This is a genomic window from Psychroserpens mesophilus, assembly GCF_000826645.1.
Classification (GTDB): domain Bacteria; phylum Bacteroidota; class Bacteroidia; order Flavobacteriales; family Flavobacteriaceae; genus Psychroserpens; species Psychroserpens mesophilus.
The window spans coordinates 57,672-115,342 of sequence record NZ_JXJP01000001.1; the positions used below are offsets into that span (position 1 = coordinate 57,672).

Genomic DNA, 57,671 nt, shown 5'->3' on the forward strand with positions numbered 1-57,671 from the left:
ATTGATTTAAAAGTTAAACTATTGGTGTTGATATCAACACCTTTGAGGTTTTCCAGACCATCATAAAAATCTGCTGATGCTGTATTTTTAATTTCTTTAAGTCCGAAACGCTCAATAGTAACTGGAGATTCGAATACTCGCTCTGGAGTTCTTGAAGCAGAAATAACGACCTCATCTAAAGAGGTTCCTTCTACTAAGGTGATATCAATTGTTTGAGGGTTTGTTGTTACTTCCTGATTAACAGTTTCAAAACCTACACTGCTTATTTGTATTGTAAATGGAGGGTCTTGGTTAACGGTTAAGGTATAATTACCGTCATAATCTGAAATAGTTCCTGTAGTTGTACCAGTTACAATAATATTGGCACCAGGTAAGGGCTGACCATTATTATCAATGACTTTACCTTTTACTGTAGTTTGTGAAAAAGATAACGCACAACAAAACAGCATAATAGTTTTAAAAAGTGTCTTCATTTTAGGGAATTAGTTAAATTTAGTATAGCAATATAAATAAATATATGCTAATGCAATGAAAATTTCTTAAAAAAGTATGCGTGCATAATAGTTTTTAACAAAAAGAGTATATCCTTTTTATTAAATTCGGAATATCGAGCGTTATTATCTCTTAGTAAAAAAGTTTTATTCTACAGTTACTGCTTTAGCAAGATTTCTTGGTTGATCCACATTTTTTCCTAACATTAAGGCAATGTGGTATGAAAGCAGTTGTAATGGAATCGTCGTTAATAATGGAGTTAACGATTCAATAGTCTCAGGAACTTCAATAACGTGATCTGCTAATGCTCTTACTTGCTCATCACCTTCGGTAACGATACCAATGATTTTGCCTTTACGGGATTTGATTTCTTGAATATTACTAACTACTTTTTCGTAATGTCCTTTTTTTGTAGCAATAACGACAATTGGCATATTCTCATCAATTAAAGCGATAGGACCATGTTTCATTTCTGCAGCAGGATAACCTTCAGCGTGGATATATGAAATTTCTTTAAGCTTTAAAGCGCCTTCTAATGCCACTGGAAAATTGTAACCTCTTCCTAAGTATAAAAAGTTGCTCGCATTCTTATAAATATCTGCAATTGTTTTTACGTAAGCATCAGATTCAAGAGCACGTTTTACCTTTTCAGGAATTAGCTCTAATTCAATCATGTGATGTCTAAACTCTGAACTTGAAATGGTTCCTTTCGCTCTAGCCAAACGAAGTGCGATTAAGGTTAAAACCGTAATTTGAGTTGTAAATGCCTTTGTAGAAGCTACTCCAATCTCTGGTCCAGCGTGAGTATAAGCACCTGCATCTGTTTCTCTTGCAATAGAAGATCCAACAACGTTACAAACTCCAAAAACAAAAGCGCCTCTAGATTTTGCTAATTTAATTGCAGCAAGTGTGTCGGCAGTTTCACCAGATTGTGAAATAGCAATTACCACATCTTTATCTGTTATAACTGGATTTCTATATCGGAATTCTGAAGCATATTCAACTTCAACTGGTATTCTGGCCAAATCTTCAAAAATGTATTCAGAAACTAAACCAGCATGCCATGATGTTCCGCAGGCAACAACAATGATTCTATTCGCATTTAAGAAGGTTTTCATGTTATCTTCTATGCCAGCCATTTTTATAATCCCTTCATTAGGACGCATACGACCTCTGAATGTGTCCAGAATTGCACTTGGTTGCTCATAAATTTCTTTGAGCATAAAGTGTTCATAGCCCCCTTTTTCAATTTGTTCTAAATTAAGCTGAAGCTCTTGTACATATGGATCTACTAAAGAATCATCTTTAATCTTTCTAACTTTAACACCCTTATTTCTTCTTACGACAGCCATTTCCTCATCTTCAAGATAAATAGCATTTTTGGTGTATTCAATAAATGGTGATGCATCACTGGCAATAAAAAATTCATCCTCTCCAATACCAATTGCTAAAGGACTTCCAAGTCTTGCAACAACAATTTCATTAGGCTTATGTTTATCAAAAACGGCAATGGCATAAGCTCCGACTACTTGATTAAGAGCAATCTGAACAGCTTTTCCTAATTTCGTGTTTTCATTTTTCTTGACGTCTTCAATGAGATTCACTAGGACTTCAGTATCAGTATCTGATTTGAAGGTGTATCCTCTTTTTATTAGTTCCTTTTTGAGTGATTCATAATTTTCGATAATCCCATTATGAATAATAACAAGATCGCCAGAATTTGAATAATGTGGATGTGAATTAACATCGTTAGGTACACCATGAGTTGCCCATCGCGTGTGACCAATACCTAAATTACCATTAGTAGGCATTTCTCTTTCAATTTTGTCTTGAAGATCATCAACCTTACCTTTGGTTTTTGATAACTTTATATCAGTACCATCAAATAGGGCAATTCCTGCACTATCATAACCTCTATATTCCAGTCGTTTGAGACCTTTAAGTATTATAGGGTAAGCTTCACGATGACCAATGTATCCAACAATTCCACACATAGTTATTTCTAGTTATTTGGTTCAGTATAAAAGATTTCCAAATATAATTTTTTTTCTTCTTCTAAAGTGTTATTTCCATAAAGAACTGTCCCTCTTGGAGTAATAATTGAACTCACAGGGATTTTTTCATTAGAGTCATCTGGGTTGAACACATCAAAATCTTGAGAATTGCTTTCTAAGTTGATATTTCCTGAAACCACTAAGCCAAGCTCAACATTTGTTGAATCTCTGATTAACATATTATTGATGTGTTCTGTGATTCTAATCTTGTATCTAATACCTTTACCATCATCTTCACGTTGTAGTCTGCCTAAGTGACCAGTTCTTGAATTTATAGGTAACGTGGTGTTAGCTGTATCAAAAAAGTAATCAATTAAAGGAGCATTATTTTTCATATCGTATAAATAGATGCGATCAGGTTCTTCAAGTCCAACAACGCTAGCTTGATCTACATAAAATACGAGATTAGCTTCGTTTATTAATTTTTTACTCTTAATAAATTTTCCATCTTCATCTATTTCAACAAATTCATTTTTAAAATATTCAAAGCTGTTAAACAGAATGTTTTCATCTGTGTTTTCACCATCAAATAATTTTATAACTGCCATAGAGCCTTCACCACCTTTGAGATATAATTTATCATCACCATCATTTTCATTACCGTCAGATAACATAAAGTCGTTTGATAAAAAGTTTACTCGATTTCCAGTAAAATTTAATACATAAGTGGATTGTACAGGATCTCCAGTAGTTAAAGTGTTATCCCTAGTGTAATGTAGGGTAATGTTAGCATTAGTACTAGCGAAATTTAACAAGGACAATGTTCCTGTGCCGTCATCAGCCTGGGCTTTAAAATAGATTCCTCTAAAGTAATCATTAAAATTATTGATGTTACTTAACTCAGGTGAGCCTGATTTTTCAATGATTTTTTGTTCCCAATATTCAATTTCGTCTTGATCTGCAGCCACATTAGCTTTAAATGATATACGCAAAGCAGGAACAGAACGACCTGTAACTTCTCCGTCTTCATTTTTTAATACAATCTGTCTTTCATCAGGCAAAAAGTTATCTTTTTCATAGAGTAATGTACCTTCTAGTAAAGCATCACTTATTGGTGAATTGCCTGTAGTTTGATTGGAATAATAAATCTGAGAATCATTGATACTCGACGTTGGGTCAAAATCTCTTAAAAAATAATTACTCTCGTAAATTGAAAGTTTCATCGGAGAGTCTCCAAAAACAGAATCTAATTCATAAATGGTTTCGCCTTCTTCAGTATTTTCTATAGCAGTACTGAAGTAAGGAATGCTTATAACTACAGAATCTAGTACAACATTGTTGCCAAAGTCAGGATCAATTAAATTAGATCTTAATTGTGAGACCACACTAGCCGTTGTAATTCCGTAAAGCGGATCATTGTACACGCCTAATAAATTAATTGGCAGTGCATTAGTTTGAACAGGATCCAATGCCTTGGAATAAGAAATGACTTCAAATTTTCTCGATAAGCCATTAAAATTTGTAGCATTGTCATTAGTTACAATGTCAGATTCTAATGTAGCAAAGTCTTTATCACAAGCAATAAAAAAACTTGTTAGTAGTGAGAGAATCACTACATTTCTTAGGGCAATTTTTTTTCTTTTCATGTATGCTTTTAACTAATTTAGTACTTTGGTGTTGTAGAATTCGGTGTAAGGCTCTGCAAATTCTTCTATTGGGAAATAGTCCAGAACAGGTTTTTCACAAGCGTCTAAATGGTCTTCAAGATCTTTTGGTAAATCAACTGAGCCTTTTATAAGTGCATCTGAATGATCTATAGCAATTTTCATTAGATTACTATAATTAGGCGTTTCCAGTAATTTAATACTAGCTTCATCAATATTGTCAAATTTAACTTTATTAACCATGTTTTTATCTAACGTTCCTTCAAAGCTTTGATTGTATATGGACGTCACAATTTTACTTTCTGTAAATAAAGGTTCATCTTTATAGAACTCTTTAAGGTATAGAGGTAATAAAGCTGCTAACCATCCATTAACGTGAATGATATCGGGTGACCAATTTAATTTCTTTACAGTTTCAATAACACCTTTCGCGAAAAATATAGCGCGTTCGTCGTTATCTGAAAATAATTTTCCTTCTTCATCTGAAAGAGTCGCCTTTCGTTTAAAGTATTCTTCATTATCAATAAAGTACACCTGAATTCTTTCTTTAGGAATAGAAGCTACCTTGATAATTAATGGCATGTCTAAGTCGTTAATCACAAGATTGATACCTGATAGACGTATCACTTCGTGTAGTTGATGTCTTCGTTCATTTATATTTCCATAGCGAGGCATAAATATTCGTATTTGTCCTCCTTGTTTGTTTACCATTTTTGGAGCTTCAAATGACATTGAAGAAATTTCTGTTTCTGGTAAATATGGTACAACCTCAGATGACACATACAATATTCTCTTATCTTTCATAAATCTGTCGTTTTTGGAATTAAAAATAAAAAACATGCAAAATTACAAAAATTTATGCAGATTGCTAGTAAAATATTAAGTTTGCACGCTGTTAAACTTTTGTTATGGTATGAGGATTTTTAAAAACAAAACAGACTTAATCGCATATGTTGATGCATTAAAGTCTGATAATAAAACACTCGGTTTTGTGCCTACTATGGGAGCATTGCATCAAGGACATGCCTCATTAATTCGAAAAGGCTTACAGCAAAATGATGTTGTAGTTGTAAGTATTTTTGTCAATCCGACTCAATTTGACAACAAAGATGATCTTATAAAATATCCTAGAACTTTAGATAGTGATGTCGAGTTGCTAAAGGAAATTTCTGAAGATAACATTATTGTTTATGCACCAACTGTATATGATATTTATGGTAATGATGTGAAGTCTACGCCCTTTGTCTATGATGGTTTGGAGCATGAAATGGAAGGGAAATTCAGAACGGGTCATTTTGATGGCGTAGGAACTATTGTTAAGCGTTTGTTTGAAATTGTTAGACCTGATAAGGCTTATTTTGGCGAAAAGGATTTTCAGCAATTAATGATTATAAAAAAATTAGTAGAAAAACATCGCATTCCAGTCGAAGTTATTGGCTGTGAAATCTATAGAGCTAAAGATGGTTTAGCCATGAGCTCTCGCAATACAAGATTACAACCAGATTACCGAAAAGCAGCACCTTTTATATATAAAACATTAAAAACTGCCAAATTAAAGTTTGGCACAAAAAGTGCTACTAGTGTTTCAGAATGGGTTGAAAACCAGTTTGCTGAACATGATTTATTAGATTTAGAATATTTCATAATTGCAGATGTTGATACTCTAAAAACTGTAAAACGAAAATCTAACAAAAAGACATTCAGAGCTTTTATTGCTGTATATGCAGATGATATTAGACTCATAGATAATATCGCACTAAATTAATTATCTTTGCCGCATGCAAATTCAAGTCGTAAAATCTAAAATTCACAGAGTAAAAGTTACAGGAGCTGACCTTAACTACATTGGTAGTATCACTATTGATGAAGATTTAATGGAGGCTGCTAATATTATTCAAGGTGAAAAAGTTCAAATCGTAAATAACGATAATGGTGAGCGTTTAGAAACTTATTGTATTCCTGGACCACGTCATAGTGGTGAAATTACCCTTAATGGAGCAGCAGCCAGAAAGGTTGCCGTTGGAGATACTCTTATTTTAATAACATATGCGTTCATGGATATAGAAGACGCTAAAGTATTTAAACCATCATTGGTATTTCCAGACGAAGCGACGAATCTTTTAAAATAAACTTTTGAATATAAAGACAGCAAGATTCCTAAAAATAGTTCTCCCTTTATTATTAGGAGTGCTACTCGTATGGTATTCTTTGTCAAAAATTTCTGTTGAAGAGTTAATCACTTATTTTAAAAATGCCGACTATTTTTACATTGGTTTAGGCTTATTCTTTGGCTTGCTAAGCCATCTTTCAAGAGCTTATCGCTGGAAATTTATGATAGAACCTTTGGGCTATACCTTAAGATTACCTAACAGTGTCATGGCGGTGTTTGCGACCTATCTGGTTAATTATACAATTCCAAGAGCTGGAGAAATTACAAGAGCAACTATATTAGCCAATTATGAAGGTGTGCCTTTTGAAAAAGGATTCGGAACCATTGTCGCTGAGCGTATAGCTGATATGTTGGTGATGCTTGGAATCATCTCAATTACATTATTTCTAGAATTCGATTTTATTTATCAGTTTTTTTCTGAACGATTTGAACCTCAGAAACTCATATTTGGTGCAATTTTCATTGTAGTCCTTATAGCTTTGCTTCTCATTTTTATAAGAAAAAGCCAATCTAAACTTGCAGTTAAGGCTAGAGCATTTGTAAGCGGATTGATAGAAGGAATTTTGTCCATTTTTAAAATGAAACATAAATGGGCATTTATTTTCCATACCTTATTTATTTGGGCCATGTATGTGCTAATGTTTTATGTGACGTCACTTTCACTTGAAGAAACATCAAATCTGCCTTTTGCCGCCATTTTGATTGGATTTATTTCAGCTAGTTTTAGTATTGCTGCAACAAACGGTGGAATTGGATCTTATCCAGTTGCTGTATATGCTGCATTTTCAATATTTGCTATAGCAAAAGAACCCAGTATCGCATTTGGCTGGATCATGTGGTCATCACAAACATTTATGATTATTGTGCTTGGTGGTTTATCTCTAATTTACTTACCTATATATAATAGAACCGAATAATTTTTTACCTTGCATTGTATAATCCAACAACTATGATGAAGCATTTTACTTTAGCCGCATTTGTTTTTCTGAGTACACTTACTCTTACAGCTCAAGTTATTTATGAGCCTTTCGAGTCTTCTAGACTTGGAGAATCAAGAGATATAAAGATACAGTTGCCAAGAAACTATAATCCTGAAGAGAAAACGTTATATCCATTAGTTGTTGTTTTAGACGGAGATTATCTTTTTGAACCCGTTGTCGGTAATACCGATTACCAATCCTATTGGGAAGATATTCCTAATTGTATTGTTGTTGGTGTTAATCAAAGCGCAACAAGAAGTGAAGATTTCTTTTATGCAGAAGAAACGAATTTTCCTATTGCTGATGGTGCTAATTTTTTTGAGTTTTTAGGCATGGAGCTTATTCCATATATAGAAGATACGTATATGGTTTCTGATTTTCGAATTGCTATAGGTCATGATTTGAGTGCTAACTTTATCAATTATTACATTTTTAAAGAGAAACCTATGTTTAGAGCATTTGTCTTATTAAGTCCTGAGCTTGCTCCAGAAATCCCTAAGTTAATGGCTCAAAGAGCACCTTTAATAGAAACGAACACCTTTTATTACCTGGCAACAGCTGATGATGATGTGAAGTCTCTAAAAACCGATATTATGGCGTTAGATACAGCCTTAAAAGGCATTGAAAACGATTTTTTCCATTACCGTTTCGACGATTTTGAAGACGCGAATCATTACTCTTTAGTCGGACTAGGTATTCCGAAGGCATTAAACCAAATATTTTCATTTTATAAACCTATTACAAAAAAGGAATACACCGAAAAAGTATTAGAATACCAAGGAAGCCCTTTTGATTATTTAATGAGAAAATATGAAGATATTGAATTGTTTTATGGATTTGAAAAGAAAGTGGTTGAAAATGATTTAAGAGCAATTGCAGCAGCTTCAAAGAAAAAAAATGATATAGAATCGTTGAAAGCACTTTCTAAATTAGCAAGGCAAGAATATCCAGACTCTATGATAAGTGCTTATTACCAAGGCATGTATTATGAAGAAGATGGAAATTTGAAAAAAGCGCTAAATAGTTATCAATCAGGCCTCTTGCTTGAAGAATCAGATTATATTACTAAAGACATGTTATTGGATAAAATTTATGAGCTTCAAGACTAATTCTTAAAAGTTTATGCATTTCGTCGAATAAATGCGTGTTTTATCGTTGGGATTATTATATTTATACCTCCAAATCCCTACTAAACGATGAAAAAATACCTACTTATTTCATGTGTCGTTCTATTTAGTGCGTCACTTTTTTCGCAAACCATTAATAAAGAGTTACCATCCAGATATCTGAATACAACCAGAGATATCAAAATTAAATTACCCGATAATTATAATCCGGAATCTTCTGTAAAGCATCCTGTCATTATCGTATTTGATGGTGATTATTTATTTGAACCTGTACTCGGACAAGTTCACTTTCAAACTTATTTTAAAGAAATGCCAGAATCTATAGTGGTTGGTATTGTTCAGGGTGAAGAACGATTTTATGATGGTTATTTTGATGAACTAACAGGAATGCCTTTTGAATCTGGAAAGCGATTTTATGACTTTGTTCAGAATGAGCTGTTACCTCATATAGATAACAATTACAATACAAGTTCGTTTAGAGTGGCAATTGGACATAATATGATGGCTAATTTTATTAACTCATATTTGTTTACTGATGAACCTATTTTTCAGGCGTATATCAATATTAGTCCTGATTATAAAGGAACCATGTCAAATAACTTGGCGACACGTTTAGGCCATTTAAAAAATGATGTGTTTTATTATGTGGCTACAAGTGATAAAGATGTTCCTAGCTTAAAATCTAAAATTCAAGAAACAAGTACTATACTTAAAACATTAGATACTCAAAAACTTACGTTCTATTACGATGAATTAAAAGGAGATACTCATTACACATTGGTTACAGGAGCATTATCAAAAGCTCTGGATAAGATTTTTGAAATTTTCAAACCTTTAGATGAAAAAGAAATCAACGAAAAAGTATTGACCTACGAGGGGACGCTTGACGAATATATTGTAAATAGATATGAACGTATTGAAAAGTACTTTGGAATAAGCAAACCAATAACTGAGGAAGAGTTTGCTAAAATTGTTGCTATTGCCGAGGAACGAGACGATTTAGAATCGCTTCAAAATATTGGAAAGTTAGCCAATAAACAAGATCCTCAATCTTCTTTAGGAACGTATTACTTAGCGCTTCATGCTGAGAAAATTGGGAAAAATAAAAAGGCAACTAAATATTACGAATCTGCTTTAACCCTTGGTGAAACTACAATTATTGACAAAGAGTACATCAAGTCAAAACTGAAAAACTTACAAGATTTGGCTACTGATGATAACGAAAGAGAAAATGAAGATGAAGAAAACTAAATTCAATATATACTCAACAGATTATGCTTTTGAGTGGTTGTTTCTCAAAGTTAAGGCTTTCCTTTTTGCAAATATGCCTTCAAAATTAGCAACTGTAAAAATCTTATCAATCATTGCTTGGTTTAAAGATATCAACTAAAAAAATCTTAATTTAGCTGAAGTTTTAACTTTAAAGTTTCCCGTTCTTCACGGAACAGATCTATGGCTAAATTAAAAACAACTTTTTTCTGTCAAAATTGTGGTTCACAATATTCCAAATGGCAAGGACAATGTACGGCATGCAAAGAATGGAATACCATTACAGAAGAAGTCATTCAAAAGCCTGAAAAAAGCGATTGGAAAACACCAGCTTCAATATCAAAACGCGTTTCGAAACCATTAAGAATTAATGAAATTGATGCGTCTCAAGAGGCAAGATTAGATACTTCAGACCAGGAGTTTAATCGTGTGCTTGGTGGCGGATTAGTGCCTGGATCGCTTACCTTGTTAGGAGGAGAACCTGGCATTGGAAAAAGCACATTGCTACTTCAGATATCTCTAAAACTACCTTATAAAACCTTATATGTTTCAGGTGAAGAAAGTCAGCAACAAATTAAAATGCGTGCTGAACGTATTAATCCGAATACAAACAATTGTTACATACTAACAGAAACCAAAACGCAGCTGATATTCAAACAAATTGAAGCACTTGAGCCTGATGTTGTCATAATAGATTCTATCCAAACCTTGCATAGTGATTATATCGAATCTTCTAGTGGAAGTATTTCTCAAATTAAGGAATGTACAACAGAACTCATAAAATTTGCCAAAGAAACAGCTACTCCAGTAATTCTAATTGGACATATCACTAAAGATGGCCATATTGCTGGTCCGAAAATCTTGGAGCACATGGTGGATACCGTTTTGCAATTTGAAGGCGATCGCAATCATGTCTTTCGAATTCTTCGTGCCAATAAAAACAGATTTGGCTCAACTCACGAATTGGGAATTTATGAAATGCAAGGTTCTGGCTTGAGAGAAGTGACTAATCCATCCGAAATTCTAATCTCTCAAAAAGATGAAGAATTATCTGGTAATGCCGTTGCTGCAACCCTCGAAGGAATGCGTCCTTTAATGATTGAAGTGCAAGCTTTAGTAAGTACTGCTGTCTATGGCACACCTCAGAGAAGTGCCACAGGTTTTAATGCAAAACGACTAAACATGTTACTGGCTGTTTTAGAAAAACGTGCAGGATTTAGACTCGGTGCTAAAGATGTGTTTTTAAATATTACTGGTGGTATAACAGTTGATGATCCGGCTATTGATTTGGCTGTAGTTGCTGCCATATTATCGTCTAATGAAGATGTCTTTTTACCTAGCAATTTTTGTTTTGCCGCTGAAGTAGGTTTGTCTGGTGAAATTCGTCCGGTTCAGCGTGTTGAACAACGCATTTTAGAAGCTGAAAAACTAGGCTTTTCAACTATTTTTGTGTCCAAGTACAATAAGATTGCATTGAAAAAAACAAGCATAAAAATTCAGCTCATTTCTAAAATTGAGGATCTGGTGGGATACGTAGTTTAAATAACTTTTCGTATTCAATTATCGATGTTTTCGGTGTTTTGTATTCAGTAAATTGAACTTCATCTGATTTCTATAACACTTCAACTAATATCCACTATTCACATGAGTAGCAATCACTTCTAATTGCTTAATTTTGTGTGGAATATGAGAGCTAAAACGTAGGTTTTTCATATATGAATTTAATGTCCCTTTAAAAAATCTATCGGACGAATTGTCTGAATTATTGACCACTATGCTATGAAGCTAAGACGACTTTATACACTTTTCTTTCTGATACTTTTATCTGGATCTCAATTGGCTATAGCTCAAGATGCAGATAATGATGGAATTCCAGATCATCTCGATTTAGATGATGATAACGACGGCATACCAGATGTTGTGGAGCGACAAGGTGTTGCTGTTTCAGGTGGATCAGAATGTGGTGGAGAAGTCGATTTTAATTTTAATGCCTTTCCAACAGAGGTTTCCGGAGATGGGAATGACGCTACGATTCTTTTAGGAGAAGTATTTAGATTTGCTAATATTGGTACAGGTGTTGACGCCTTAATTACAATTGTTGACGTTATAGGTGCAACAGTTACCGATTTAGATGATAACGGATCAAATCCAACCTATTTTAAACCAAATTTAGAATTTAATAACATGCTTCCAGAGCAGGAAGCATATGTCGAATTTAATATTCAGCTTGTGCAATCAGGAACAGCTATTCCTATTGTTGTTCCCGAAATATTTATTAATATAAATGATATTGATGGAAATTCAACATTGTTTGAAATTGACCAGATTCAAATTCCGTTTAGTTACGTCATTGATAGCCCAACGAATGTTACCGTTACCGAAGAACCAAATTTTTTAGTGGCTATCTCGGGAGATACAAACTACACAGGAACCTCTAATATTTTTCCTAACAATAATATTGCAGCGCGATATTTTGACTTTTCTAGCTATACAGTTCGTCTGGGCATACGCGCAAGAACTCATATTAATTATGTAGTAAGACGCTATAGTCTAGAGTTTTCTTGTGTGACGAATTTTGTCAACCCACAAACTGTTTCTACAGATACTGATGATGATGGTATTCCTAATTATTTAGACATTGATAGTGACAATGACGGTATTCCAGATAATGTTGAAGCGCAATCTACTATTGGTTATCTTCAGCCTTCAACAAGTGTAAATGCTTCCGGAATTCCTGATAACTACGGAACTGGTTTGATGCCTCAAGATACAGATGCCGACGGTATTCCAGATTATTTGGATACCGACGCTGATAACGACGGAACTTTAGATATTTTTGAAAGTGGATTAGCAACGACACTATCAGGAATAGATACAGATAATGATGGTTTGGACGATAATTTCGAAACTAATGGTGTAAACGATGCCGTACAAGATGTGAATGAAGATATCGATAACCCTTCTGCATTACCAGATGCAGATGGAGATTTATTAACTGGTGGAGAGGTGGATTATCGTGATTTATTTGATACAAATCCGCCAACTGTTGCAGCATTAGATTTTGATGGTGTGAATGATCACCTATCGTGTAACGGTTTTGTAGATGAATTAGACCAGGTAACAATCATGGCTTGGGTGAAAATTGATAACTCAGCGTCAGGAACTATGACCATTGCTGGAGAAGATATAAGTTGCAGATTATTTGTAGAGAATGGAAATACACTTGGATTTTCAACAAAAACGAATGGTAATACTGAAAATTCAGTTTTAGGTTCAAGTATCAATTATAATGAATGGCATCATGTTACCGGAACATTTTCAGCCGCTAATGGTCGCAATGAATTATTTATTGATGGTGAACTTGTTGCATTTCATAATGGTGCTACTGGAGCGACAATTGATGTGACTACAAATAGTAATGGTAGGTTTGAAGTCGGAAGACGTTCAAGTCGAATTAGTGATAAAGAATACTTTAAAGGCGAAATTGATGAGCTGAGAGTTTTTGATGCTGCATTAACAGCTGAACAAATACAGCAAATAGTGTATCAGGAAATTACTAATAACTCAGGAAAAGTAAGAGGTGCATTAATTGATAAAGACATCATTAATCATTCAACTTCAGCTACGATAGCATGGACCAACCTTTTGGCATATTATCCAATGTCTGATGTTAGAGGAAATACCTTAAATGACTTTTCACAATATTCGAGATCTTTAACCATAACTGGGATTACTGCAATGCAGCCTCAAACAGCACCAATGCCTTTTCAAACAAATAGTTCAGGTGATTGGAGTGATGAATCTATTTGGTTACATGGTGATGTTTGGGATATTGAAAATGTTGCTACTAATAAAGACTGGAGTATTATTAATATTAAAAACGATATCATTACTTCAAGTTCTCACACTAATCTAGGGCTTTTTATTGATGCTAATAAAAAGCTAACTATAATTGGAGATCACAAAGTTGAAAACACCTGGTATTTTGAACTTAATGGGACTTTAGATCTGAGTGATGATTCGCAACTTATTCAAAATTCTTACAGTGATTTAGTGACATCTTCCCAAGGAAAAATCTTGAGACGTCAAGAAGGACATGCTAGTGTATATTGGTATAACTATTGGGCGTCTCCTGTAGGTGTAACTGGAGCAACAGCGTTGACAAATAACAATACTAATACAAACAATACTAATAACTCCGATTTTAGATTGAATTTGCTCAAGAAAGGAGATGGTAGTAACATGACATTTACTAATGCTTATCATCAAATTGGTAGTTTGAGCACACGCTGGTTGTACACTTATAAAAACGGAGTAACGTATTTAGATTATACTGCTATAAACCAAAGTACAGATCTGGAGGCTGGTATTGGATATACCCAAAAGGGAACTGGAACTTCTGATCCTGAACAACAATATTTGTTTGAAGGGAAGCCTAATAACGGAACCGTTGCTATTAATGTAACCGATACTGGAGGGAATGGTTCTGTGCCTACAGTTTCTAGAACAACTTATTTACTAGGAAATCCTTATCCGTCTGCTATAGATGTTCATGAATTTATTGATGATAACGTAGGTGTTATTGGTGGTTCAATCCAATTGTGGCAACAATGGAGTGGAAATTCTCACTATTTGAATGCATATAATGGTGGTTACGCAGTAGTAACGAAATTAGGATCTGTTAGAGCGTCTCAATTTATTGGAATTAACGGAGGAAGTACTGGAGGAGAAGAAGGAACAAGGTTACCATCGCGATATCTTCCTGTCGGTCAAGGGTTTTTTACTGAAATTGTAGCTAATGGAACCGTTGTGTTTAAAAATAGTCAGCGAATTTTTATTAAAGAAAGCGATGCTAATGGCACCTATGATACAGGTTCGGTATTTTTAAGAACAGGCAATAGTTCTGCTAATGAAACGACTTCAGATTCAGAAAATATCATTCAAAAAATTAGAATTGAATTTGCATCAGTTGACGGTCCAGATGCACGTCGGGAATTATTATTAGGTTTCAGTTCGTTGACGTCTGATGCTTTTGATTATGGATACGAAGCAAAAAATGCATCTGAAAACGAGAATGATTTAAATCTCATATTAGATGATGAATTAATGCTTATGCAATCATATGGCCCAATTTCAGATGAAAAAGTGGTTCCGCTGGTTTTAAATACTTCAGGGAATTATAGTTTTACCATAAAAGCGACACAATTAGAATATATTGACGAAGACCAAGAAGTCTATCTCAAAGATAATCTAACTGGAGCTTATTTCAATCTGAAAAGTGAACAGGCTTACGAGTTTACTTCAGAATCAGGAGTATTTCAAACAAGATTTGAAATTGTATTTAAAGAACAGGAAGACACACTTTCAACTCCTGAAAATGGTTATCAATACAATCTAATTTATTTTAATAACGATACAAATAGGTTAATTGTAAAAGGACTTCAAACTGATGTTGATCAAATCATGTTGTTAAACGTCTTAGGGCAATCTATACTAGAATTTACAAATGTTAATGCACAAGACTTACAAAACGGATTAGAAATTTCAAATGTCAATAGTGGTACATATGTTGTGTATATCAAAACGAAACGAATGACTAAGACTAAGAAAATAATTATTAATTAGCATTTGAAAATAAAATTAGCAGCTATTTTATCATTCAGTCAGTAGTTTTTTAGCACATTATCTTTTTTATAAGCATCTTCATAGGTAATATTTGCTTACCATATTTAAAATTTCAAACTTTAGTACTACCAACCCCTTTTAACTAACTAAACATGGAAAATCCAGGCTTTGATTTTCTTAAGTCAAATTTTAATGTTTCCAAAGAAACGTTTGTAATTCTTAAAAACCTATCTACTAAAAAAACACTAACCTCTGGAGACAAAACAATCGCACAAGGAGGCATGAGTAATAATCTTTACTTTTTAACTTCGGGATTAATGAGGTCTGTCCGTATTTCAGAAAGAGGTAAAGAATACACAAAAAATTTGTATTCACCCATTAGTTTTGTTGGTCCGTTTAGTTCGATTTTAACTAAAAAACCTTCACTTTTAACCTATGAAGCATTAACAGATTGTATTGTTTACGAAGTTGATTATGAGGATTTTTTTAAGTTGACACAAACTGTTATTGAAATTAGTAATTTATACAACAGAGTTTTAGAATATCTGTTTTTAATTTATGAGCAAAAGCAATTTGAGTCTATTTCTCTAAATGCTACAGAGCGCTATCAATTATTGAAAAGTCGAATTCCTGATATAGATAAGCAAATTGCACAACATCAAATCGCTTCTTATCTCAATATTACGCCAGTTCAGTTAAGTAGAATTAGGAAAGAATTAAAACAGAATTAACATATGTTATTTGGTTTTGCACAAGAAGTACTTACGTTTGTAATCTAACTAGCTAACCTTTAATCCCAAATATCTAATAGCAGATTTTAAAAAGCAAACATTCAAATGTTTGCTTTTTTTATTAGTCAAATCTCAGAAAAACCTATCTAATTGCAGGTCATGTGACTTCGTTCTCATTTTTGTGTCTAAACTGTGAGATTCACTAGTATTCTTCTCATGGACAAAGCTAAAATGGTCATTTCAATACTAGCATTATTATGTATAATTATAATGGTGTTTGTAAGCGTCTATACTATTATTATTGAATTATTTTCAGCCTCATGAAAAACTTAAAAAGAATCATTTCCTTAGTGGCTTTATTAATCATATTTGTGATTGTGATTTTTAAGATCTGATTTATTGTCAAAATAGATGATATAAATCACATAGCTCTATTACCAGTAATGCTTTCTCATTTTTAATAGAATACACCTATAATTTTCCTAAAATTCATTAATTTCGCGACTCGATTAGAACAATGATATTATGAGCGTTAAAACTTTGGTTTAACGATACTTGCATTTCGCATTTTATTTACGATTAAAGTTGACATCTGTCTATAATAACAAACTAAAAACTATCCGATGAAATTTCCTGAATATAAAGGACTTGACTTGCCAAAAGTAGCAGAAGACATTCTAAACTATTGGGAAGCGAATAACATCTTTGAAAAAAGTATTTCTACCAGAGAAGGTAATAAGCCATTTGTGTTTTTTGAAGGACCACCTTCAGCAAATGGATTACCAGGAGTGCATCATGTTTTAGCACGTGCTATAAAAGATATTTTTCCTCGCTATAAAACCATGAAAGGGTTTCAGGTAAAGAGAAAAGCCGGTTGGGATACACATGGTTTGCCTATTGAATTAGGCGTAGAAAAAGAATTAGGAATCACTAAAGAAGATATCGGAAAAACAATCTCTGTTGAAGATTACAATGCTGCATGTCGGAAAGCAGTGATGCGTTATACTGATGTCTGGAACGACCTCACTCAAAAGATGGGTTATTGGGTAAATATGGAGGATCCATACATTACTTACGATCCTAAATACATGGAGAGCGTTTGGTGGTTGCTTAAACAAATTTATGACAAGAGTTTACTGTATAAAGGGTATACCATTCAGCCATATTCACCAAAGGCAGGAACTGGTTTAAGTTCTCATGAGTTGAATCAACCTGGAACTTATCAAGATGTGACTGATACAACGGTTGTAGCTCAGTTTAAGGCAAATGAAAATTCATTACCTGATTTTTTACAAAATGAAGGCGATATTTACTTTTTAGCTTGGACGACGACTCCTTGGACTTTACCAAGTAATACTGCCTTAACGGTTGGACCTAAGATTGATTATGTCTTGGTCGAAACTTATAATCAGTACACATTCAAACCCATGAATGTGATATTAGCTAAGAAATTAGTGAATTATCAATTTGATGGTAAATTCAAATTTGTGGAAGAAAAGTCAGACTTGTTAGCTTACAATTCTGGTGATAAAAAGATTCCTTACTTCGTTGTTAAAGAGTTTAAAGGCGCAGATTTAGTCGGAATTACCTACGAGCAATTATTACCTTATGCACTTCCAAACGACAATCCTGAACATGCGTTTAGAGTGATTTCAGGAGATTTCGTTACGACTGAAGATGGTACAGGAATTGTTCATACAGCACCAACGTTTGGAGCAGATGATGCTTTGGTTGCAAAACAGGCAACACCAGAAGTTCCGCCTTTACTTGTTAAAGATGTCAATGGAAATTTAGTGCCTTTAGTTGATTTACAAGGTCGCTTTAGACCAGAATTAGGTGAGTTTGCTGGCAAATATGTTAAAAACGAATATTACAATGATGGCGAAGCTCCAGAGCGTTCTGTTGATGTTGAATTGGCTATCAAATTAAAAGAAGAAAATAAAGCCTTTAAGGTTGAAAAATATAAACACAGTTACCCAAATTGCTGGAGAACGGATAAGCCAATTTTATACTATCCGTTAGATTCCTGGTTTATTAAAGTGACTGATGTTAAAGATCGCATGCATGAGCTTAATAAAACCATAAACTGGAAACCAGAATCTACAGGTACTGGTCGATTCGGAAACTGGTTAGCAAATGCAAATGACTGGAATTTATCGCGTTCAAGATATTGGGGAATTCCATTACCAATCTGGAGAACTGAAGATGGTAAAGAGGAAATCTGTATTGGTTCTGTTGAAGAACTGAAAAATGAAATGCAACGTGCCGTTGAGGCAGGCATAATGAAAGCTGATATTTTCCAAAGTTTTGAAATCGGAAACAATTCCGAAGAAAACTATGCTAAAATAGATTTGCATAAAAATATCGTTGATGAGATTGTTTTGGTGTCACCAAACGGTCAGCCAATGAAGCGTGAAAGCGATTTAATTGATGTGTGGTTCGATTCTGGTTCGATGCCTTATGCACAATGGCATTATCCTTTTGAAAACAAGGAACTTATTGATGAAGGAAAATCGTTTCCTGCCGACTTTATAGCTGAAGGTGTTGATCAAACACGTGGATGGTTTTATACTTTACATGCCATTGCAACGATGGTTTTCGATTCTGTAGCCTATAAAAATGTCGTGTCTAACGGTTTGGTATTAGATAAAAACGGACAAAAAATGTCGAAGCGTTTAGGCAATGCAACCGATCCTTTCGAAACTTTAGGCACTTATGGTGCAGATGCGACGCGATGGTACATGATTATGAATGCCAATCCTTGGGATAATTTAAAATTTGATTTGGATGGTATCGAAGAGGTTAAACGTAAGTTCTTCGGAACACTATACAACACCTATTCGTTCTTTACTTTATATACCAATTTAGATAAATTCAACTATTCTGAAGCTGATATTCCTTTGAAGGATAGACCTGAAATTGACCGTTGGATTTTATCAGAATTACATACTTTAATTCAGAAGGTAGATGCGTATTATGCGGAATACGAACCAACAAAAGCCGCTAGAGCGATTTCAGATTTTACTCAGGATTATTTGAGTAACTGGTATGTGCGTTTAAGCAGAAGACGTTTCTGGAAAGGCGATTATCAGTCTGATAAAATTTCAGCATATCAAACTTTATATACTTGTATGGAAACCATTGCCAAGTTAGGAGCTCCAATTGCACCATTCTTTATGGATCGTTTGTATATGGATTTAAATTCAGTGACCAAAAAAGAAGCTTTTGAGAGTATTCACCTTTCTGAATTTCCAAAGTTTGATGCGTCTTATGTTGATAAGTCTTTAGAGCGTAAGATGGAAAGTGCGCAAACAATTTCTTCACTGGTTTTATCGTTAAGAGCTAAAGAGAAAATTAAGGTACGTCAGCCACTACAAAAAATCATGATTCCTATTGATTCTAAAGAGCAAAAGGCAGAGATTTTAGCTGTTGCAGACCTTATAAAGTCTGAAGTGAATGTAAAACAAGTTGAGGTTTTAGAAGATGCTTCCGATATATTGGTGAAACAAATTAAACCAAATTTCAAAGTTCTAGGTCCTCGTTTTGGAGCCGATATGAAAGCTGTAGCTCAGGCTGTTAATAATTTTTCAGCTGAAGACATCAAAAATATCGAGCAAAATGGTAGTTTAGACGTTGAAATTAATGGAAAAAACATTACTTTAGAACAATCAGATGTTGAGATTACATCAAAAGATATTGAAGGATGGCTTGTAGCAAGTTCGGGCCCATTAACAGTAGCTTTAGATGTTACCATAACTGAAGAGTTGCAAAAAGAAGGTATTGCTAGAGAATTAGTAAACAGAATTCAAAATTTACGTAAGGATTCTGGTTTTGAACTCACTGATAGAATAGCCGTACAGTTTCAAAAAGATGAACAAATTATTAATGCCATAAACAAGAATTTAGAATACATAAAAACGGAAACACTTACCGACGAATTAGAAATTTTAGAACAGCTAAAAGATGGTATAGAAATTGCCTTTGATGATGTAAATACCAAATTGTTTATACAAAAAATTTAAAACCATGTCAACAGAGAACACAGTAAGATATTCAGACAAAGATTTAGCAGAATTTAAAGCCTTGCTATTAGATAAGATTGAAAAAGCTGAACATGATTTAGAACTTATCAAAAGTGCTTATATGAACGACCATAACAATGGAACAGATGATACGTCACCTACGTTCAAAGCTTTTGAAGAAGGTAGTGAAACCATGAGCAAAGAAGCAAACTCTCAATTAGCAATTCGTCAGGAAAAATTCATCAGAGATTTAAAAAATGCCATTATCAGAATTGAGAACAAAACCTATGGTGTTTGTCGTGTTACCGGAAAACTCATTAATAAAGAGCGTTTAAAACTCGTTCCTCATGCCACATTGAGTATTGAAGCAAAAAACATGCAATAACTTCGTATTAGTTGTATATAAAAAACGTCTTATCTCATAAGACGTTTTTCTTTTTCCTAAAATTGTAAACTCAATAAAAGGTTTATTTTTACACCTGTAATAACTCAACATGTCATTAAAAAAAGCGACGCTTCTCATTTTAATTATTTTAATAGTAGATCAAGTTTCTAAACTCTACATTAAAACGCATTTTGCGCTCAACGAAAGTGTAGAGGTGTTTTCATGGTTTCAAATTCTATTTGTAGAAAATGAAGGGATGGCTTGGGGAACTAAAATAAGTGATATTGTGTCCTTTATTTCCGATAGAACTGCTAAAGTTTGTTTGACAATTTTTAGAATATTAGCCGTTATTGGAATTGGTTACTGGCTAAATAAATCTATTAAAGAGAAACAGTCTAAAACACTAATTTTTGCCGTGTCGCTTATTTTAGCTGGCGCACTTGGCAATATCATCGATTCGGTGTTTTATGGTGTCTTATTTGATTCTAGTGCTGGGCAAGTTGCATCGTTTTTGCCTGTTGAAGGTGGATATGATGCTGTATTTCACGGAAAGGTCGTAGATATGTTGCATTTTCCGTTATGGAGTGGTGTTCTACCAGATTGGATTCCGTTTTTTGGCGGACAATATTTCACATTTTTTGAACCTGTTTTTAATATTGCAGATATGGCAATTAGCACAGGAATTGGGATTTTAATTTTCTTCAACAGAAGAGCATTTAATAATGAAGAAAAAGTAAAAGAAACAGAAACTTCTTTAGATTAAAAGCTATATATCTCTTCAGGTGTAACACAATAATCTAATTGTATATCACCTTCAAAAACATCAGTAATTTCTTCTTCAGCTTCAAAAAAGGATAAGCCAATTTTTAAGGTTTCCGGATTACAATCCTTTAAAAAATTATCGTAAAATCCTTTTCCGTAACCCACGCGATGTCCTGATTTGTCAAAAGCTAATAAAGGAATAAAAACAACTTCAATTTGATTTGAACCAATAGAAATACCATCAATAGGTTCAGGAATATGTAACGCGTTTTTTTTGATTACTGTATTGTCAGCCAACAAAAAATGAGACATTTCTAAAGTTGAAAAGTTGCTTTTTGAAATCACAATGTGCTTGTCTTTCCCAGAGAGAATATTTAGGATGTAATCAGTATTCACTTCCTTTTGTTCTGTGATTGATAAAAAAATATGGTAAAAATTGAAATTCCAGATTGGCAAAGTAAGTAGTTGATTTGCAATGCTTAAACTTAAATCTTCAACCTGATTTTCGGAAAGTTGCTGGCGTAATACTTTATATGTCCTTCGTAATTCAGCTTTAGTCATTTTTTAAAACTGTTGAAATATGAAAAATAGCATCACCTTGATAAATGATTGGAGATTCGTTAATATTAAAGATGTAACCACCGTTTGGTGCTTTTACAAAATGATTAAAACTTCCATAAGGATCAGTAATGTTTCCAATAACATCGCCTTTAGTGACATATGAATTAATACGTACTGTAGATTTAAACATTCCAGAATAACTGGCACGAATCCATTTACTTTCAGAAATAAAAACACAGGGTTTTTTGGGTTGCGACACTTTAAATTTACTATTAAGCATTCCTAAGTGATGTAATATTCGTTTTGCGCCATTGACTCCTGTATTGGTGATATTAGTATCAATATTAAACGATTTTCCTCCTTCAAAAAGTAATATGGGAATGCCAAGTCTATAACAAGTTTTTCTGAATGATTTATTGAGGTTTTTAGAGTACAATACAAAGGGAGCACCAAAAATTTTAGCGAGTTCTTTTAGGTTTTTCTCGCCTTTTATAATGCGTACTTGTGCTGCATTAAAACGATCTGCTCCTCCAGTATGAAAATCCATAACCAAATCGGCATGAGGTAAAACTTCTGTCACCAATTTAAAGGCCACTCGACTCGCTAAAGATCCACCTTTTATGCCAGGAAACACGCGATTCAAATCACGACCATCAGGAAATTCGCGATCTAAATGAATAAATCCGAATACATTTATAACTGGCACACAAATAATAGTGCCTTTTTTAGGTTTGTTAATACCTTTAGCAATAAGTTGTCTTACGATTTCTACACCATTAACTTCGTCGCCATGAATACCAGCTGTAATTAAAACTGTTGGACCAGGTTTTTTTGAGCGTTCTATAATAATGGGAACATCAATTGTATTTTGCGTATGAAGCTTAGCAACATTAAAACTTACAGTTGCACTTTTTCCCAGAGCAACTTTTTCACCTAAAATTTCTAAGACATCTTTAGCACTCATCTATGTGCGGTTTCGTTCAATAAATGTGATAATTGCTCTTGCTATATTTTTCCCTGTTGCACCTTCAATGCCTTCTAGACCTGGAGTTGAATTGACTTCTAAAAGTAAAGGTCCACGTGCAGATTGTAACATGTCAACACCACAAACAGGAAGTTTTAATGCTTTAGAAGCGTTCATTGCCAGTTTTAATTCGTCACTATCCAGTTTTATAATATTAGCACTTCCTCCTCGATGTAAGTTAGATCGAAACTCGCCTTCTTTTCCTTGTCGCTTCATGGCACCAACCACTTGTCCGTCAACTATTAAAGCTCGAATATCTGCACCTTTAGCTTCTTTAATAAATTCCTGTACAATGACACGCGCTTGAAGTCCGTTGAAGGCTTCAAGTACAGATTCTGCAGCATTTTTAGTTTCGGCTAAAACAACACCTAAACCTTGTGTGCCTTCTAGAAGTTTAATAATTACAGGCGTTCCTCCAACATGCTCAATCACTTCTTCAACATCACGAGAGTAATTGGTAAACACTGTTTTTGGCATACCAATTCCTGCTTTACTCAGGCGTTGTAAACTCCTTAATTTATCTCTTGAACGTTGAATGGCATCTGAAGTTACTATTGTAAAAACACCCATCATTTCAAATTGTCTAACGACTGCGCAACCATAAAAGGTTACTGAGGATCCAATACGAGGAATGATGGCATCGACATAATCTAAATAGCGATCTTTATAGTAGATGGTTGGTTTTTCTTTCTCAATAATAATATCACACTTAAGAGGGTCGATAACTTCTACTTCATGACCTCTTGATTTGCCTTCTTCAACCAAACGCTGAGTTGAATATAAATGGGGATTCCTTGATAAAATGACTATGTTCATTCGTGTGTGCTGTTAAAAGAAACGTTTTCCATATTAACGTCTACTAAAAATTTATTACTTAAAAACTGACGTCCGATTAATACGGGAAATTTCATATCGTCTCTAGTGCTTAAAGTTAAGTTAATCTTATAAGTTTTACCAAAGAATATGACTTCAGTTTTAATTTTATAGCGATTTTCCTTATACCCATTGCTGCTTTTTACATCTGTAAATGTGTAATTTTCAAAAATAACATCTTCGCTTTTAAAGTTTGGATGGCCTTTGCTTTCAAAAGTACAAATCAGTTTATTGTCTTTTTCTGTGATATTAGAACAGTGAATTGCTGAGGTATATGCACCTGTATCAATTTTTACTGCAACCTGTTTTAAGTTCAATTTAGGAAAGTCAACAATATCAACTCGTCCAATGATTTTTTTTGTCATTTATGTTTTTAAAAAAGAGGCGCAATGTAAACAATTGAGAATTAGAAAAAAGAAATTTTATGACAATTTTTTTAATCAAATAAAGAAGCTATTAAATACTAAATGCTAACTTTGAAATAATGGAAATTCCCACATTAGAATTACAAATAAAAACCTTGCCACAACAGCCTGGAGTTTACCAGTATTATGATGCTGATGATAAATTAATTTATGTTGGTAAAGCTAAAAACATCAAGAAAAGAGTCAGTTCCTATTTTACAAAAACACACGAGAATGGTAAAACCAGAGTACTTGTAAAAAAAATTGCGACTATTAAACACATTGTTGTAGAGACAGAAAAAGACGCACTATTACTTGAGAATAATCTGATAAAAAAATACCAACCTCGATACAATGTCATGTTAAAAGACGACAAATCGTATCCTTGGATTTGTATTAAGAAAGAACGCTTCCCAAGAGTGTTTCCTACCAGACGTGTGTTTAAGGATGGTTCAGAATATTTCGGGCCCTATACAAGCATGAAAACAGTTCATACTTTACTGGATTTAATTAAAGGACTTTACCCTCTCAGAACTTGTAATTTTAATCTTTCCGAAGAAAAAATACAATCTGGGAAATACAGAGTGTGCCTTGAATATCATTTAGGGAATTGCAAAGGACCATGCGAAGACTTGCAAAGCGAAGATGAATACAATCGCCAAATTACAGCTATAAGAGAAATTATTAAAGGGAATTTTAAAGATTCGTTGTCACAATTTAAAACCCAGATGAAGCAATTAGCTCAGGACATGCATTTTGAAGACGCTCAACGTATTAAAGATAAGATTGAAATTCTTGAAAATTATCAGGCTAAATCTACTATTGTAAACCCTAAGATTAGTAATGTTGACGTGTTTTCAATTACAAGTGACGAAGGTTTTGGTTATGTGAACTTTTTACAATTGTCCTACGGAAGCATTATCAGGTCGCATACCCTTGAAATAAAAAAGAAACTTGACGAAACTGATAAGCAATTGCTGGAATTAGCGATTACTGAAATCAGACAACGTTTCACGTCAAATTCTAAAGAAATTTATGTGCCTTTTAAGGTAGATTTAGGAGAAGACCTCAAAGTAACAATTCCGAAGTTAGGCGATAAAAAAAGAATTTTAGACTTATCACTTCGAAACGCCAAATATTATAGATTAGAACGCTTTAAACAAGTGAAAATTGTAGATCCAGATCGTCATGCCAATCGAATTATGGCTCAAATGAAACAAGATTTACGACTTTCTGAAGAACCTCGACATATAGAATGTTTCGATAATTCAAACATTCAGGGTACACATCCTGTCGCAGCTTGTGTAGTTTTTAAAGATGGAAAACCAAGCAAAAAGGACTATCGTCATTTCAATATTAAAACCGTTGAAGGTCCAGATGATTTCGCATCTATGGAAGAAGTGGTTTACAGAAGATATAAACGCTTACTGGATGAAGAACAACCATTACCGCAGTTAATTATTATTGATGGAGGTAAAGGACAGCTGTCTTCGGCTTTAAAAAGCTTGGATGCTTTAAATCTTCGGAATAAAATTGCAATCATCGGAATTGCGAAGCGTTTGGAAGAGTTATTTTATCCAGATGATCCAATTCCTTTATATTTAGACAAGAAAAGTGAAACGCTTAAGATAATTCAACAGCTAAGAAATGAAGCACATCGCTTCGGAATTGAGCATCATAGAAACAGGCGAAGTAAAAACGCTTTAACTACTGAACTGGAAACCATTCCAGGAATTGGAGAACAAACTGTAGTGGCTTTAATGAAAGTATTCAAATCTGTTAAGCGAATTGCCGAAGCTAATGAAAAAGACTTAGAGCGTGTCGTTGGAGGTTCTAAAGCAAAAAAAATAAAAGCCCATTATCAATCAAAATGAAGCAACTTCTTATCATTATATTAGTTATAGGATTATCTTTTTCATCACTTGCGCAAGACAACGGTGACACCAAAACTCCTAAAGTAGGCTTGGTGTTGAGTGGAGGAGGAGCTAAAGGATTTGCGCATATTGGTGTATTAAAAGTAATAGATAGTCTTGGGGTTAAAATCGATTACATTGCAGGTACAAGTATGGGAGCAATTATTGGCTCATTATACGCGTCTGGATATTCAGGAAAACAACTGGATTCTATTTTTAAAGGTTTAGATTTTGATAAAGTTATTAGTGATGAATTACCAAGATCTGCAAAAACCTTTTATGAACGCGATAACGACGAAAAATATGCTGTAAACCTTCCTTTTGATAAATTTAAAGTTAAGCTACCTTCAGCGCTTTCTAGAGGTCAAAATGTGTTTAACTTATTATCTAAACTCACTTTGCATGTTAGTGATATAGAACAGTTTGATCAATTGCCAATTCCGTTTTTTTGCATTGCAACAAACATCGAAAATGGCGAAGCTGTGGTCTTAGATTCTGGGAATTTGCCGCAAGCAGTAACAGCTAGTGGAGCATTTCCGTCATTATTTCAACCTGTTTTGATTGATAATCAGTTGTTAGTTGATGGAGGCGTGATTAATAACTACCCAATACATGAAATCAAGGCTAAAGGAATGGATGTTATTATTGGTGTTGACGTACAAGATGACCTGAGAGATAGAGGTGAGTTAACATCTGCTCCAGATGTGTTGCTTCAAATAAATAATTTTAGAACAATTAATGATATGAAGTTGAAATCTAAAATGACAGATATATACATTCATCCTGACATTAAAGATTTTACAGTTGTGTCATTTAGTGAGGGTAAAAAGATTATTGAAAACGGAAAGCAAGCAGCATTAAAAAACATTGAAAACTTAAATAAGTTACCTAAACGAGAAACAAGGTATCCAACGCGTTCTCTTAGTAATGAAACGCCTACAGATAGTATTAAAATAAATTTAATTACAATTAAAGGCAATAAAAGATACACAAGATCTTACGTTATAGGTAAGTTGAAATTTAAAGATGATACCAAAGTAAGCTATGAGGATTTTAATAGAGGCGTCAATAACCTTATCGCAACTAATAATTTTGATGCATTTACATATCAATTTAAAAAGTCAGAAAACAAAGAAGGATATGACTTTTATGCCACATTAACAGAAAACGAAATTACCACATTTTTAAAATTAGGATTGCATTATGATGATCTGTACAAAAGTGCTGCGTTAGTTAATCTGACTAAAAAAAGACTACTATTTGATAATGATGTAGCGTCCTTAGATATTATTTTAGGAGATAATGTGCGCTATAATTTTGAATATTTTATCGACAAAGGATTTTATTGGAGTATCGGACTTACATCAAGATACAATCAATTTCGCAAAAATGTAAATGCTGAATTATTAAATGTAGATTTCAATACTTTTGGCTCTGAACTGAACAAAATTGATATTGAACTGCAAGATCAAACCAATCAATTATATATACAAACCTTATTTCGAAAAGACTTTTCATTGAGCATTGGCGCAGAGCATAAACGACTTAAAATAAAGTCTGAAACCATTACTGTGAACAATCAAAATGATGAGTTCTTATTTGAAAGTACTGATTATGGAAGTGTTTTTGGAACCTTAAAGTTAGATATGTACGACAATAAATATTTTCCAAAAAAAGGGGTGTATTTTAATGGTGATATGCACTGGTATTTGTTATCATCTCGATTTAATACCGAATTTAATCCTTTTTCAATTGTAAAGGCCGATATGGGTTATGCCTTTAGTGTTTCAGATAAATTGGCATTTAACTTAAAAACAGAAGGTGGTTTTAAATTAGGAGAGAATTCTACGAATACACTTGATTTTGCTTTAGGAGGTTACGGAAATAATTTTATTAATAATTTCATTCCTTTTTATGGTTACGATTTTATTTCTTTAACTGGAAATAGTTACGTCAAAGCATCTGCATCAGCCGATTACGAAATTTTTAAAAAGCATCATGTAACCTTAGAAGGTAATTGGGCTAATGTAGATAATGATATTTTTGATAGTGGTGAGTGGTTCACACTCCCAGACTACAGAGGTTACGCTATCGGTTATGGCATAGATACCTTTCTAGGACCAGTTGAAGCCAAGTACTCCTATTCACCAGAACGCAGTAAAGGTATCTGGTACTTTAATATCGGATTTTGGTTTTAAAATATCCAGAATTTCACGATATTTGAACTATGCTAAATCTCATATTCAACGATTTATTATCTCATCTTCAATTTCTTATTAAAAGAAATCCTGAATAAAGCAGCATTTTTGTATCTTTAAAACACTTTAGCTTATACATTTCAATGTATAAAAACATCAACTTTTAAATTAAAACAAAATGCCTTTTTATCATAAGCTTGGAAAAATTCCACATAAGCGACATATACAATTTAGAAAAGAAGATGGGAGCTTGTATTATGAGCAACTTTTCGGAACCATTGGGTTTGATGGAATGTCAACAAACTCCTATCACGAACAACGACCAACTCAAGTAAAAGAGATCATAAAACAATACAGCGTTGCACCTAAAATTGCTAAAAAAAACAGCATTCAATCTTACCGATTGAGAGGATTTCAAGTACAACCAGAAAACGATTATCTCGACAGTAGAAAAGCGGTACTTACGAATAGTGATTGCACGATTATTTTATCGGCACCAAAACAATCTACAAAAGAGTATTTCTATAAAAACTCTGATGCTGATGAGGTCATTTTTGTTCACAAAGGAACAGGGAAATTAAGAACACATTTGGGTAATCTCGATTTTAAATATGGAGATTATTTGGTAATTCCCAGAGGAATTATCTACAAAATAGACTTTGATACTGAAGATAATAGGTTATTTATTGTAGAATCAAGACGTCCAGTGTATACACCAAAAAGATATAGAAATTGGTTTGGTCAATTATTAGAACATTCCCCATTTTGTGAACGTGATTTTCGTCAGCCACAAGAATTAGAAACCAACAATGAGTCAGGTGACTTTTTAATGAAAGTAAAAAAACAAGACGAAATTTTTGAAATGGTTTATGCGTCGCATCCTTTTGATGTTGTAGGTTATGATGGCTATAATTACCCTTATGCGTTTTCTATTCATGACTTCGAACCCATAACAGGACGAATCCATTTACCACCACCTATACACCAAACTTTCGAAACGGATGCGTTTGTAATCTGTAGTTTTGTACCACGTTTGTATGACTATCATCCGGAAAGTATTCCAGCACCTTACAACCATAGTAATATCGATAGTGATGAGGTGTTGTATTATGTAGATGGCGATTTTATGAGTCGTAACGATATCGAAGCAGGACATATTTCACTGCATCCAGCTGGCATTCCTCATGGTCCGCATCCTGGAGCTACAGAGCGCAGTATTGGTAAGGTCAAAACCGAAGAGTTAGCCGTTATGGTCGATACATTTAAACCGTTAATGGTCACTGAAGAAGCAATGAAGATAGCAGACGAGACGTATTATAAATCTTGGTTAGAGTAGATTTTCAATAATAATCAGGAGCTATTTCCTGCTTTCCACTATATCTTTTTTGAGAAAAACAAAAAAGGATGTCGTTGCAATCAGGGCTAAAACTTCATAACAAATAAACGAATAAACAAATCAACAATATTATTATGGCAAAAGAAGTAAAAAGCGTCAATTACGGATTGGAAAAAATCTTTGAAGGCGCTCAAGATTTTTTACCACTCCTAGGAACAGACTACGTAGAGTTCTATGTAGGAAACGCAAAACAATCGGCACATTTTTATAAAACAGCATTTGGGTTTCAATCCTATGCGTATAAAGGGTTAGAAACAGGTTCTAAAGATTCTGTGAGTTATGTGTTGAAACAAGATAAAATCCGATTGGTTTTAACAACACCTCTCAATAGTAAATCTCCTATTAATGATCACATTGTAAAACATGGCGATGGAGTGAAAGTCGTTGCGCTTTGGGTAGATGATGCTAGAAAATCATATGAAGAAACAACAAAAAGAGGTGCAAAATCATATATGGAGCCAACCGTTGAAAAAGACGAATTCGGCGAAGTCGTAAGAGCCGGAATTTATACCTATGGCGAAACAGTTCACATGTTTGTAGAACGTAAAAATTATACAGGAACATTCATGCCTGGATTTACGAAATGGGAGTCAGATTATAATCCAGAACCAGTTGGTTTAAAGTACATTGACCATATGGTTGGTAATGTTGGTTGGGGACAAATGAATACTTGGGTAAAATGGTATGAAGATGTGATGGGATTTGTGAATTTCTTATCCTTCGATGATAAACAAATCCATACCGAATATTCTGCGCTTATGAGTAAAGTGATGAGTAATGGTAATGGCCGAATTAAATTTCCTATCAATGAACCAGCAAAAGCTGCTAAAAAATCTCAAATTGAAGAGTACTTAGATTTTTATGAAGATTCAGGAGTGCAACATATCGCAGTTGCTACAGATGATATCATTACAACTGTAGCTCAGTTAAGAGCTCGTGGTGTTGAATTTTTGCCTCCTCCTCCGCAAGCGTATTATGATGATATTCCAAGACGTTTAGGAGTTCATATGGACATGATGAAAGAAGATATCAAAGAACTTCAAAAGTTATCAATTCTCGTTGATGCCGATGAAGAAGGGTATTTATTACAAATTTTTACGAAACCAGTTGAAGACAGACCAACATTATTTTTCGAAATTATTCAACGAATGGGAGCTCAAGGGTTTGGTGCAGGGAACTTTAAAGCGTTATTTGAATCTATAGAACGTGAACAGGCTAAACGCGGAACCTTGTAAACTTTATTGATGATGTCATGTGTCATTTCGAGCAAAACCGATAAATTTTCTGTAGCAACAATACAAAAGATTCCTCGGTTTTGCTCGAAATAAAATTTTAGTCAAATTCTAACACAAGTATAACAGGTATATTTACTAAGGTCTCAAGTTTTTTTTTATTTTTGGAACAGTAATTGTAATTCTCCCTAGTAAAGAATAATATGTGACTCTAGAAGTTACTTTACAATTATGCATCATATGAAAAATATACTATTTATAATAAGTCTTGTGTTTGGAATGCAAATAGCTTTTGCACAAGAAAAATCTGCGTTTCAAGGAGGAGAATGGTTCAAGTTCGAAATGAGTTATAGTAATTTTCTGAAAGCAGGAAATGCAACACTCGAAGTTAAAGAATCTAATTTAAATGGAAGGCCTGTTTATCACGTGGTTGGCAAAGGTTGGACCACTGGAGCCATTAAGTGGTTCTTTAAAGTAAAAGACAGATACGAAAGCTATATTGACAAAGAGACTGGAATGCCTTATAAGTTTATTAGAAAAATTGATGAAGGAGGTCACACTAAAGATATTGAAATTGCTTTTGATCATGAAAAGCAACAAGCATTAGTAGAAAATAAAAAACACAAAACACAAAAGACAGTAGCGACTGAAAAGGATGTCCAAGATATGGTCTCAGCCTTTTATTACCTGCGTAATAATTATGATACAGAAAGTATTAGAGAGGGAGATATCGTAACGCTCAATATGTTTTTTGATGAAGAAAACTATAACTTTAAACTAAAATTTTTAGGAAGAGAAACCATTCAAACCGAATTTGGTAAAGTAAAAACATTAAAATTTAGACCCTATGTAATGGCCGGTCGTGTTTTTAAAGAACAAGAGAGTTTGACCTTGTGGGTAAGTGCAGACGACAATAAAATTCCTTTAAAAATTAAAGCAGATTTAGCTGTGGGATCTTTGCAAGCTAACTTAGAAGCTTTTAAAGGTTTAAAACACTCTTTCCAGATTCAATTTGACTAACTTCTATGGATGATTTACACAAATTTGACGACATCGTTAAACAGATACAAGAGAAATACACAAAAATAGATCAAGATACAGATGATCACTTATATGGCTTGCTTTACAGTAAGCCTATTACGTATTGGGATTATATTCAAACCGATGCGTTACTAAACCTTCAAATACAACGAACAACACTACCAGATGAGATGGTTTTTATTGCTTACCATCAAATAAATGAACTTCTGTTTAAGATGATTCTCTGGGAAATTCAACAGGTCGCAGAAAAGACTGATTTAGAGGTCGTATTTTTTGAAAAAAAACTCATGCGTATCAGTCGTTATTTCGATATGTTAACCACGTCATTTACCATTATGCAACATGGAATGGACGTTGAACAATACATGAAATTTAGATATACCTTAACACCAGCCAGTGGATTTCAAAGTGCGCAATACCGAATGATTGAGTTTGCTTCAACAGAGTTGATTAATCTTATAGATTTCAGATTTAGAAAAACCATAGATAGAAATACACCATTTGAGCATGCGTTCGAACATTTGTATTGGCAAGCAGCAGGAAAAGATTACAAAACCGGAAAAAAATCAACGCTACTTGTAAATTTTGAAAAACGTTACAAGGGTGATTTTATTCGCTTTATGCAAACCTACAATACTAAAAATTTATGGTCGCGTTTTAAAGAGTTGCCTGAAGCAGATCAAAAAAATCCTGATTTAGTAAAAGCCATGCGTCATTATGACTACACCGTCAATATCACATGGGTAATAGCGCATTACAACGCTGCAAAACACTACATTGACAGTGGTATTGGTGATGGAGAAGCGACTGGAGGAAGTGATTGGAAAAAATACATGCATCCTAAATACCAAAAGCGTATTTTTTTTCCTGAACTTTGGAGTGAAGATGAACTGAAAAATTGGGGCGAAAATATTTAATAACTACACAAATTAATGCAACCAAAACAATTATTAATAGCACTTTTTATCTGTATTGGTTTTTGGTCTTGTAAAGAAGACGATAAGAAAACGCAAACTGAAGATTTACAAACTTTTGTAGAACCCGAACCAGTCAAAGAATTTGGGTTTGTTCTTGAAGACTATATCGTAAAAAGAGATACGATAAGAAGAGGTGATAGTTTTGGCGAGATTCTTGAGCGCAATCATATTGGTTATCCCAGGATTTTTAATATAGCTGAAAAAGCTAAAGACAGCTTTGATATTAGAAAACTACAAGTAGGTAAACCCTATACGCTTTTATGTACAAATGACTCATTACAAACTCCAGAATGTTTTATTTATCAACCTAACAGCATCGATTATGTCGTTATAAAGTTTACCGATTCCATTGAAGCTTATAAAGGGAAAAAACCTATCAGTTTAGTTCAAAAAGAAGCGTCAGGAATTGTAATGAACAATTTGTCTGAAACCATGGAATCTCAAGGGCTGCCATATCAACTTATTAATGATATGAGTGATATTTATGCGTGGACTATCGATTTCTTCCGACTTCAAAAAGGCGATCGATTTAAGATTATTTACAAACAACGTTTTATTGAAGATTCTATCTACGCAGGAATTGAAAGTATAGATGCTGCATATTTTCAACATAAAGATGAGTCCTTTTATGCCTTTAATTTTATGGTAGATAGCACAAAAAATATTGCCGATTATTTTGATGAAAACACCAAAAGTTTAAGACGTACATTTTTGAAAGCACCTGTTCAGTTTAGCCGAATTTCATCCCGCTATAATTTGAATCGACGTATTGCGTATTATGGTTACAAATTACGTCCACATAAAGGGACCGATTTTGCAGCTCCTATTGGAACTCCAATTTTAGCAACGGCAAATGGAACTGTTACCGAATCCACACGTCGAGGAGGTAATGGAAAATACGTGAAAATCAAACATAATGGAACCTACAGTACACAATACCTCCATATGCAAAAGCAAAAGGTTAAAAAAGGCGAGTTTGTTAAACAAGGTGATGTGATTGGCTGGGTCGGAATGACAGGAAATACAGGTGGACCACATGTTTGTTATCGCTTTTGGAAAAACGGAAAACAGGTTGATCCTTTTAAGGAAAAATTACCAGCAGCCGAATCTATTCCTGATTCTTTAAAAACACAATACATAGATTTTATAAAACCATTAAAATCTCATTTAGATCAAATTCAATTTGAAGATCAAACTATTGAAATTTCAACCGAAGAAAACGTACTAACATCCAAAATTCAATAATGGCATTAAAAACCATCAACCCAACAAATACAAAGGCTTGGAGTAAATTACAAGCACATTTTAAAACCATTGAAGACAAGCATCTTAATGAATTATTTGAGAATCATTCCAATAGAGTAAATGAGATGACGATTCGATGGGACGATTTTTATGTAGATTTTTCTAAGCATCGTATCTCTAATGAAACACTAGACTTACTTATTGAATTGGCTAATGAAGTCGATTTAAAAGATGCCATGGATAAATATTTTAATGGTGATGTCATCAATAAAACTGAAGGACGAGAAGTGCTACATACAGCTTTACGATGTCCTGAAAAGTCCAGCGTTTTGGTTAATGGTGAAAATGTAATGCCAGAAATTTTTGAGGTAAAACATAAAATTAAAAATTTCTCAAATAAAGTTATTCACGGAGAGTTACAAAGTTACACAGGACAAGCGTTTACTGATGTTGTCAATATAGGAATTGGAGGTTCAGATTTAGGACCAGCTATGGTAGTAGATGCTTTAGCCTTTTATAAAAATCAGCTAACAACGCATTTTGTAAGTAATGTTGACGGAGATCATGTTAATGAAGTCATCAAAAATTTAAATCCTGAAACAACACTTTTTGTAATCGTTTCAAAAACATTTACAACACAAGAAACATTATCTAATGCGAATACGATAAGATCATGGTTTTTAAAACATGCTCCTAAAGAAGCTGTTTCAAAACATTTTGTTGCAGTTTCAACAAATATTGAAAAAGTAAAAGACTTTGGTATTGATGAAGCTAATATTTTTCCTATGTGGAATTGGGTGGGTGGACGATTCTCGCTTTGGAGTGCTGTTGGTTTATCAATAAGTTTAGCAGTTGGCTATGAGAATTTTGACAAGTTGCTCTTAGGTGCTAACAAAATGGATTCACATTTCAAAACAGCAGAATTCGATAAAAATATTCCTGTTATTACTGGGCTTTTGAGTGTTTGGTATAACAACTTTTTTCATGCAGAATCTGAAGCTGTCATTCCTTATTCGCAATACTTAAATCAATTTGCTACGTATCTTCAACAAGGTATTATGGAAAGTAATGGTAAAAGTGTTGATCGTAACGGAGACAAAATAAACTATCAAACTGGAACAATTATTTGGGGCGAACCAGGAACTAATTCACAACATGCATTCTTTCAGTTAATTCATCAAGGTACTAAACTAATTCCGGCAGAATTCATCGGATTTGCTAAATCTTTACATGGTAATCAAGATCATCAGGATAAATTAATGTCTAACTTTTTTGCGCAAACGGAAGCCCTAATGAATGGAAAAACTGAAACTGAAGTGATACAGGAATTAAAAGCGCAAGGACTTTCAGAAGATCAAATAAAATCGTTAACACCATTCAAAGTATTTGAAGGCAATAAACCTACCACGACGTTTTTAATCAATCAATTAACACCAGAGAGTTTAGGGAAGCTAATAGCGATGTACGAACATAAAATTTTTGTTCAAGGTATTATCTGGAATATTTTTAGCTACGACCAATTTGGAGTTGAACTTGGAAAACAATTAGCGACTACCATATTAAAAGAAATTGAAAGTAATAACATTACTGGCGCACATGATGCATCAACACAACAATTATTAGATTATTATAAAAGCGTCAAATAATCTGAATTTGACCTGTTATTTAGAATTTCAGCTACCAGTTTAGGTTCGTAATCAACACGTTATTATGTTGACAGAACGCGTGACGAGAAATCTCGATCCTAAAAAGATTGTACCTGATTTTTCCTCTGAATGACAAGCTAAAAGTAGATGTGATTAATAATTTAGGCTACTCTTTCCATGCTATCGTTTCCATGATATGCTTGATGTCATTTTTTAGATAAACAGCAGCTGGATATATAGAATCGTAATTGGGTTTTGCATAAAAATAAAGAGATCCAACAAGGAAATGATTGATGCTATCGGTTACGTAAAACTGAGATTGTGAAGCTGCATTGCCACCAACTTCATAAAACATTCCGAAAACTTTGTTTTTAGGATTTTCATAAATATCGCCTTCAATTTCATCAGCTTTTACAGTGTGCTTTTGTGTTAAATTTTGAGCATCTCTCAATAGATCGGTAAGGTTATTGTTTTCAACTTTTTTATAAGTTAAATAAACTGTTCCTTTAAGTTTAGGGTAGTTGATATCAACGCCATAAAGGTTATTCACACCATCTAATCTGATGTTAGAAATTGGGTTTGCTAATTCGTTTTTTTCAAAGGTGAAAGGTAAAGGAATATCTACTTTTTTATAAGATGGTTGTGGATACTCAAGTCGTAACATCGCTTTGGGTTTTGGAACAGGATCACTGCCACAAGCAATACAGGATATCACAATGCTTAATAAAAGTAATTTTCTCATAGTTAATTCATACAAATCAAACCAAATTAATGGTACAATATACTATTGCTTTAAAATGGTAAATTTAATGTCTTTAATGCGTTTTTTATCAATAGCTTCAATAGTAAAAACGTAATTCTTAAAATTTATTTTACTTTTTAATCTGGGAAAAATTCCAGAGATTTCTAATACAAAACCAGCCAAGGTCTCAGCCTCGCCCTTGTGATCTTCAAAAACAGATTCGTTCTCAATGTCAATAATTTTATAAAAATCTTTAAGTGTAGTTTTACCTTCAAATGTAAAATTATTATCGTCTATTTTAGTATAAATCACATCGTCATCATCAAACTCATCACTGATATCACCAACTATTTCTTCAATAACATCTTCAAGTGATACCAGACCAGAAGTTCCACCATATTCATCGACCACAACGGCTAAGTGTACTTTTTTGTCTTGAAATTCAACCATTAAATCATCTAGCTTTTTATTTTCAGGAACAAAAAACGGTTCGCGAAGTAAGCTAGTCCACTCAAACTCTTTCCGATCAATATGAGGCAATAAATCTTTTACATATAAAATACCAGTAACCGTATCAATATTATCTTTATAAACAGGAATTCTGGAATAGCCATTCTTAGTTATTTCGTGCGTAATTTCACTAAATTTTTGGGCTTCATTTAAGGCGAAAATGTCCATTCTTGGTCGCATGACTTGTTTTGTATCAGTATTGCCAAATGAAACAATTCCTTGTAAAATTTTATGTTCTTCAATGGTTGTGTCACTATTAGAGGTCAATTCTAAAGCTTGTGATAATTGATCGACACTTAGATTAGATTTTTGTTTTCCCAAATTGTTGTGAATGGTCAGAGTTACAAATCGCATTGGGAGACTTACTGGAGAAAAAACAACATCTAGCACACGCAACGGGATAGCCATAAATACAGCAAATTTCACTCGATTTCTACTCGCATAAATTTTAGGAATAATTTCACCAAATAATAAAATTAAAAAGGTGATAACCACTACTTCTAGAAGAAATCTCATCCAGGCGATCTCAACAGTTTGAAACAGTGTTTCTCCTAAATAGGCAAACAATATCACAATGCCAATGTTAATGAAATTGTTCGCAACCAATATAGTAGCCAGTAATTTCTTTGGTCGTTCTAAAAGCTTAGAGATAATTGAAAATGCTTTGGGTTGTTCTTCTAAGCCTTGGTCAATATCAGACTTTGTTAATGAAAACATGGCCACTTCAACACCAGAAATCAATGCAGAACAAAACAGTAATATAATAAGCAATAACAACCCAGAAATAAACGCTGAGTTTACAGAAATTAAAAAAAATATGAAACACGAGGGTTCAGGATCCAAAATAGTGCGTTTTAATGTTTAAAATGGTAAATCATCATTATCCTCAGCAGTTGGCTGCGATGTGGTTTCTCTTGTAGCTTGGTTAGCCTCAGGTTGCTGACTTGAGGCATTTCCAGAATCTTCATTTTTATTTGATAAAAACATGAAATCAGTACACTGTATTTCAGTAGAATAGCGATCATTTCCTTTATCGTCCTGCCATTTTCTGGTCTTCAAACGCCCTTCAATATATACTTTATCACCTTTAGTAAGGTATTTTTCGCAAATTTCAGCGGCTTTATTTCTTACCACAATATTGTGCCACTCTGTATTGGTAATACGTTCATTAGTTTGTTTATTCGTGTAGGTTTCATTAGTTGCTAAAGGAAAACGGCCAACACAGTTTCCACCATCAAAATAATGCATTTTCACTTCATCACCTAAATGCCCAATTAGCATCACTTTATTTAATGTTCCTGACATAGTTATTTGTACTTTAAGATTACAAAATTAAACAATTTGTAATGGTAGTATTAAAAGTATGAAAAAATTGTGAGTTCTTTAATAGGTAAAATTAAATTCTTCAATGAAATTGCTAATCAAAATTGACGTTGGGTAGGTTTTTAATTCTGAAATTGGAATGCCTTTTTTGGGGAGTTTATCAATTTCAACAATCCAGAATTTTGTGTGTAAATGTTGATGCGAGAGTTTGTGTATTAACGCTTTTGTATTATAAAGACTGTATTCAAATTGTAAATCTTTGAAATAGGATTTGATTTTCGGATGTGCCTTAAAGTGTTCTGAAGAAAGTTCTGATGCTGTTTCAATTAATGGAAACTGATACAAGTTGCGCCAAATACCATTGGTAGTTCTTTGTTCAAAAAGTGTAGTTTGATCAGAAGACAGAAGTACCAAAAAATTAAAATGCTTTTTGGAGACTTTAGTTGTTTTCAATTTTACTGGAAGCTTATCAACTTGTCCTTTTTGAAGCGCAACACAACTATCTTTTAACGGACAAACAATACAATAGGGATTTTTGGGCTTGCATTGGGTGGCTCCAAATTCCATTAATGCCTGATTATAGTCACCAGGATGTTCAGTATCTATTAAAGTGGTGGCAAGAATTTTAAATTCTTTAATGCCTTGGGTGGAATTAATAGGAGTATCTATTCCGAAATAACGTGATAATACGCGATACACATTTCCATCAACAACTGCAGCAGGTTCATCAAAACAAATAGAAGCAATAGCACTTGCTGTATAATCACCAACTCCTTTTAGTTTGATAATCTCTGTAAATGTAGAAGGAAATACACCGTTTAACACTTCTGCAACATATTTAGCTGATGCATGTAAATTTCGAGCTCTGGAGTAATAACCTAGTCCTTGCCAAAGTTTTAAAACGTCTTGTTCTTGAGCGTTTGCAAGTTCAAAAACTGTTGGATAATTGGTAACAAATGCTTCATAATAAGGTAACCCTTGCTTAATTTGAGTTTGTTGCATGATGATTTCAGACAACCAAATATAATAGGGATTTTTAGTGTTTCGCCAAGGGAGTTCTCGCTTATTTACTGAATACCAATTAGTTAAAACTTTCTTAAAATCCATAGAATTTTTATAATTACCACAAAAATAAATCTTTATAAGGTTAAATTTTAATTAATTACGCTTGAAATATTGAAATTAAATTACCTATATTTGCATCCCTTATAATTAATAGATAACCCTAAAAATTAATAACAATGACAAAAGCTGATATAGTAGCTAAAATTTCTGATAAATTAGGAATTGAAAAAGGAGATGTTCAAGCAACAGTTGAAACGTTTATGGAAGAAGTTAAATCATCTTTAGAAGGAGGAGATAACGTATATTTAAGAGGTTTTGGAAGTTTTATCGTTAAAACTAGAGCAGAAAAAACTGGACGTAACATTTCAAAAAATACAACAATAAAGATACCTGCACATAATATTCCTGCATTTAAACCTGCAAAAGTATTTGTTGAAGGTGTTAAGACCAATGTTGAGGTCAACTAAGACATTTAAAAGAAACATTAATTTAAAAAGACTTATTTATGCCAAGTGGTAAAAAAAGAAAAAGACACAAGGTAGCGACGCATAAGCGTAAAAAACGTAGACGCGCTAATCGTCACAAAAAGAAATAAATTGAGAAAGTAGTTTTTTAACTACTTTTTCAATTTAAACTCATCTTTATTTTTTGTTTTTGACCGAAAATGAGATAAAATTAGTTTAGATTAGGCTCTTTTTGAAAGTCATAGCTTAGCTACGAGTAAAAAAAGAAACAACATATAAATTATTTTGAACCATTTTTTAGGACATAGAAAACGTTAAGACGAGTTTAACTAAAAACAACGTTCTTTGATATAAAATTCATGAGTTTTCATTGCGTTTACCTTCGTAATGCATGAGTTTGCTGGATTAAATATCCTGTGTCAAAATAAAATCCATCTGTTTTGAAATGAATCAAAATAGATTAAAATTAACAACATGGAAAAAGAATTGATTATAAGATCGAGTTCTGATATTGTTGATTTTGCCTTATTAAAAGATGGAAAACTTATCGAGTTACACAAAGATGAAGATGATAACAACTTTGCCGTTGGTGATATATTTATTGCCAAAATACGCAAAGCTGTTCCTGGTCTAAATGCTGCATTTGTTAATGTAGGTTATGAAAAAGATGCGTTTTTGCATTATCATGATTTAGGTCCAAAATTGCCTTCTCTTTTAAAATTCGTTAAACGTGTAAGCGCAGGTAGACATACCGATTTTTTACTGAAAAATTTTCAGTTTGAGAAAGATATTGATAAAAACGGAAGCATTGCTAATGTTTTAAAATCAAATCAATCTCTTTTAGTACAAATTGTAAAAGAACCTATTTCAACCAAAGGTCCTCGTATTAGTAGCGAGTTATCTATTGCAGGTCGATATATTGTTCTCGTGCCATTTTCTGATCGTATTTCAATCTCTCAAAAGATTGAATCTAAAGAAGAAAAAGAACGTTTAAAACGTTTGGTAAGAAGCATAACACCTAAGGGTTTCGGAGTTATAATTCGTACGGTCGCAGAAGGCAAAAAAGTTGCCGAACTCGACAAAGATTTACAGAATTTGCTGAATAGATGGACAGCAATGTGTAGAAAATTAAATAAAGCACATCATCCTAGTAAGGTGTTGAGTGAAATGAACAAAGCCTCTTCAATTTTAAGAGATATTTTTGACGATTCATTCTCAAGTATTACAGTAGATGACGAAGTGCTTTATGGACAGATTAAAGATTACGTGCAAGAAATTGCACCTGCTAAAGAATCAATTGTGAAGATGTATAAAAATGGCGTACCACTTTATGAAAAGTATGGTATCGAACGACAAATTAAAACATCTTTCGGTCGCACAGTCTCTATGGCAAAAGGAGCCTATTTGGTCATTGAACATACCGAAGCGATGCATGTTATTGATGTCAATAGTGGTAACCGATCTAACAAAGAAAAAAATCAAGAGGACACTGCTTTAGAAGTCAATTTAATTTCTGCTTCAGAAATTGCTCGTCAGTTACGTTTACGTGATATGGGAGGAATTATTGTCGTCGATTTTATTGACATGGGAAAAGCAGAGAATCGAAAAAAATTGTACAATCATCTTCGTGACGAAATGAATGATGATAAAGCAAAACATAAGATTTTGCCACCTAGTAAGTTTGGTTTAATACAAATTACCAGGCAACGTGTTCGCCCAGAACGCAATATTAAAACAAAAGAAGACAATCCAAATGGTGTTGCTGGTGAAGAAATTGAAGCGCCAATTAAGGTGATTCAAAGAATTACTCAAGACCTAGAGAGACTCATCAAAAAAGACTATAAAAAGATAACCTTAAATGCGCATCCATTTATAGCAGCCTTTATAACCAAAGGGTTTCCATCAGTACGTTCTAAATGGTTTATGGAACACAAAAAATGGGTAAAAGTTTTACCTAGAGATGCTTACACATATCTTGAATACCATTTTATTGATAAAGATGGTAAGGAAATCAAATAATATCTAAAAACCCCTTTCGCATGACGTGAAAGGGGTTTTTGTTTTTAATAGTTTTTATAAAAATGTAGAGATACTTCGCTATTGCTCTAAATAATAACAATCTTAAGGCGCAGGATTAGGAATATCAGCATGAACTTCATTAATGGCATTCATAACGTCGTCACTTAATCTAATGTTAATACTCTCAATGTTTTCTTCTAATTGCTCCAAAGACGTTGCGCCAATTATATTACTGGTCATAAATGGTCTGTCGGTTACAAAAGCTAATGACATTTGAGCTAAAGACATATTGTTATCTTCAGCAATCTGTAAGTAACGTTTTGTTGCTTCCGTAGCATTCTTTCCGCTATATCTTGCAAATCTAGGGAAGAGTTTTAATCTGGCATTATCGCCTTCAGTACCTTTTACATATTTTCCGGAAAGCACACCAAATGCCATTGGAGAATAAGCTAACAAACCAATTTCTTCACGAATCGCAACTTCAGCCATATCACCTTCAAACACTCTGTTTAATAAAGAATATGCATTTTGAATGGTGACCATTCTTGGTAACCCATGAGCATTGGATTCTTCTAAATATCGCATCGTTCCCCAAGCTTTCTCATTGGAAATACCAACCTGACGAATTTTTCCAGATTTAATAATTTCGTCTAAATTGTGAAGAATTTCGTTAAAATTATCGGTCCATGTATCATCTGGATTATGCTTATAATCTCTAACGCCAAAGGTGTTGGTATCACGTTCTGGCCAGTGCAATTGATACAAATCAATGTAATCTGTTTTTAAACGCTTTAAACTATTATTTACAGCTTCGTTGAGTGCATCTTTGCTAAATCCAGTCGTTCTAATATGAGCTGTATAGTCTCCAGTACCAGCAATTTTTGTAGCTAAGACGACTTTGTCTCTATTCCCTGTTTTTTCAAACCAGTTTCCAATGATGCGTTCGGTATCTGCATAGCGTTCGGCAGTAGCAGGAACAGGATACAATTCAGCACAATCGAAGAAATTAACCCCTTTGTCTAAGGCTAAATCCATTTGAGCAAAACCTTCCTCTTGCGTATTTTGATTTCCCCAAGTCATTGTGCCTAAACATATTTTACTGACTTTTATATCTGTTTTTGGTAGTGTTGTATAGCGCATTTTAGAATTTGTTTATAAAAGGGTAAAGATAAGAAGACCTTTCAGCTTTATAAAAACGGAAAGGTCTAAATCTATGTTAAGGTTTTATCTTATAACTCATTCAAAAGTTTAGAAATCTCATCTAGTTTAGGAGTCAATATCACTTCAATACGACGGTTTTGGGCTTTACCTTGAGCAGTTTCATTATTTGCAATTGGAGCAAATTCACCACGTCCAGCAGCTGTTAAATTTTCTGGATTAATATTTGAATTTTCTCTCAAAATAGTAACGATTGCCGTTGCTCGCTTCGCTGATAAATCCCAGTTGCCGCTTAATTGCTCGTTTCCTTTATACGGAACATTATCTGTATGACCTTCAATTAGAATGGCGATTTCTGGATTTTCAGCAAGTACTTCACCTAATTGTTTTACGGCTTGTTTTCCTTTTGAACCTACTGCCCAGCTTCCAGATTCAAACAATAATTTGTTTTCCATAGACACATAGACTTTTCCATCACGTTGTTCAACGGTTAGTCCATTGCCCTCAAAATTGGTTAAGGCTTTTGAAATGGCATTTTTAAGTTTTGTCATGGCTGCATCTTTAGACGCAATAACACTTTCAAGTTCAGCGACACGTTGCGATCGTGCTTCAAGTTCTTGTTTCAATTTGTCAAGTCTAGCATTTTCTGCAATTAAGGCTTGTTCTTTTGCCTCTAGCTGAGCTAGTAATTCACGATTTCTCTTAGCGTTTTGAGCAATTGAAGCAGAACTGTTTTCTTCGAGAGCATTATACGATGCATTTAAGTTATCTAGATTTGCTTTGGTAGCATCGTAATCTGCTTGTAATTTGTTGCGTTGTGCTAGCGTATTTTCATAATCCTTCTGAAGCTTTGCCAAATCATTTTCAGCTTTATTTAAGGCATTCTCTAAATCTTTATTGCTATTTGAAAGTTTGCGATTTTCCTTTTTTAAGTCCGCATATTTATTTTCTAAATCTGTATAGATTTTTTTAGAAACACATGAGGTTGTAAGAATTAAAGTCAGTGCTATTAATGACAATTTTTTAAACATAGGTTTTGATATTTAGTTGTTGATTTGATTATTGTTTATTTGTATTGTTATGTGTTGTAAAGGTGTTACATTAAGTAAAATTACTACGCTTTTTATTCATAATTTTTTAGCTGCTAACTGAAGACTGAATACAGTTTACTCCGAATCTATTTCAATTAAAATCGGACAATGATCACTGTGGACAGCTTCCGAAAGAATAACGCTTCGTTTGATATTTTCTTGTAATGGTTCACTGACCATTCCGTAATCTAATCGCCAGCCTTTGTTATTTGCTCTGGCATTTGCTCTGTAACTCCACCAGCTATATTCTTGTTTTTCAGGATGTAAATATCTAAATGAATCAATAAATCCACTATCTATAAAGTTTCCAAGCCATTCTCGTTCTTCAGGTAAAAATCCTGAAACGCCTTTCATTTTCGGATTATGAATATCAATTTCTTCATGACAAATGTTATAATCACCAAGAACTACCAGATTTGGAACTTCAATTCTTAATTCATTTAAATACTGATGAATCATATTCATATATTCAAATTTATGAGCTAGCCGATCATCATTTGTGCCAGATGGCAAGTACATGCTCATTACAGATAAACCATCAAAGTCTGCTCTTAGATTTCGACCTTCAAAATCCATCGATTCAATGCCTGTTCCATATTCCACATGATTGGGTTCAGTTTTACTTAATATAGCAACTCCACTATACCCTTTTTTTTGTGCACTAAACCAATAGTTGTATTTATAACCAGCATTTTCAATAGCTTCTATATCAACTTGCTCTTTCATGGCTTTAATTTCCTGCAAGCAAATTACATCTGGATTTGCATTTTTAAGCCAGTCGATAAAACCTTTATTCATTGCTGCTCTGATGCCATTGACGTTATAAGATGCTATTTTCATGATATAAATTTATTAGATATTTTATGTTTAATGCTATTATCGCCCTAAATTAAATAATACTGTACTTTTACACTATTATTTTAAGGAGCTTTTAACCATAAAATAATTTCTGTCTTTAGAAGTTTATACTGTACATGAAAATTGCTATTTCTTTCATCTGTTTTATTATAGGTTGTTCTGCGTTTGCGCAAGAGCCAATCTCTAATTACAGAACAAAAAAAGTAGCGGTTAAAGATTCCATAAAAATTGATACTGTAAGCATTAATACCAGCAGTTTTAAGTTGAGGCGAAAGGATAATACCATTATTGATTCGTCATATTATCACATTGATTTTTCAAAAGCCTTATTAACATTTAAAAAACCGATTGAAACAGACTCAATTGTTATTGACTATTTGAGGTATCCAGATTTTATGACTCGAAAGTATTTTCAGTTGGATGAACGAATTATAGTTGAAAACACAGACAACCTTCAGCGTTTATACAAGTTAAATCAATCTAATGTACAACGTTCGTTTTTGCCATTTGATGGTTTGACCACTTCAGGAAGTATTTCTCGTGGTGTTACGATTGGGAATAATCAGAATTCTGTTTTAAATAGTGAATTGGATTTGCAAATCTCCGGAAAGTTAAGTGATAAAGTGTCGTTGAGAGCATCCATTCAAGATGCTAATATTCCCTTACAGGAAAGTGGTTACTCACAACGATTAGATGAATTTGATCAGGTATTTATCGAGCTTTTCAGTGATACTTGGAATATTAGAGCAGGTGATATTGATCTCATAAACGATAATAGTTATTTCGCGGCATTCACTAAACGAGTTCAAGGTTTGTTTGTGAATGTAGATTTTGATAAAGAAGATTCACAAACCAATGTGTTTGCTTCTGGAGCTTTGGTTCGAGGTCAGTTTACAAGTAGTCAGTTTACGGCTCAGGAAGGCAATCAAGGACCTTATAAGTTACGAGGACCAAATAGTGAATTATTTGTTTTAATTGTCTCTGGAAGTGAAACAGTTTATGTCAACGGAATTGCTATCGAACGAGGTGAGAATAAAGATTATATCATCGATTATAATGCTGGTGAAATTATTTTTAACTCCACGTTTCCGATTACGTCCGAAATGCGTATTACTGTTGATTACCAGTTTAGTGAACGAAATTTTTCCCGTTTTACTGTTTTTGGAGGCGGAAATTATGAAACTGAAAAGCTTAAATTAGGTGTTTCTGTATATTCTGAAGTCGATTCAAAAAATCAGCCCTTGCAGCAAAATTTGTCCTCAGAACAAGTAGATGTTCTTGCTCAGGCAGGCGATAATCAGTCTCTGATGGTTGCGCCTTCAGAGGTTTCTGAAGCGTTTAATGAAAATCGTATTTTATATCGGAAAGAGATTGTTGGAGGCGAAGAAATCTTTGTATTTTCAAACAATCCTGAAGATGAATTGTTTAGTGTTCGCTTTACGCAAGTCGGTATCAATCAAGGAAATTATATCATTGTAAACAGTAATGCCATTAGCAATATCTTTGAATATGTTCCTCCTGTAGGTGGTGTGCCTCAAGGAAGTTATGAACCTATTGTACAATTAATTGCTCCAGTAAAATTGCAGGTTGCTGTCGTTAATGGAACTTATAAGCCTACGGAAAAAACTGATATTTTATTCGAATTTGCTGGAAGTAGAAATGATTTGAATTTGTTTTCAGATCTTGATGATGCCAATAATGATGGTTTTGCTGGAAAACTAACGCTTAGACAGCAAGTTGTAAAAACCGATAGCTTATGGAATTTGAATGCCTATGCTGATGCCGATATTATTCAGAAAGATTTCAGAACCATTCAACGTCTCTACAGACCTGAATTTAATCGAGATTGGAATTTAGAAGATCCACTCGGAAATCAAAGTTTATTGTCTTCAGGTGTAGAAGTATTTCATCCAGAAAAAGGAATCGCCAATTATAAATTTGAACATCTCAATTACTCTGAAAACTTTAACGGGAATCGTCATAATCTTCTGGCAAATCTTAGGTTAAAACAATTTAATGTTTATACAACGTCAAGTTATCTGACTAATAATAGCAGTACTTCACAATCTACATTTTTGCGTTCTTTTAATCGTGTGGTTTATAATTTTAAAAAGCAATGGGTTGGCACAAAACTCGCTATGGAAGATAATGAGCAACGGCTTAAGTCCAATGATTCGTTAACGAATTTAAGTCAGCGATTTACATCCTACGAGGTTTTTACAGGAATAGGAGATAGTACCAAAGTTTTTGTAGAAGTTGGTTATAAACGACGAGTGAATGACAGTTTACGAATGAATCGCATTGAAAAAGTGAACAGCTCAAACACTTATTATCTTAAATCTCGAATCATCAAAAACCAAAATACAGACTTGGCTATTTTTGCAAATTACAGACGGTTGAAGCAAGAGGACCAAAGTTTGGAAGATGATCAGTCCTTAAATTCAAGATTGAATTTTAATCAGAAGCTATTTAATAATTTAATTATTTGGAATACTGTTTTTGAAACGAATTCAGGAACACTTCCTCGACAAGATTTTACCTATGTAGAAGTGGAGCCAGGTCAAGGAGCTTACACATGGATTGATTACAATAACAATGGTGTTCAGGAGCTCGACGAATTTGAATTGGCGCAATTTGTTGACGAAGGAAGCTTTATTCGTGTGCTACTGCCTAATCAGGTTTTTGTGAGAACGCATCAAAATAGGTTGAGTCAGACCTTAACGATTAATCCACAACAATGGTCAGGCTCAGAACATAAAACTAAGAAATTCTTGTCGCATTTTTATAATCAAACGTCATATTTAATTGATAGAAAGGATGAAAGAGAAGGTAATACTTTTGATTTGAATCCGTTTTCAACTGATGATGAAAATCAGCTTGCACTTAATAAAAGCGTAAGAAATGTCTTGTTTTATAACCGAGGAAAGCAGAATTACACAACTTCTTACACGTTTCTAAACAATACAAATCGATCGGTATTATCTGTAGGATTTCAGGAAAATAAATTGCAAAGTCATCAACTTCAGTTTAATCATAAATTTGCTACTAGTTGGTTGATTAATTTCGAATCGAGTTTAGAAATCAATGAAAGTATCAATGAAAATTTTGTGGCTCGTAATTATAATCTAGATCAAAGACGTTTTGAACCTAAACTCTCTTATATTTTTAATGACAATGCGCGCTTTGATGTATTCTATCAATATACGACTAAAGAGAATACGGTTGGCGACATGGAAGGTTTACTGCAAAATAATTTTGGCTTATCATTTACCTATAACAATGCTCAAAAGATTGCTTTGACAGGTGAGGTCAATTATTTCAAAAACGAATATGATGGTAACCCAAACACTCCAGTCGCTTATCAAATTCTGGAAGGGTTACAACCAGGAAATAATTTTACGTGGAGTTTATTAGCACAAAAGAAACTGACTAAGTTTTTAGATTTGAACTTAAATTACTTCGGAAGAAAAACAGAAACCAGTAAAACCATTCACACAGGAACAGTTCAGTTGAAGGCTTATTTTTAAGTGTAAAATATTATTTTTCATACGCAAGCTTTTTATTATCATTGTATCTTTAATTATGCTGTTAAAAACGAAACTTAATTTAGATTATTAAACCATGAAAAAATGTATTCTAACGTTACTATGTTCCTTATTCGTTTTATCAATTTTTGCTCAAGATGACCAAGTTGAAGATGTTTTAGTTCGTTCAAATGAAATCAAAATAAATGCATTATATACTGTTGTAGGTGCTTTTGATATTACTTACGAACGCTTGCTAAATGAGGAATCTGGTGTTGGATTAAATGTGTTTTTTCCTTATGATGAGGATATAAAAGACGACATTAATTATTATGTTTCACCATATTACAGACTGTATTTTGGCAATAAATATGCTTCAGGTTTTTTTGTAGAAGGATTTGGAATGTTACACTCTACCAACTATAGAGAATCACTTATTTATTTTAATGAATTTGATCCTACATTTAATATCGAGGAAGTAGAAAAAACTGAAACGAATTTTGCACTTGGTATTGGCACAGGAGGTAAGTGGTATACAAAGAGTGGTTTCGTTGGTGAATTGAGCTTTGGTTTTGGTCGTAACCTATTGAAAAGCGATTACAATTCCGAATTTGTAGGTAAACTTGCTATTACTGTTGGGTATCGCTTTTAAAGTTTTAATCCATTTATCTTAAATAAAAACTCCCAACCTTTATAGATTGGGAGTTTTTCTATTGAGATTTCTACCTTCTCTAGAATTTATGATACCATTTTTTGAAGCCAATGTTTGACGTCAACTGCTTTTTTAATAATGGCTCTTAGGTCTTCAATATTAACACGTTGTTGTTCCATCGTATCTCTATGGCGAATGGTTACCGTGTTATCTTCTAATGTATCGTGATCTACAGTAATACAAAATGGTGTACCGTTGGCATCCTGTCGTCTGTAACGTCTTCCAACAGCATCTTTTTCATCATAGTCCACAGTGAAATCCCATTTTAAATCATCAATGATTTGTCTGGCAATTTCTGGTAAGCCATCTTTTTTCACTAAAGGTAAAACAGCAGCTTTTGTTGGTGCCAAGACAGCAGGTAATTTTAAAACAGTTCTAACACTTCCATCTTCAAGTGTTTCATCTTCTAAAGCATTAGAAAACACAGCCAGGAACATACGATCTAGACCAATAGAGGTTTCTAGAACATAAGGCGTATAACTTGCATTATCTTCATGGTCGAAGTATTGTAGTTTTTTGCCAGAAAACTCTTCATGCTGTTTTAAATCGAAGTCTGTACGGGAGTGAATGCCTTCTAATTCTTTAAAACCAAAAGGAAATTTAAACTCAATATCTGTAGCTGCATCAGCATAGTGTGCTAATTTCTCATGATCGTGAAAGCGATAGTTGTCTTCACCCAAACCAAGCGATAAATGCCATTTCATTCGCGTTTCTTTCCAGTGGTCAAACCATTCTTTTTGAGTTCCTGGTTTGATGAAGAATTGCATTTCCATTTGTTCAAACTCACGCATTCTAAAAATAAACTGTCTTGCAACAATTTCATTTCTAAATGCTTTTCCTGTCTGTGCAATACCAAAAGGAATTTTCATACGTCCAGTTTTTTGAACGTTTAAAAAGTTAACGAAAATACCTTGAGCTGTTTCCGGACGCAAGTATAAATCCATTGCATGTTCTGCACTAGCACCTAATTTGGTGCCAAACATTAAATTGAACTGCTTAACATCTGTCCAGTTTCTAGAACCTGTAAGCGGATCGGCAATTTCTAGTTCTTCAATCAATGCTTTAACATCTGCTAAATCTTCTTTTTCAAGTGATTGTCCTAAACGTTTAAGAATGGTATCTATTTTTTCCTGATAGCCTAAAACTCTTCCGTTAGTTGAAACAAATTCTTCTTTATTAAAAGCATCTCCAAAACGTTTTTCGGCTTTGCTAATTTCTTTTTCTATTTTATTTTCAATTTTAGCGCAGTAATCTTCCACTAAAACATCAGCACGATAGCGTTTTTTAGAATCTTTATTATCAATTAAAGGGTCATTAAAAGCATCAACGTGACCTGAAGCTTTCCAGGTTGTTGGATGCATAAATATTGCGGCATCAATACCTACAATATTCTCATTCATCTGAACCATGGCTTTCCACCAGTAGTCACGAATATTTTTTTTAAGTTCTGCTCCATTCTGAGCATAATCATAAACTGCACTTAATCCATCGTAGATTTCACTACTCTGAAACACGTAACCATACTCCTTTGCGTGAGAGATTACTTTTTTAAATTGATCGTCGTTTGCCATGATGCAAAAATAAAAAACCACTCCAATTTATAGAGCGGTTTTTAAGAAATTATATAATGTTAGTTAATTTAAATTTACTTGAGTACTTCCTAATTTGCGATCCTTATTAAATACATTAATAAAATACGTGCCTTTAGTAAGTGGTTTTTCATCTGCATCTGCCTCAATATCAACACATATATCAATGACCTGATTGTTGTATTCTACTATTTTTTTAGAACTGTATATTAAGGAGTTATCACCAAAACTAATGGCACCTTTATCGGAAACCACATTGTTTTGAGGATTTACAATTTGAATGTAGATTTCTTTTTCTCCTTGTTCAGTCAATGCGTTTTCAGCAAGTGTAAAACAGACCTCTATTTGATCTACTTTTTTAGCCATGTTTGAAGGACGTTTTTTTCCAAGAACTTTAAAGTACGATTTGGCTTCAAAGGAGTTAGCAGTAAGTAATGCTCCCTTTTCTAAGCTCCTGTTTAAATATTCATTTTCTTTCAACAAGGAATTGTTAGCTCGCCTTTGCTTTACTAATTCAGAGAAAGCGATTGACTTCTCCTCTTCAAGATTTTGATTGACTATATCAAGGGAGTCTATAACTTTAAATAAAAAATTATTTTTAGATTTTAAACTGTAGAGCTGATCTTTGAATCGTGAAATAACAGTAAGGTCGCTTTTGAGCATACTAAGTGAATCTAAAACAAGTCTAGTATTCTTTTTAGCAACTTCTAATTCTGAAGCGATTATATCATTAGAAATAGAAACATCGTCATATCTGGTTATCATTTGTGATAACTCGCTTTCAACAAGCTTCTTTTCTTGTTCTAAAAATTGCTGATGCGCTTCAATGGATTGATAATTAGTAAAACTAAAAACGCTTAAAACTGTAACGGCAACTATTAATGAACCAATAATTAATCTATAGTTAAATAATTGAGGGTTAACTATCATTATTAATTTTGTTATTTTACTTTGCGAAACTAGAGAATATGATTACGATAATTTATTTTAATCGATGAAATGGTAATAAATTTGTTAAACTTGTTTTTTCCTAAGGTTTGTTTGGCTTGTCAAAACTATTTGACGGACAATGAACTGCATGTTTGTACACAATGCAGGCATCAATTGCCATTAACAAATTTTCATTTTGATAAATCGAATGCAGTTCATAAAATGATGTATGGACGTGTCAAACTAGAGGAGGCAACAGCGCTGTTACATTTTTCAAAAAAAGGAATTGTACAACAACTTATGCACAATTTAAAGTATAGAAACCAAGAGGTTATAAGTAAGTTCTTAGGCGAATGGTTAGGTGAAGACCTTAAAAATTCTGAAGCTTATAAAACCATTGATGTTGTAGTGCCTGTACCATTGCACAAGTCAAAACTAAGGCAGCGAGGTTATAATCAGGTTGATAAATTTGGAAGAGCACTTGCAAACGCTTTACAAGCTGATTATAATTGTGATACGTTAATTAAGAAATCTGCAACTAAGACTCAAGTGTTTAAAGATCGCTTAAAACGAAGCTCCAATACGGATGCAAATTTTACAATTTCTGAAAAAGATTCGTTAAAACACAAACATATTTTATTAGTTGATGATATTATTACCACAGGTGCAACTATAGAATCATGTGCGAATGCGCTTTTTACAATTGAAGGTATAACGCTTAGCGTCGCAACTATGGCAATTACAGATTAGCGGTAAGTCTATTGTCAAAACCAAGTTAATTGTTTTGACTATGATTGAAATAGTTGTTAATTTGTTTAAAATTTAGAAGCGACAATGCACACAAAATGGTTTAAAATTTTAGTCTTAGTGTTAGGTATAATGATGCTTAACAGCTGTGCAAATAGAGGAAGACCAACTGGTGGTGAAAAAGATAAAGAGCCACCAATAATTACAAAAGCAATTCCTGAAAATTTCTCGACGAATTTTAAAGGGAATGAAATTCGTATTTACTTTAATGAGTTTGTAAAGGTGAAAAATTTGCAAAAGCAACTTATCATTTCGCCTCCAATGGACATAGAACCTACTATTACTCCATTAAGTACTGCAAGTAAATATATCAAAATTGTTATTAATGATACGCTCGAAGACAACACGACTTATGCCTTCAATTTTGGGCAGAGTATTGTTGATAATAATGAAGAGAATCCTTACGATTATTACAGGTATGTGTTTTCTACAGGAGATGTTATCGATTCACTTTCCGTTAAAGGTTTAATTGTTGATGCCGAAAAGTTAAAGCCAGATACCTTTGTTTCCGTAATGTTGTATGAATTGGATTCAACCTATACCGATTCGACAGTTTTTAAACAAAAGCCCAAGTATATTACAAACACGCTCGATAGTTTAACCACATTTAGTATCGATAATATTAAAGAAGGAAAGTATAAACTCCTGGCGCTTAAAGACAATAATGGAAATTTCACGTTTCAACAAAAAAACGATAAAATAGGATTTTATGAAGGAGTGGTTTCAGTGCCAGCAGACACCACTTACACACTTAAATTGTTTAAAGAAGAACTTGATTTTGATGTGGTGAGACCGAAACAAATCGCAGGTCAGAGAATTGCTTTTGGGTATGAAGGTGATTATGAAGATATGAGAATTGAAATTTTAGGAGAATTGCCTGAAGGTTTTGAAACCCGAATCACAAAAGACAAAACCAAAGACACCTTGTATTATTGGTACAAACCAAAAATTGAAATTGATTCTGCATTATTTGTTGTCACGAATAAAACCTTTGTTGATACCTTAACTCATAAGTTTCGAGATATTGACAAAGATTCACTGGTTATTAAAGCTGTAAATTCTGGAACTTTAAATTTTTCTGAAGACTTTATCGTTGAAGGTACAGTGCCTTTTGTAAATATCAATGAAAATCAGGTCACGATATTAGATCAAGATTCAATCAGTGTTCCCTTTACAACAAAATTTGATCAACTTGATAATAGCTACTATTTCAATTTTGAAAAGAAAGAATCAGATAAATATAGTATTCAAATGTTGCCAAATACCTTTGAAGACTTTTTTGGAAATGTTAATGATACCTTGAATTATTCCGTTAGAACAAAAACTTTTGCAGATTACGGTAATATTAGAATTCAATTGAAAAATGCTGAATATCCAGTTATTGTTCAAATAACCACAGAAAAAGGAGAGGTTAAATATGAGCAGTTTGCAACTGAAGAACGCCTGTTTGATTTCAGAAATATCAATCCTGGATCTTATTATATTAGAGTTGTTTTTGATGCTAATGGCAACCAAAAATGGGATTCCGGAAGTTTTTTAAATCAGAGACAACCTGAGCGAATTAGCTATTATCCTGATATCATTGACGGACGAGCAGGCTGGGATCAGGTATTCGAGTTTATTTTAAAGTAAATGCGTCCTGATCGTTGAGAAAACCAAGTTTATTGCGATAAGTTTCGATATGAGTTTTACTTAACGTGACAATGTCTGTGGCTTCTTTATCCTTTGGAATGGTATCAATTCGTTTTCCCAAAACATCATAAGCTGCCGAATGTCCAGAATATTCATGATTATTAGCATCAAGACCAACACGATTGATGCCAATGCAATAACTCATGTTTTCAATAGCACGAGCTTGTAATAAAGCATCCCAAGCATTTACTCTTACCTTAGGCCAATTAGCGACGTAAAAGACAAGGTCGTAATCTTCAGTATTTCTTGCCCAGACAGGAAAGCGTAAATCATAACAAACTAAAGGTTTAATTCTCCAGCCTTTATAATCTATAATTACGTTATGTTGCCCAGCTTTATACACCTTATGTTCACCAGCTAATGTAAAGGTGTGTCTTTTGTCGTAATGAATTATGGTGCCATCTGGTTGAACAAAAACTAATCGGTTATAAAATACATTATGTTCTTCAATGACAAGGCTTCCCGTTATTGCAGCATTTTTTTTCTTGGAAAGTGTTTTCATCCAAATTATTGTTTCACCTGTCATAGTCTCAGCAATGTGTTTGGCATTCATTGTGAAACCAGAAGTAAACATTTCAGGTAAAATTATGAGATCTACAGGCTCAGATATGTCAGCTATTTTTGAGCTAAAATTACGCCTGTTTTGCTCTGGGTTTTCCCAAATCAGATTGGATTGGATTAAGGCAACTTTTAGTTTAGTGTTCATGTACTAAAATTACAAATTTTAGTCATAAAAAAATCTATTTCAATTATCAATATGATAACCAAAATAGATTCATTGTTTTTAAAGATGTATTATTTATATTTTCTTTTTAGCTCTTTCAACATCTTTTTGATAGCCTTCAAGTCTTTCTAGCCATTTAGCTTCATCCTGAGGCGATAATTTTCCTTTACGCTTAAGCTTTTCAAATTTCTTTTGTGAACTTTCCAGTTTCTTAGTTGCTTTGTCTAATCGACTTTGTGCTTTTTGTTGTTGTTTTAAAGCTTTTTCCGCCTTTTTTTGGGCTTTTTCTGCTTTTTTTTGAGCTTTTTCCGCTTTCTGCTTCTCTTTTTCTAATTTTTCAGCATCTTTTAAAGCTTGTTTGTTTTGAGCTATTTTTTCTGAAGCGATACTCGCTTTTTTCAAAATAGTAGTCTTGTCTTCAAGGTTTAAGGTTTCAGTCACATCTTTTCCGTCTAAAAAGATACGTTCATTTTTAACTTGATAGATTTTTCCATCTTTTTCAATGTCTTGCGCAAAAAGGAAACTGCTAAACATAAAGATGAAAATGAGAATTCTATATTTCATTGTATTTAATTTAATTGTTTGATAAATCAGACACAAATGTAGTATAGAAGTCACTTAAGTTTTTGTTAAATTTTATTGAGAATATCAGCTGCTTGTTTTAGAGTCTCATTGGTTTTGGCAAAACAAAAACGCAATACTTTGTGATCAAGTTTATTGTCGTAAAAAACAGAGAGTGGAATGGATGCAATTCCGTTTTCAATGGTTAATTGTTTGGCAAATTCAACATCGTTTTTATTCGTAATCTCGGAGTAATCTAATACTTGAAAATAAGTGCCTTTTGAAGGCGTGAATTTAAATCTCGAATCTTTAATAAGACTCAAAAAATTATCGCGCTTTTCCTGATAAAAATCAGGCAACTCTAAATAGTGACTTGAATCTTTTAGGTAATCGGCTAATGCCTTTTGAGTTGGATGATGCACCGAAAACACATTGAATTGATGGACATTCCTAAAGGCTTCCATCAAAGGTTTAGGAGCACAACAATAACCTGTTTTCCAACCAGTATTGTGAAAGGTTTTTCCAAAAGAGGCAGTGATAAAACTACGCTCTTTAAGGTTGTTGAATCGACAGACACTTTGATGTTGTTCATCATCAAAAATAATGTGCTCATACACTTCATCACTAAGTACAATAATATCTGTATTGTTTGTAAGTTCTTGAAGCCTTAACATATCGTTTTCACGCATCACAGTTCCAGTTGGATTGTGAGGTGTATTAATGATGATCATTTTAGTCTTTGAACAGATACTTTCTTTAACATCAATCCAGTTAATGTTGTAATCTGGAGCTTTTAATGCTACAGGAATGACTTTCCCTCCATTAACTTCAATTGCAGGCTGATAACAGTCATAAGCTGGTTTGAAAATTATAACTTCATCATTAGGTTTAATAAATGCCGAAATGATGGTGAAAATGGCTTGAGTTGCACCAGCTGTGACAGTGATTTCAGTTTCTGGATGGTAACTGGAATTATATAATATTTCAAATTTATTTGAAACGGCTTGTCGTAACTCTAAGTTTCCTGCCATTAATGCATACTGATTGTAACCAGAATTCATGGCAGATGTTACGCCATCAATTAATTTTTGATCGCTTTTAAAATTTGGAAAGCCTTGAGACAAATTAATGGCGTTATGCGCATTGGCTAAAGCGCTCATGACTGAAAAAATTGAAGGTTCTACCTTGGTGAGTTTTGGTGTGAATTGCATATAGTAAATATAATGAATATGATACTTAAGAAAATTAAAAACCCTCACATTTCTGCAAGGGTTTAATTTTATGATGAGATGCTGAGATTAGTTCAGCATGACGTCTATTCATTAGTATCTGTAATACTCAGGCTTGAATGGACCTTCTTGAGCAACACCAATATAATCGGCTTGGTCTTTACGAAGTTCAGTCAGTTCTACACCAATTTTTGCTAAGTGTAATTTGGCTACTTTTTCATCTAAATGCTTAGGGAGCATATATACTTCATTTTCGTAAGCATCTCTGTTCGTCCATAATTCAATTTGGGCTAAGGTCTGGTTTGTAAATGAGTTACTCATTACAAAACTTGGATGACCAGTAGCACAACCTAAATTTACCAAACGACCTTCTGCTAAGATGATAACATCTTTTCCATTAACGGTGTATTTATCAACCTGAGGTTTAATTTCAACGTGTGTAGAACCATGGTTTTTCTTTAACCAGGCCATATCAATTTCATTGTCAAAATGCCCAATATTACAAACGATTGTTTTGTCTTTCATCGCTTCAAAGTGTTGTCCTTGTACAATATCTTTGTTTCCAGTTGTTGTAATTACGATATCTGCATTTCCAACAACAGTTTCCAGTTTTTTCACTTCAAAACCATCCATAGCAGCTTGTAAAGCGCAAATAGGATCAATTTCAGTTACAGTTACAATACTACCAGCGCCTTTAAATGAAGCAGCAGTTCCTTTTCCAACATCACCATAACCACAAACCACAACCCGTTTACCAGCAAGCATAACGTCTGTAGCACGACGAATCGCATCCACAGCACTTTCCTTACAACCGTATTTGTTGTCAAACTTAGATTTAGTAACCGAATCATTCACATTAATTGCTGGCATTGAAAGTGTACCGTTTTTCATACGTTCGTATAAACGATGAACACCAGTTGTAGTTTCTTCAGATAAACCATT

47 protein-coding genes (2 of these 47 cut by a window edge) are annotated in these 57,671 nt (G+C 33.5%); 26 read left to right on the forward strand and 21 right to left on the reverse strand.

Annotated features, from left to right (window positions below):
• From TD18_RS00215 to TD18_RS00230, 4 genes are all read right to left on the reverse strand, one after another.
• Window positions 1–473 carry the 5' end (the start) of a TonB-dependent receptor gene (locus tag TD18_RS00215; RefSeq protein ID WP_040246938.1) on the reverse strand. 2,353 nt of this gene lie to the left of the window's left edge, so 473 of the gene's 2,826 nt are visible here — the first part of the coding sequence; it begins with the start codon at window positions 471–473; its stop codon lies off the left edge, out of view.
• A 165-nt stretch (window positions 474–638) separates the two neighbouring features.
• Window positions 639–2,486 carry a glutamine--fructose-6-phosphate transaminase (isomerizing) gene (gene glmS, locus TD18_RS00220; RefSeq protein ID WP_040246940.1) on the reverse strand — a complete coding sequence of 616 codons (1,848 nt, stop codon included), beginning with the start codon at window positions 2,484–2,486 and terminating at the stop codon, window positions 639–641.
• A gap of 8 nt (window positions 2,487–2,494) precedes the next feature.
• Window positions 2,495–4,132 (reverse strand): DUF4270 domain-containing protein, encoded by a 1,638-nt coding sequence (locus TD18_RS00225; protein ID WP_040246943.1) that lies wholly within the window; start codon window positions 4,130–4,132, stop codon window positions 2,495–2,497.
• Window positions 4,133–4,144: 12 nt separating this feature from the next.
• A complete protein-coding gene (locus TD18_RS00230) occupies window positions 4,145–4,954 on the reverse strand; it encodes a glycogen/starch synthase (RefSeq protein WP_040247877.1) in 810 nt (269 codons plus the stop codon).
• Between the two features lie 109 nt (window positions 4,955–5,063).
• On the opposite strand from TD18_RS00230, the gene panC reads away from it, so the two are divergent.
• The 12 genes from panC (at window position 5,064) to TD18_RS00285 (ending at window position 21,222) form a co-directional block, all read left to right on the forward strand.
• Entirely contained in the window at window positions 5,064–5,915 is an 852-nt protein-coding gene (gene panC, locus TD18_RS00235) for a pantoate--beta-alanine ligase (RefSeq protein WP_040246946.1), read from the forward strand.
• A gap of 13 nt (window positions 5,916–5,928) precedes the next feature.
• Window positions 5,929–6,279 carry an aspartate 1-decarboxylase gene (panD, locus tag TD18_RS00240; protein ID WP_040246948.1) on the forward strand — a complete coding sequence of 117 codons (351 nt, stop codon included), beginning with the start codon at window positions 5,929–5,931 and terminating at the stop codon, window positions 6,277–6,279.
• A 4-nt stretch (window positions 6,280–6,283) separates the two neighbouring features.
• Window positions 6,284–7,237, forward strand: a complete 954-nt coding sequence (locus TD18_RS00245) for a lysylphosphatidylglycerol synthase transmembrane domain-containing protein (RefSeq protein ID WP_040246950.1) — start codon at window positions 6,284–6,286, stop codon at window positions 7,235–7,237.
• Window positions 7,238–7,269: 32 nt separating this feature from the next.
• Complete coding sequence (locus tag TD18_RS00250; protein ID WP_241480619.1) at window positions 7,270–8,409, forward strand: alpha/beta hydrolase; 1,140 nt, start codon at window positions 7,270–7,272, stop codon at window positions 8,407–8,409.
• 87 nt (window positions 8,410–8,496) lie between these two features.
• Complete coding sequence (locus tag TD18_RS00255; protein WP_040246953.1) at window positions 8,497–9,678, forward strand: alpha/beta hydrolase; 1,182 nt, start codon at window positions 8,497–8,499, stop codon at window positions 9,676–9,678.
• Window positions 9,665–9,817 (forward strand): hypothetical protein, encoded by a 153-nt coding sequence (locus tag TD18_RS17150; protein ID WP_160289441.1) that lies wholly within the window; start codon window positions 9,665–9,667, stop codon window positions 9,815–9,817. The genes TD18_RS00255 and TD18_RS17150 overlap by 14 nt, the downstream gene beginning before the upstream one ends.
• A 62-nt stretch (window positions 9,818–9,879) precedes the next feature.
• Entirely contained in the window at window positions 9,880–11,238 is a 1,359-nt protein-coding gene (radA, locus tag TD18_RS00260) for a DNA repair protein RadA (RefSeq protein WP_040246956.1), read from the forward strand.
• A 237-nt stretch (window positions 11,239–11,475) separates the two neighbouring features.
• Window positions 11,476–15,321, forward strand: a complete 3,846-nt coding sequence (locus TD18_RS16515; RefSeq protein ID WP_084205801.1) for a LamG domain-containing protein — start codon at window positions 11,476–11,478, stop codon at window positions 15,319–15,321.
• A 152-nt stretch (window positions 15,322–15,473) separates the two neighbouring features.
• Window positions 15,474–16,052, forward strand: a complete 579-nt coding sequence (locus TD18_RS00270; protein WP_040246958.1) for a Crp/Fnr family transcriptional regulator — start codon at window positions 15,474–15,476, stop codon at window positions 16,050–16,052.
• A 623-nt stretch (window positions 16,053–16,675) separates the two neighbouring features.
• The gene (ileS, locus tag TD18_RS00275) at window positions 16,676–20,074 is read left to right on the forward strand and encodes an isoleucine--tRNA ligase (protein WP_040246963.1); all 3,399 of its coding nucleotides are present in this window, start codon (window positions 16,676–16,678) and stop codon (window positions 20,072–20,074) included.
• A gap of 4 nt (window positions 20,075–20,078) precedes the next feature.
• Window positions 20,079–20,459: a TraR/DksA family transcriptional regulator gene (locus TD18_RS00280; RefSeq protein ID WP_040246966.1), complete on the forward strand. Its 381-nt coding sequence runs from the start codon at window positions 20,079–20,081 to the stop codon at window positions 20,457–20,459.
• 109 nt (window positions 20,460–20,568) lie between these two features.
• Window positions 20,569–21,222, forward strand: a complete 654-nt coding sequence (locus tag TD18_RS00285) for a lipoprotein signal peptidase (RefSeq protein ID WP_040246968.1) — start codon at window positions 20,569–20,571, stop codon at window positions 21,220–21,222.
• Here the strand turns inward: TD18_RS00285 and TD18_RS00290 are convergent.
• From TD18_RS00290 to TD18_RS00305, 4 genes are read right to left on the reverse strand one after another with little or no spacing between them, the layout of a single operon-like run.
• A complete protein-coding gene (locus TD18_RS00290; protein WP_040246971.1) occupies window positions 21,219–21,782 on the reverse strand; it encodes a 5-formyltetrahydrofolate cyclo-ligase in 564 nt (187 codons plus the stop codon). The genes TD18_RS00285 and TD18_RS00290 overlap by 4 nt on opposite strands.
• Window positions 21,775–22,746, reverse strand: a complete 972-nt coding sequence (locus tag TD18_RS00295; RefSeq protein WP_040246973.1) for a succinylglutamate desuccinylase/aspartoacylase family protein — start codon at window positions 22,744–22,746, stop codon at window positions 21,775–21,777. The genes TD18_RS00290 and TD18_RS00295 overlap by 8 nt, the downstream gene beginning before the upstream one ends.
• Complete coding sequence (rimK, locus tag TD18_RS00300; RefSeq protein ID WP_040246975.1) at window positions 22,747–23,622, reverse strand: 30S ribosomal protein S6--L-glutamate ligase; 876 nt, start codon at window positions 23,620–23,622, stop codon at window positions 22,747–22,749.
• A complete protein-coding gene (locus TD18_RS00305) occupies window positions 23,619–24,044 on the reverse strand; it encodes an ATP-dependent zinc protease family protein (protein WP_040246978.1) in 426 nt (141 codons plus the stop codon). The genes rimK and TD18_RS00305 overlap by 4 nt, the downstream gene beginning before the upstream one ends.
• A gap of 119 nt (window positions 24,045–24,163) precedes the next feature.
• Between TD18_RS00305 and uvrC the strand changes: the two genes are divergently transcribed.
• The 8 genes from uvrC to pgi all read left to right on the forward strand — a co-directional run bounded on the left by uvrC (window position 24,164) and on the right by pgi (window position 35,731).
• Window positions 24,164–25,957, forward strand: a complete 1,794-nt coding sequence (gene uvrC, locus TD18_RS00310; RefSeq protein WP_040246979.1) for an excinuclease ABC subunit UvrC — start codon at window positions 24,164–24,166, stop codon at window positions 25,955–25,957.
• A complete protein-coding gene (locus TD18_RS00315; protein ID WP_040246983.1) occupies window positions 25,954–28,194 on the forward strand; it encodes a patatin-like phospholipase family protein in 2,241 nt (746 codons plus the stop codon). The genes uvrC and TD18_RS00315 overlap by 4 nt, the downstream gene beginning before the upstream one ends.
• A 178-nt stretch (window positions 28,195–28,372) precedes the next feature.
• On the forward strand, window positions 28,373–29,530 hold the full coding sequence (locus TD18_RS00320) for a homogentisate 1,2-dioxygenase (protein WP_040246986.1): 1,158 nt from the start codon (window positions 28,373–28,375) through the stop codon (window positions 29,528–29,530).
• 134 nt (window positions 29,531–29,664) lie between these two features.
• Window positions 29,665–30,825, forward strand: a complete 1,161-nt coding sequence (gene hppD / locus TD18_RS00325; protein ID WP_040246988.1) for a 4-hydroxyphenylpyruvate dioxygenase — start codon at window positions 29,665–29,667, stop codon at window positions 30,823–30,825.
• Window positions 30,826–31,062: 237 nt separating this feature from the next.
• On the forward strand, window positions 31,063–31,842 hold the full coding sequence (locus TD18_RS00330) for a DUF3108 domain-containing protein (protein ID WP_040247884.1): 780 nt from the start codon (window positions 31,063–31,065) through the stop codon (window positions 31,840–31,842).
• 5 nt (window positions 31,843–31,847) lie between these two features.
• Window positions 31,848–32,780 (forward strand): tryptophan 2,3-dioxygenase family protein, encoded by a 933-nt coding sequence (locus tag TD18_RS00335; protein WP_040246992.1) that lies wholly within the window; start codon window positions 31,848–31,850, stop codon window positions 32,778–32,780.
• Window positions 32,781–32,795: 15 nt separating this feature from the next.
• Entirely contained in the window at window positions 32,796–34,085 is a 1,290-nt protein-coding gene (locus TD18_RS00340) for a M23 family metallopeptidase (RefSeq protein ID WP_040246995.1), read from the forward strand.
• Window positions 34,085–35,731, forward strand: a complete 1,647-nt coding sequence (gene pgi / locus TD18_RS00345) for a glucose-6-phosphate isomerase (RefSeq protein ID WP_040246997.1) — start codon at window positions 34,085–34,087, stop codon at window positions 35,729–35,731. Before TD18_RS00340 ends, pgi begins: the two co-directional genes overlap by 1 nt.
• A gap of 166 nt (window positions 35,732–35,897) precedes the next feature.
• On the opposite strand, the gene gldD is transcribed toward pgi, so the two are convergent.
• The 4 genes from gldD to mutY all read right to left on the reverse strand — a co-directional run bounded on the left by gldD (window position 35,898) and on the right by mutY (window position 39,413).
• Window positions 35,898–36,473: a gliding motility lipoprotein GldD gene (gldD, locus tag TD18_RS00350; protein ID WP_040246999.1), complete on the reverse strand. Its 576-nt coding sequence runs from the start codon at window positions 36,471–36,473 to the stop codon at window positions 35,898–35,900.
• 42 nt (window positions 36,474–36,515) lie between these two features.
• On the reverse strand, window positions 36,516–37,826 hold the full coding sequence (locus tag TD18_RS00355) for a gliding motility-associated protein GldE (protein WP_040247000.1): 1,311 nt from the start codon (window positions 37,824–37,826) through the stop codon (window positions 36,516–36,518).
• Window positions 37,827–37,844: 18 nt separating this feature from the next.
• The gene (locus TD18_RS00360) at window positions 37,845–38,288 is read right to left on the reverse strand and encodes a single-stranded DNA-binding protein (protein ID WP_040247004.1); all 444 of its coding nucleotides are present in this window, start codon (window positions 38,286–38,288) and stop codon (window positions 37,845–37,847) included.
• A 78-nt stretch (window positions 38,289–38,366) separates the two neighbouring features.
• Window positions 38,367–39,413 (reverse strand): A/G-specific adenine glycosylase, encoded by a 1,047-nt coding sequence (gene mutY / locus TD18_RS00365; RefSeq protein WP_040247006.1) that lies wholly within the window; start codon window positions 39,411–39,413, stop codon window positions 38,367–38,369.
• Between the two features lie 134 nt (window positions 39,414–39,547).
• Here mutY and TD18_RS00370 point away from each other — a divergent pair, with 134 nt between their 5' ends.
• A complete protein-coding gene (locus TD18_RS00370; protein WP_028870804.1) occupies window positions 39,548–39,838 on the forward strand; it encodes an HU family DNA-binding protein in 291 nt (96 codons plus the stop codon).
• Window positions 39,839–40,309: 471 nt separating this feature from the next.
• Window positions 40,310–41,854: an Rne/Rng family ribonuclease gene (locus TD18_RS00375; protein ID WP_040247015.1), complete on the forward strand. Its 1,545-nt coding sequence runs from the start codon at window positions 40,310–40,312 to the stop codon at window positions 41,852–41,854.
• 102 nt (window positions 41,855–41,956) lie between these two features.
• On the opposite strand, the gene TD18_RS00380 is transcribed toward TD18_RS00375, so the two are convergent.
• The 3 genes from TD18_RS00380 to TD18_RS00390 form a co-directional block, all read right to left on the reverse strand.
• On the reverse strand, window positions 41,957–42,994 hold the full coding sequence (locus TD18_RS00380; RefSeq protein ID WP_040247018.1) for an aldo/keto reductase: 1,038 nt from the start codon (window positions 42,992–42,994) through the stop codon (window positions 41,957–41,959).
• An 89-nt stretch (window positions 42,995–43,083) separates the two neighbouring features.
• A complete protein-coding gene (locus TD18_RS00385) occupies window positions 43,084–44,043 on the reverse strand; it encodes an OmpA/MotB family protein (RefSeq protein ID WP_040247020.1) in 960 nt (319 codons plus the stop codon).
• Window positions 44,044–44,178: 135 nt separating this feature from the next.
• Entirely contained in the window at window positions 44,179–44,943 is a 765-nt protein-coding gene (locus tag TD18_RS00390) for an exodeoxyribonuclease III (RefSeq protein WP_040247022.1), read from the reverse strand.
• A 134-nt stretch (window positions 44,944–45,077) separates the two neighbouring features.
• Between TD18_RS00390 and TD18_RS00395 the strand changes: the two genes are divergently transcribed.
• The gene (locus TD18_RS00395) at window positions 45,078–48,488 is read left to right on the forward strand and encodes a hypothetical protein (RefSeq protein ID WP_040247024.1); all 3,411 of its coding nucleotides are present in this window, start codon (window positions 45,078–45,080) and stop codon (window positions 48,486–48,488) included.
• Between the two features lie 94 nt (window positions 48,489–48,582).
• A complete protein-coding gene (locus tag TD18_RS00400) occupies window positions 48,583–49,137 on the forward strand; it encodes a DUF3575 domain-containing protein (RefSeq protein ID WP_040247027.1) in 555 nt (184 codons plus the stop codon).
• Between the two features lie 86 nt (window positions 49,138–49,223).
• On the opposite strand, the gene TD18_RS00405 is transcribed toward TD18_RS00400, so the two are convergent.
• Both TD18_RS00405 and TD18_RS00410 read right to left on the reverse strand, forming a co-directional pair.
• Window positions 49,224–50,768: a glycine--tRNA ligase gene (locus tag TD18_RS00405; RefSeq protein WP_040247030.1), complete on the reverse strand. Its 1,545-nt coding sequence runs from the start codon at window positions 50,766–50,768 to the stop codon at window positions 49,224–49,226.
• Window positions 50,769–50,831: 63 nt separating this feature from the next.
• Window positions 50,832–51,716, reverse strand: coding sequence for a hypothetical protein (locus tag TD18_RS00410; protein ID WP_040247032.1), 885 nt, complete (start codon window positions 51,714–51,716; stop codon window positions 50,832–50,834).
• A 174-nt stretch (window positions 51,717–51,890) separates the two neighbouring features.
• On the opposite strand from TD18_RS00410, the gene TD18_RS00415 reads away from it, so the two are divergent.
• A complete protein-coding gene (locus TD18_RS00415) occupies window positions 51,891–52,466 on the forward strand; it encodes a ComF family protein (RefSeq protein ID WP_316931615.1) in 576 nt (191 codons plus the stop codon).
• Window positions 52,467–52,550: 84 nt separating this feature from the next.
• A complete protein-coding gene (locus tag TD18_RS00420; protein ID WP_040247037.1) occupies window positions 52,551–54,155 on the forward strand; it encodes an Ig-like domain-containing protein in 1,605 nt (534 codons plus the stop codon).
• Here TD18_RS00420 and TD18_RS00425 read toward each other — a convergent pair.
• The 4 genes from TD18_RS00425 to ahcY all read right to left on the reverse strand — a co-directional run.
• A complete protein-coding gene (locus TD18_RS00425) occupies window positions 54,142–54,921 on the reverse strand; it encodes an amidohydrolase (protein ID WP_040247039.1) in 780 nt (259 codons plus the stop codon). The two genes, TD18_RS00420 and TD18_RS00425, sit on opposite strands and share 14 nt — an antisense overlap.
• 93 nt (window positions 54,922–55,014) lie before the next feature.
• Complete coding sequence (locus TD18_RS16520; RefSeq protein WP_052460978.1) at window positions 55,015–55,503, reverse strand: hypothetical protein; 489 nt, start codon at window positions 55,501–55,503, stop codon at window positions 55,015–55,017.
• A 65-nt stretch (window positions 55,504–55,568) separates the two neighbouring features.
• The gene (locus TD18_RS00435) at window positions 55,569–56,711 is read right to left on the reverse strand and encodes a methionine aminotransferase (protein ID WP_040247042.1); all 1,143 of its coding nucleotides are present in this window, start codon (window positions 56,709–56,711) and stop codon (window positions 55,569–55,571) included.
• A gap of 111 nt (window positions 56,712–56,822) precedes the next feature.
• Window positions 56,823–57,671 carry the 3' portion of an adenosylhomocysteinase gene (gene ahcY / locus TD18_RS00440; RefSeq protein ID WP_040247044.1) on the reverse strand. It continues 468 nt past the right edge of the window, so 849 of the gene's 1,317 nt are visible here — the last part of the coding sequence; its start codon lies beyond the right edge, outside the window; its stop codon occupies window positions 56,823–56,825.

Bases quoted from the DNA above. Each gene is read 5' to 3' on its own strand.
- glmS (WP_040246940.1), bottom strand. From the start codon at position 2,486: ATGTGTGGAATTGTTGGATACATTGGTCATCGTGAAGCTTACCCTATA.
- TD18_RS00225 (WP_040246943.1), bottom strand. From the start codon at position 4,132: ATGAAAAGAAAAAAAATTGCCCTAAGAAATGTAGTGATTCTCTCACTA.
- TD18_RS00230 (WP_040247877.1), bottom strand. From the start codon at position 4,954: ATGAAAGATAAGAGAATATTGTATGTGTCATCTGAGGTTGTACCATAT.
- panC (WP_040246946.1), top strand. From the start codon at position 5,064: ATGAGGATTTTTAAAAACAAAACAGACTTAATCGCATATGTTGATGCA.
- panD (WP_040246948.1), top strand. From the start codon at position 5,929: ATGCAAATTCAAGTCGTAAAATCTAAAATTCACAGAGTAAAAGTTACA.
- TD18_RS00250 (WP_241480619.1), top strand. From the start codon at position 7,270: ATGATGAAGCATTTTACTTTAGCCGCATTTGTTTTTCTGAGTACACTT.
- TD18_RS00255 (WP_040246953.1), top strand. From the start codon at position 8,497: ATGAAAAAATACCTACTTATTTCATGTGTCGTTCTATTTAGTGCGTCA.
- TD18_RS17150 (WP_160289441.1), top strand. From the start codon at position 9,665: ATGAAGAAAACTAAATTCAATATATACTCAACAGATTATGCTTTTGAG.
- radA (WP_040246956.1), top strand. From the start codon at position 9,880: ATGGCTAAATTAAAAACAACTTTTTTCTGTCAAAATTGTGGTTCACAA.
- TD18_RS16515 (WP_084205801.1), top strand. From the start codon at position 11,476: ATGAAGCTAAGACGACTTTATACACTTTTCTTTCTGATACTTTTATCT.
- TD18_RS00270 (WP_040246958.1), top strand. From the start codon at position 15,474: ATGGAAAATCCAGGCTTTGATTTTCTTAAGTCAAATTTTAATGTTTCC.
- ileS (WP_040246963.1), top strand. From the start codon at position 16,676: ATGAAATTTCCTGAATATAAAGGACTTGACTTGCCAAAAGTAGCAGAA.
- TD18_RS00280 (WP_040246966.1), top strand. From the start codon at position 20,079: ATGTCAACAGAGAACACAGTAAGATATTCAGACAAAGATTTAGCAGAA.
- TD18_RS00285 (WP_040246968.1), top strand. From the start codon at position 20,569: ATGTCATTAAAAAAAGCGACGCTTCTCATTTTAATTATTTTAATAGTA.
- TD18_RS00290 (WP_040246971.1), bottom strand. From the start codon at position 21,782: ATGACTAAAGCTGAATTACGAAGGACATATAAAGTATTACGCCAGCAA.
- TD18_RS00295 (WP_040246973.1), bottom strand. From the start codon at position 22,746: ATGAGTGCTAAAGATGTCTTAGAAATTTTAGGTGAAAAAGTTGCTCTG.
- rimK (WP_040246975.1), bottom strand. From the start codon at position 23,622: ATGAACATAGTCATTTTATCAAGGAATCCCCATTTATATTCAACTCAG.
- TD18_RS00305 (WP_040246978.1), bottom strand. From the start codon at position 24,044: ATGACAAAAAAAATCATTGGACGAGTTGATATTGTTGACTTTCCTAAA.
- uvrC (WP_040246979.1), top strand. From the start codon at position 24,164: ATGGAAATTCCCACATTAGAATTACAAATAAAAACCTTGCCACAACAG.
- TD18_RS00315 (WP_040246983.1), top strand. From the start codon at position 25,954: ATGAAGCAACTTCTTATCATTATATTAGTTATAGGATTATCTTTTTCA.
- TD18_RS00320 (WP_040246986.1), top strand. From the start codon at position 28,373: ATGCCTTTTTATCATAAGCTTGGAAAAATTCCACATAAGCGACATATA.
- hppD (WP_040246988.1), top strand. From the start codon at position 29,665: ATGGCAAAAGAAGTAAAAAGCGTCAATTACGGATTGGAAAAAATCTTT.
- TD18_RS00330 (WP_040247884.1), top strand. From the start codon at position 31,063: ATGAAAAATATACTATTTATAATAAGTCTTGTGTTTGGAATGCAAATA.
- TD18_RS00335 (WP_040246992.1), top strand. From the start codon at position 31,848: ATGGATGATTTACACAAATTTGACGACATCGTTAAACAGATACAAGAG.
- TD18_RS00340 (WP_040246995.1), top strand. From the start codon at position 32,796: ATGCAACCAAAACAATTATTAATAGCACTTTTTATCTGTATTGGTTTT.
- pgi (WP_040246997.1), top strand. From the start codon at position 34,085: ATGGCATTAAAAACCATCAACCCAACAAATACAAAGGCTTGGAGTAAA.
- gldD (WP_040246999.1), bottom strand. From the start codon at position 36,473: ATGAGAAAATTACTTTTATTAAGCATTGTGATATCCTGTATTGCTTGT.
- TD18_RS00360 (WP_040247004.1), bottom strand. From the start codon at position 38,288: ATGTCAGGAACATTAAATAAAGTGATGCTAATTGGGCATTTAGGTGAT.
- mutY (WP_040247006.1), bottom strand. From the start codon at position 39,413: ATGGATTTTAAGAAAGTTTTAACTAATTGGTATTCAGTAAATAAGCGA.
- TD18_RS00370 (WP_028870804.1), top strand. From the start codon at position 39,548: ATGACAAAAGCTGATATAGTAGCTAAAATTTCTGATAAATTAGGAATT.
- TD18_RS00375 (WP_040247015.1), top strand. From the start codon at position 40,310: ATGGAAAAAGAATTGATTATAAGATCGAGTTCTGATATTGTTGATTTT.
- TD18_RS00380 (WP_040247018.1), bottom strand. From the start codon at position 42,994: ATGCGCTATACAACACTACCAAAAACAGATATAAAAGTCAGTAAAATA.
- TD18_RS00385 (WP_040247020.1), bottom strand. From the start codon at position 44,043: ATGTTTAAAAAATTGTCATTAATAGCACTGACTTTAATTCTTACAACC.
- TD18_RS00390 (WP_040247022.1), bottom strand. From the start codon at position 44,943: ATGAAAATAGCATCTTATAACGTCAATGGCATCAGAGCAGCAATGAAT.
- TD18_RS00395 (WP_040247024.1), top strand. From the start codon at position 45,078: ATGAAAATTGCTATTTCTTTCATCTGTTTTATTATAGGTTGTTCTGCG.
- TD18_RS00400 (WP_040247027.1), top strand. From the start codon at position 48,583: ATGAAAAAATGTATTCTAACGTTACTATGTTCCTTATTCGTTTTATCA.
- TD18_RS00405 (WP_040247030.1), bottom strand. From the start codon at position 50,768: ATGGCAAACGACGATCAATTTAAAAAAGTAATCTCTCACGCAAAGGAG.
- TD18_RS00410 (WP_040247032.1), bottom strand. From the start codon at position 51,716: ATGATAGTTAACCCTCAATTATTTAACTATAGATTAATTATTGGTTCA.
- TD18_RS00420 (WP_040247037.1), top strand. From the start codon at position 52,551: ATGCACACAAAATGGTTTAAAATTTTAGTCTTAGTGTTAGGTATAATG.
- TD18_RS00425 (WP_040247039.1), bottom strand. From the start codon at position 54,921: ATGAACACTAAACTAAAAGTTGCCTTAATCCAATCCAATCTGATTTGG.
- TD18_RS16520 (WP_052460978.1), bottom strand. From the start codon at position 55,503: ATGAAATATAGAATTCTCATTTTCATCTTTATGTTTAGCAGTTTCCTT.
- TD18_RS00435 (WP_040247042.1), bottom strand. From the start codon at position 56,711: ATGCAATTCACACCAAAACTCACCAAGGTAGAACCTTCAATTTTTTCA.